Source organism: Leptospira ryugenii (genome assembly GCF_003114855.1).
GTDB classification, from domain to species: domain Bacteria; phylum Spirochaetota; class Leptospiria; order Leptospirales; family Leptospiraceae; genus Leptospira_A; species Leptospira_A ryugenii.
Genome location: NZ_BFBB01000004.1, coordinates 115,344 through 173,014, shown reverse-complemented (window position 1 = coordinate 173,014; position 57,671 = coordinate 115,344). Strand labels below are relative to the sequence as shown.

Below are 57,671 nucleotides of genomic sequence, written 5' to 3'. Positions count from 1 at the left end.
ATATAAAAAATTTACTATTACGATCGTGATAAATTAAATTTGAGATGGTTTTTGATTTACCATAAGTCCAGTAAAAATAATCTCCGACGTAAATCCCTTCGCCAAAGAAGATCTGATCTTGTGCAACGGCGTCTGTGAGGACTGTTTTCTCAAAAATTGAATTTGCCTGTTTATTAAACAATAGAGTAGGTGAGAGGATTTCCATCTGCCATAATACTAAGTCTTCGGGGTTTGAATACACTCCACTATTCCCTGGCAAAGGATCTCGTTTATCAACGAACGTTTTGTACATTTTGAGTGGTAAAAATATTTTTTCTTTTAAGTAGTCTGCATAAGATTTACCAGAAATTTTTTCTATTAAAAGGCTAAGGATATAATAGTCAATCCTTGTATATTTCCAATACTCACCAGGAACAAAAGAGGTAGGTATCTTTGCATCTTGTAACCTTTTTTGGATAGGGACTTTATTTTGGTTGGAGGGAGAATCAAAGTTAGGATCGATTTCTAGAAGTTTGGGGAGCCCACTGGTGTGTCTGAGAAGGTCTTCAATGCGAACTTTTGGATAGGGAAACCAAGGTAAAAAGGAGGAAACATAAGCCGATTCGCTGATACTTTTTTCTAAGAGCAATATCTTGATCGCATATGTTGTAAAAATTTTTGAACTTTCCCCTAGAGGGAAACTATGTTTGCGGTAGAGATGTTGGGGTTGGTCACCTCTTTTTTGGTAGATGGTTTCACGCATGAGGATTTCATTTTCATGTGCGATCAACACAACTCCTTGAAAATTTTCTTGTTTTAATTTTTTGGAAATTTTTGTTTTTACACCCTCAGACAGAGAGCCGATGGAATCCTCTCCGCATTGGTAACATAACAAAACAAGAAAAATAATCAGGAGCCGAGCTAACATCAAACAATACTACTTCATCTTTGGATGAGACTTGGGTGGTATCCCTCGGGTGCTTCATAGCCCAAAGCATCCAATACGGTTGCCGCGACATTTGCCAAACCCATATCTGTTTCTTGCGCTTTTAACTTTAGCTTTCCCTTGGGATCAAATGCGACAAACTGTACAGGATTTAAGGTATGGCTAGTTTTAGGGACAGGTTTACCATTTTCTGCATGTAGTGGCAGCCCCTTTTTGTCCAATTGGTACATTTCGTCCGCATTTCCATGGTCTGCGGTAATAAAAACCAATGTGTCTGTCTCTTTGCTAATTTTAAGCACTCGTTCTAAGCATTGGTCTAAATATTCTAATCCTTTAATCGTCGCATCTAGGTTTCCTGTATGCCCTACCATATCTCCGTTCGGATAATTGACTCTTAAAAATGGATATTTGTGTGATTGCATTGCCAAAACAAGTGTGTCTGTGATTTCTTTTGCTTTCATCTCGGGCTTTTGGTCAAACGGGATGATGTCTGATTTGATTTCTTCGTAGGTTTCTAAGCTTTGATCAAAATAACCAGATTTGTTTCCATTCCAAAAGAAAGTAACATGTCCGTATTTTTGTGTTTCGGAAAGTGCGTATTGTGGTATCTTTTCGTTTACAAGATACTCTCCCATTGTTCTGTCAATCTGCGGAGGAGAAACTAAATACTGTTTGGGGATAAATAAATCTCCATCATATTGCATCATCCCAGCAAATTCGATCTTAGGTAAGGGACCTCTGTTGAATGCTGAAAAGTCGGATTCGGAAAGAGCACGAGAGATTTCGATTGCTCGGTCCCCTCTAAAGTTATAAAATATGACAGAATCTCCATCTTGGATTTTTCCAACTGGTTGGTTTTTCTCATCAACGATCACAAAAGCTGGTAGGTACTGATCAATTGCCTTTGGATCTTCGGCATAAAAAGTTTCGATCGCTTCTTTTGCTGTACGGAATGTACGTCCCTCCCCTAATACATGAGTCTTCCAACCTCTTTCCACCATAGACCAATCTGCTTCATATCGATCCATGGTAATTTCCATCCTACCTCCACCTGAAGCAATTTGAATATCGATCCCAGACTTTTGCCAATCAACTATCAAACCTTCAAATGATTGTAGGTAACTAAGTGCAGATTTTTCCGGAACATCTCTCCCGTCTAAAAGGATATGGAGTCGGATTTTTTTTACACCTAGCTCAATTGACTTTTCAAGCATGGCCTGGAGATGGTCTATATGGCTATGCACATTGCCATCTGAAAACAGACCTAAATAGTGTAAGGTGGAGGAGTTTTTTTGCACATTGGAAATGATTCGATTCCATATCTCCCCCCGGAAAAGGGAGCCATCCGCGATAGAGGCAGAAACCAATTTGGCACCTTGGTCAAATATCCTACCAGATCCCAAAACATTGTGACCTACCTCTGAATTGCCCATATCCTCATCACTAGGCATGCCCACAGCAGTTCCGTGTGCCTTGAGTAAAACAGTTGGCTCTGTTTGCCATAATCCTTTCAAAGTTGGCATTTTAGCTGCTTCTACAGCATTTCCCTCTTTACTAGTTTTGGATGTGTATCCCACACCATCCAATACGATCAGCAAAACTTGTTTTGCGATAGGACCAAAGGGATTTTTTCGTAAGGTTAACATAGATTAGATTGCCTCGTCTATTCCATTCTCCCAAATTCTAAGGATTTTGCAACTGGAAGATATCCAAAGGGGTCAATTCTACAGAGATAGGTGAAGGGTTCAAGAGTAGATTTCCCTGGTTGGTATCGTATACATTCAGTCCGGGAAGAGTAAAATCAGTGAGTCCTACAATCAACTTTCCTTCGGCAGTCAAATGCATTCCACTCAAAGTAATGCCTCGATTGCCAGGGATGGTCAAAACTGTCCCCGTCCTTTCCCCCGTACTTGGCCGAAAGGATTGCACTGATTTGTTGAAGGCTGCATCCAATGTAATTGCATACCCCAAAGACTCATCTCGGATGACAAAATTGATGATATCGCCGCCAGCTACCCCTTCCGAAAATAAGATCTCATTTCGGAAACTCCTAGAAGGTAAGTGAAAGGCAAGAATCCCTCCATCATTTCTGGACAAAAAACCAACAAAGGCAACGCAAGAAAAGAGAAGGTGAGGCTCTCCAAAGAGAACTTTTTTGACAATGCGGCTAGATGGATTGCGGATGGGGAATTTGTATTCAGCAACAATACGGTCTAAATTCATATCGATTTCGACGAGAATGGAATCAGAATTAGGTGGGAAGTATCCCGAAACATCATTTCTATCCAAACGTTGTAAGCTGACAAACAAACTAGATCCTACATTGACTAATGAACCAATTTCTAAAAACCTGTCGGGAGTTCCAGAACTTGAGAATGTCTCTCTATATTTGGTTAAGGAAATTTCCGAGATTAATGTACCCGTCTGTGCATTGTAGATTGGTATCACATCAGAATTATATAATGCCACATATAACTTTTGGTTGTATAAAACCGCATCCTGTGGGTTTCTACCTTGTCCGACACTAAAATCTAATACTGTTAAGAAGTTCACTCTAGGGTCCAAAATTTGGATGCTGTCACGGTTCAAGCGATTGATAATGATCACCTTGTCTTCATAGAACCTTCCCACGGCATCAGAATGTATGGTAACAGAAGTTGGAGACACAGTTAAAGAGTTTGGGTCAAAGGTTTTAAACCTACCTCCGCTTCCAAGATCCGATGCAATTACCCCTACGGTAGTTGGAGCGCTGAATACAAGTAAGTATTGCAATAGATTTGGTTTTTGTATTTCCCATTGTGAACATTGTGTAACAATTAAACCAAAAAAGGTAAGGAATACGTAGTTTGCTATAGCTTTCAAAATCGATAACTCCCCGTGAAATAATATGACCTTCCTGGCAATGGATAACCGACCAAATCCTCTACTTTTTTGTCGGTGAGATTTCTGATTTCAAAGGTGAATAATAACTCTTTTCCTTGTTCGGTATCCTTAAACGGTATATAGGTAAAATAGAAATTATAGATTTGGCGCGCTGGTAAATAGCCAAAGTATTCATTAGTGCGGTCTCTGTAATTGGCACCAATGAATAAATACTCAAAGCCAGTATCAACTTTATCATTAAAATAGCCAATGAGTGCACTCACTTGGTTTTTGGGACGTAAAGGTAGATATTTCCCATTTAACAAAGTTGATTGTGAGAGATTGATTGCATTTTGGTATGTGTATTGAAAATTAAATTTAAGGCCTTTGTTCCATGTAATTTGGTTGGAAGTCTCAAATCCTTGAACACTCGCAGAATCGATGTTTTCTGGTCTAAGAGTAAATTGAGAGTTGGGAATAAATAATATCATATCATAAATCTTTTTCCGAAAGTGAGAAATCTCTGTGTCAACTTTCCATTGATTTGAGAGGAGAGACCTAAAAAAGAAACCTACATCGCTGTTCCTACTGATCTCAGGCCGTAAATTTGTATTTCCGACAATTGTTCCTCTTTCTCCGAATAATTCTATAAAACTGGGAATTCGATAATCTTTACTTGTATTTGCCATCAATCCAAATTCGCGATTATCTTCTTTCCATAGTATCCATTTTAAGCCAATGCTCGGGTTGGTAAAGTTTGTCCGTTTGAAAAACTGGTCAGTGAGCGGATCATTCAACTGGTTTCTAAGGCTTGCTGTATCACGACCAAATTGGTCCACATACCGATCAAACCGAACCTGCGGTACGAGAAATAATCTTTCTTTGAGCAAGCGAATTTCATCCTGGATATGAAATGTCTGAAAGTCTCTTCTGCGTTTTGGGTCTTTACTTTCAGTCTCATCATTATTTCTTTTTCTTTGACGATCGAAAAACTCCTGTTCTGCGTTCGCTGAAAATCTCAAGATTTGAGAGTATTTTGGTAAGTAAATAATAGGAGAAACTTGAAATCCATATTGTTTGATGTCAGTCAATGAGTTTGGCAAACCTGAGCTGAATTCACTGCGTGGATCAAACAGATGATCTCGTGATTGATTTAAATATAGTTTGGTCTCTAAACTAACATTCTCCCAGATAAATTCGGATGTCTTTGTCGCAAGCGCTGTGGAATTCTTTGTAAATTTTCTTTCTACACTTTCCGTTTGTCGGTTCCCTGGCCCAGGAAGTCCTTGGTTTCTGTAGATAAAGTCGTTTAGAAATTGTAGATTGGTTTTTCCTAATTGATAATTTATATTTCCTGTAAAACCTGCTTTTTCATATTGAGCATTTCTTCGTCGGTCTATGGTATCATCAAAGGTATTGAATAAAAGTGTGCCTTTGTTGTTTAGATAGGAAAAATTTTGGTCCGATTTTTCTCCTAGTGCATGGAAGAAATAAGAACCATTTTCAAAACGGTTTGAGTGTGAAATCGTTCCTTTGATCGAACGAAAACTACCTCCTTGTAAATTGATTCTCGTTTGCGGCTTTTTGGTCTCTGTTTGGGAAACTAAATTGATAGATCCACCAATGCTTGATCCAGAAAAACCAGCAGGGGTGCCTGATTTATAAATTTCAATTTTTTGCAGATTGTCAAAAGGCAAGTCGAATAAATTGATTTCGCCACCCTCTGATTGGTTCAGCGGAATACCATTCCAATAAACACGTGTTTGGTTTGGATTTGCACCTCGGATTGAAAGGGTTGAATAAGATCCTAGACCACCATATTGCCTGACCCGAAGTCCAGCTTCTCGTTCTAAAATATCGGGCAGTGAAAGGTATCGATTCTTTGCTGCATCTAAGAGAATTTCTTTTTGAACACCTGATGGGTTTTTTGCAAAATTAGGATTTTGTTTGATGGTGTTGGATTCACTCTTTACTTCTATGGTTTCTGTTTCCTTTGATTGTGCAAAGGCTACATGGAAGATTAAAAAAAATAGTATGCTAAATCGAATGGGGAGCATCGCCAGTTCCTAAATCCCAATAGGACCCCTTACTGACATTGATGTCTGTAAATTGGAAACTTCCTTAATCCTCGAAGGAAGTGACGCGGGGAAGATCTGGCTTACATCAATAGATGCTCACAGTTGCGGGTCAGCTCAGGAGTGCCACCTGATTCCTCCCTATAGGTATAAATTCAATCTTCTGGAGCAAGAATCATTGTCAATTGATTCGCCAAAAAAAATATTCTAACGCTGGATAGAAAAAATGCGGACGAAAAGGGACAGCCTAGGAAAGCTTTGTGGATATGAAGAATTACGATGTTTTCGGAGTTGGCAATGCTTTGGTGGATATCATTGCCTTGATTGATCAAAACTTTCTGGAAAAACAAAAGATCCAAAAAGGAATCATGACGCTTGTTGATGAAACCCAACAAGGATCTATCTTAGCTAGTTTATCGGATGTTAAAAAAGAATTACGCTCTGGTGGGAGTGCCGCAAACACAATGATTGCAATCGCCAACTCAGGCGGTACCTGTGCTTACACTGGTAAGGTGAGCCACGATGCCTATGGTGAATTTTATAAAAAGGATATGGAAGACGCAGGTGTACTATTCGAAACAAAACCAGATAGCTCTGGTCATACTGGCACTTGTGTAGTGCTGACAACCCCAGATGCGGAAAGAACCATGCTCACATCACTTGGAATTTCTACTTCTTTACAAGCATCTGATATCGATATAGCAGGTATTCAAAAAGCAAAGTTTGTATATGTGGAAGGTTACCTCTGGGAAGGACTTGGAACCAAACAAGCAAGTCGCCTTACAATGGAAGAAGCTAAAAAAAATGCAGTTAAAGTAGCATTTACCTATAGTGATCCTTTTTGTGTAAATCGAAGTCGTGAAGAGTTCATTCAACTAACAAAAGATTACGTTGATGTTGTGTTTTGCAATACGGAAGAAGGTTTGGCACTTAGCCAAAAATCCTCTCCTGAAGAGGCTATCAAATTTATAGGAGCACTATCAGATTTAGTTTTTATGACCGCTGGTAAAGAAGGAGCTTATGTTTGCGAAAAAGGCAAGGTCACCTTGGTTCCAGGATTTCCTGTAAAACCCATCGATACGACGGGAGCCGGAGATGCCTTCGCAGCTGGTGTGCTCTATGGTCTAACGCATGGCTATTCAAATCTTAAGTCCGCTCGTTGGGGAAATTACGTTGCCTCTCGTATTGTAACTGAAATTGGCCCAAGGCTTACGGTAAAACTGATGGGAAGGCAAGAAGAAATACTAAAAGACTTTAAGGACTAAGTTTCTTTTTGTTTGGTGTATTCGGTCCAAAGGATCTGGATCTTATCTAGGATTTCCAAAGGAGCGAACGGTTTTTCGATAAAGCCAATTGCTCCTTTGTTGAGATAGGTTTGGGTTTGTGACTTTAAGACTCGGGATGTTAAAAAAATGACGGGGATATCCTTTAAGATTTGGTTGTTCTTCAAATGGTCCATCACCTGCAAACCATCCATCCCTGGCATCAGCACATCCAATAAAATCAAATCAGGTTTTACCAGGTTTGTCTTTCGGATACCATCTTCTCCATTGCTTGCAAAATATATTTCTATATCAGATTGGAATTCAATGGCTACACGTAGGATTTCTAGAATGTCCTCTTCGTCATCAATGATCAAAATATCATGAAAAGGATACATTTTATTGGTTTCCTGAGATTTCCTGTCGATTGGTAACTCGAGGCAATTCTATAAAAAAACTGGTTCCAGATTCTGAGGATTCATAATAAATTTTACCTAACATCTGTTCAACGAACGCCTTTGTAATTGGCAATCCCAATCCTGATCCTCCGACCAATTTATCTTTGGGTGGTGGTCCTTGCACAAATCGATGGAATAGTCTTAAGCGGACATCAGGATCTATGCCAGGACCTTTGTCTGTTATTTTTAAAAATACATTACTTTCCACAAGTCCTAGCTCAACAGTAACATTCGAATGTTTTGGGGTGTATTTGACTGCGTTTGAGATAAGATTTGTGATACATTGGTGCAATCTGTCCTCATCGACAAATACTAAATAGTTGGGATCAGGATTAACAAAGTCTATTTCAACATGGAATTGTGCCGAAAAGGTTCTCATGGATTCAATTGCATGGCTGACAATATCTGCTAATTTATGTGTACGGTAGTCAAAATTTATATTTCCCGAATCCAAGGATTCTATATCCAAAAGATCGGTTACAAAACGTACCAATCGAAGTGTATTTTTTTTGCAAATGTTCAAGAGAGACTTTGCTTGGTTGTTCAATTCTCCGGCTACTCCGCCAACCAAGAGGTCGATTGCTCCTTTGATGGAAGTGAGTGGTGTCCTTAGCTCATGGCTAACAACTGAGATGAATTCATTTTTTAACTGTTCGGCTTTTTTGCGGATGGAAATGTCTCTTAAGATAGCGAGTGCCTCAAAAGGTCCACTCTTCGAGAGCCGTAGTTCGTAATGTTTTCTTCCATCGTAAGCATCCCGAAAGTATTCCAAAGTGACCAGTTCATTTTCATCAATCACTTGGTTGATCTTCTTTTTGATTCTCTCTAAATCTGAACTTGGGAACAATTCGCTCATGTCTAAAAATTCCCAATCCCCACTCTTCAGTTCCTCATCCCACTCGAGAACTTCAGGGTATTTTTTGTAGTCCAGAGCTTTGCCGGAGACATGGATACGGTACAAACTATCTGGTATGGCAGCAAGAATTGCGTTGTTTTTGCTTAAAATACTGTCATAGCCAATTTGAATTTTTTTATGAGAGGAAATTTCCCGAGAGAAGACAATTAAATAGTTTGAAAGTGGAATAAACATGACATCATACCATCTGCCATCTATATGTTGGGTTTGCTCTAGGTGGATGTTCTTTTTTTCGGCTCTTGCACGTAACATGGCTTTGCCGATTTCATTCTCACGTATTTCTGGAAAGAGTGTCCATACATCGAAATTTCTGAGTTCATCCTCTGTTTTTTTAATCGAGCTCTTTGCGATGTCGTTGATGAATAGATAGTGCCAGTTTTCATCTAGTACAAAGGCAGCTTCCCGCATCATTCCCGCCAAACGGTAGATGATATCTTCTTGAAAAATTGTCTCACGCTCAATGAGAACTTGCTTTGCTGCAAAATAGCTTTCTTCATCCTTGAAAAAAGGTTTAATTTTTTCTAAAATTTCGTACATACGTCCAATTAGAAGATAATACAGCAGGTTATGATACAAGTCAGCAATTTATCAAAATTTTATGGGGAAAAGAGGGCCATCTCAGGCCTCAATTTCAAACTGGAAAGAGGGGAGATTGTTGGCCTTCTGGGATTAAACGGAGCAGGCAAAACAACCACGATCCGAATCTTAACAGGCTATTTGATCCCGAGTGCAGGAGATGCCCTCATTGATGGCAGGTCAATCTTTGACTTCCCTCTGGAAGCCAAAGCAAAGATAGGTTATTTGCCAGAAACTCCTCCGTTGTATGAGGATCTCTCAGTCTATGATTACTTACTCTTTGTTGCCCGTCTGAAAAAAATTGCAAAAGACTCCTGGGAGACAGAGATCCAAAGAGTATTAGAAAAAACGAATATTCTTGAGATGAAAGAGAGACTGATTTCCTCTCTTTCCTTAGGATACAGAAAAAGAGTCGGCATTGCTCAGGCAATCCTAGGAAGCCCAGAGGTTGTCATCATGGATGAGCCGATTTCTGGTTTGGATCCTAAGCAAATCATAGAAATCAGAAATTTGATCCGAAGTTTGGCAGGCGAACATACTGTTCTGATTTCAAGTCATATTCTATCTGAAATCTATAAAACTTGTGACAAATTTATATTCCTACACAATGGATCACTCCGGCAAGAACTTAGTTTTTCAAAATTAGACGAAGAGATGAAGCGACTTGCGGGCTTAGAAATCGGTCTATTTGGAAGACCGAAAGAAGAATTGGAATCTTTTTTACGGTCAATCCTTGGCTCCGACAGTTCTTCGCTTTCATACCAAAGTGGTGGAAAAGAAGAACATCTATTTGTAGTGCAAACAAATGATCTAGTTTCGTTTAAAGAGAGATTATTTAAAAACGCTCTCGAACAAAGCATACAAATCGAATCCATTCGAAAGCAAGAAGTATCCTTGGAACAAATCTTTTTGGAGAAGATATGAACTTTCAAACCGCGATATGGATCTACAGAAAAGAAATGAAGTTATTCTTCCAAACCTATATGGGGCCTTTGGTTTTGGGAGGGACAGCATTTCTCAATGCGTTATTTATCATGATTTTAAATTTCAACGGTAGGACCAATTATGAAGAGGCAACCGTTGTCACTTTTGTCTCCTTTATGACAACTATTCTCATAGCGATGGTGATCCTTTCTATGGGTTCCATTGTGGAAGAAAAAAACAAAGGTACTTTGGAATTGCTCTATACCAGTCCTATTACAGATTTTGATATAGTCGTTGGTAAGTTTCTATTTGGAATGACCATTTGCCTGATCATTACTATCTTCATCAATGGCTTCTTCCCACTTGTACTCTACTCCTTTTGGCAAGCTCCTTTGTATCTTGTCATTTCGGGATCAGTAGGTGTTTTTTTGTTGGGTATCTTCACATTCAGTGTGGGCCTATTTGCCTCTAGTTTAGCCAAAAACCAAATGATTTCCCTCTTAATCGCTGTTATGGTGATACTCACTCTATGGGTGGTGGGTTATTTCTCTCATTTATTTCAGGCGACAACACGAAAGGTTTTGTTCCATCTTCATATCTTCTCCCATTACATAAGCTTTTCAAAAGGAGTGCTTCCCTTGACTAGTATAGTTTTTTTCTTAACAGGTACATTTCTGTTTCTATATCTTACGATTAAAGTTTTAGAATCAAGACGGTGGAGGGGATAGTTTATGTTCCAGTTAGAAAGAATCTTTCCATTCATCGGAGTTATCGCACTCTTTCAATTTTTTTTGTTCGATGGTATGATCGTAGAGCCGAGCAAAAGGCTTGTATGGTTGTCACTCGTACCCATCTTCATCCTAAGTGATGTTATCTACAGGGTCTTTGCAAAAGGGATACAAAAACAGGAAGTCAATCGGTACTTAGGGGCCTTGATAGGTGTATTGTCCTTTGCACTTTACGTTCTTAGGGATTGGATAGATATCCCGGTTGTTTCTGGGGTGAATCCAGAGGTTGGCTATCTATCTCGGCTACGTGAGATTTTGTTACTTCTTATCATTCTCTTCGCGTTTGCCTATTTGTTACAGGTCGTCCTTTTAGAAATTGGCAAATCTTCTTTGGAAGCGCAGACAAGTCTTTCCTTTTCCAAAAACACTTTGTTGCAAAATGCACTCTTGGGATTTTTGATCCTATTACCTATCCTTGTTGCCATCAACTACTTTGCAATTAAACGAAATTACAATTTTGATCTAAGCTCTAAAGGGAAATTTTCTCTTTCGCCTATTGCCCGAAACCTTTTGAAACAAATCAAAAAGGAAACAAACATCATCGCCTTTTATCCTAGGCCTTTGGAGGCGGATGGAGATTCAAATACATATGCTTTAACACGAGTTCGGACGGATGTTGAAATCTTCTTAGACCAGATCCGAGCTGAGAATCCTCTGGTTACAGTACAGTTCATCAATGCGTATGTAGAAACTGATCTAGCCAAAGACTATCCTTCCGCTGCCAATGGTACTATTTTAATCCGTAGCAAAAAAGAGCTTCTATCCGAGGCAAAGACACCATACGCGGAAGAAAAGATATCCATTAAAGAGCCAGGCGATTTGGTGGAAATGGAAAGAAAGATTATCTCTGCCTTATTTACTGTCACAACCGAACAAAAGAAAATTTACTTCACTGTGTCCAATGGGGAGCGTTTTGGACTAAGCTTTCGATCTGTTCCCAATGAACAGATCAATCGCTTTACAACCAATCTACGATTTCTAAATTTCAAAGTGGAGGAGTGGGGCTTTTCCCAAGGCTGGCCATCTCAGCTTCCATCCGATGCCGATATGGTTGCTATCATTGGACCCTCCATTCCGTTTTCGCCAGAAGCCAGAGAGGCAATCCAAAAGTATGTCTTAGAAAACAATGGTAAGCTATTCATCACCATAGATCCACGCGGAAAAGAATCCTTTGATTGGTTATTATCTATCTCTGGATTGAAGTTTTCTGAGACTCCATTGATTGAGCTGGTGGAAAAGCCTGGCGTCGTCGTGGCAAAGAGAATCCAGGATCATAACCTAACTCAATTTTTGTCCAATAAAGACCAAGGAGTTCTCTTCCCGTTCTCAGGTGCTTTCCAATCTGTTTCTGCAGGTAAGAATCCATTTCTCTTTAAGTCGGAAAACCTACTGGAGTCTGGTTTTGATGTCTTTGCTGATTCCAACCAAAACAAAAAGATGGATGGAGCAGAAAAGAAAGAGAATTTCATCTTTTCAACATTACTCACTCCTCTTTCTCTAACAGGTGATAAAAAAGGAAGGATAGTGATCCATTCAGGAACATCTTGGCTTACTGACCAATTCTATTTGTATACTTCGAATGCAGCTTTTTCTACATCACTTGTGACCGGACAATTTTTGGATGAGGCGATTACCGAGATCCCAGCCAAAAAGGATGAAGCTAGTGTCGTAAATCTTTCCGATAACCAAAAATTAGTTGTTTGGGCCTTGGGTGTATTTATCTATCCTGGACTAATTTTGTTGGTAGGCTCTTACTACGTTCTTTCCAAACGAAAGTCAAAAAGTTATGCTTAAGAATAAAAAAATCATTTATCTCTTAGTCAGTCTGCTTGTCTCCTTTTTTATATTTTTTGGGCTTGAGGAAAGACAAGAAAACCAAACAGAAGTTAGTTTCTGGAAAAAGGATTGGTCGACCATTCGTTTCCTTCCGCCAAAAGAGACTTGGTGCGGAAAAAATGAACCTACCTTGTTTCCCATGCCAATCCAAATGGAAAAGATTTCCCGCGGTTGGCGAGGCAATCCCTTGTTCAAACTCACCCAGCTAGATGGCAAAACTAAGGAACAAGTTTTCTATGAAGCCAATTATAATGTAAAAAATCTCTTCACTGATCTAAGTGTATTAAAAACAAAATCTGAGGAATTGACGGAAGGCATAGACTTACAAAAGTTATGCCTATCGGAGGATGCTCCCACTTTGCTTTTAAGTTTGGATTCAATACCTTTTGATCAGGAGATCAATGGTTCCTTTCTTCGTTTTGGAAATAAACTTGGTTCAGATGAAACGCGGATCTTAGCCTTAGCAGACAATCGGATAGTGAGTCCGTACCAATACCTAATCGATAAGTTTAAAGGTGAGAGCCACTCACTCAGAGAACGCCAATTCATCAATTACAACGGGGGTTTTATACAATATATCGAACTGAATGGAGAGGGACAGAGGATACGCATCGAAAATTCAGCAAAAAAGAATCAGTATGATACCTATGTAAATGAATGGAGCCGTCCCACAGACGAACGAATTGTACTATCCCCTTCTATAGGGAATGATTGGGAAACAAAGTTAAAATCACTTAGGGCTGATCTCTACCTAGATGAGCCTCAAGCACCTTCCTATGTCTCAGGCAAATCGTCAGCAAAAGAAAAAGCCATCTACACGATCGAAGTCGGACACTCGGAATCCTACCGTTGGAAATTGTATTTTTATGATACTGTGCAGACCGAACAGGGAATGTTTAGGCTTGCCCAAAGAGAGTTTTTGGGGCATTTTTTAGAAAACCATTCTTTGGTGAAAGAAGAGCAATTTTCTGCCTTTTTGAGAGCCGCAACGGAAGTGAAAAATGCTTCCCGCTTTGAACGTCCCAATCAGAAAATCCAATAAGGTGCAAAATTTAGATCTCAATCCTATCCGAAAGCAAGTCTTGAAGGATATATTTTTCTCTCCCAAATCGGCTTTCGATTTGTATTTCAATCAGTCTCTTCTTGGCCAAAGGGATTTATTTCTTTTGTATGTGGCACTTGCCGTTGTTGGTGCTCTAACCAAGTTCTTGGGCAATACACTCCAGATGATCGCTGGTATTGCCATTTCGGGAGATGAGGAAACTCCTTTTACACTTTGGCAAAGTGTACTGAGTGTATTTATCTTTTACTTTGTTCTGTTTTTTCTATTTAGGATCATTGATAGCTTTCGGATGTACCATGAGTTTCGTGACAAAACGGAAGATTGGGATGGACCTCCTCCCCATGTATTCCAAATTTCCTTTTTGCCAATGATGGCTTCATCGGTGTTCTGGATCCTTCCAAATCCTTTCCCACTCTTCTTTTTATCTGTGGGTTTTTTATACTCCCTACAATTGGCCTATCTGTATCTTTCCATTCAAAATTCTTGGACCTCAAAGGACTTTTTCTTTTTTCTGCTTAAGGCTATGCTCTTCTTTTTGTTCTTACTCAGCATACCCATGTTTCTTTATCATATCATACGGACGGTTTTAAATTGAAAATATTTTTGGTCGGTATAGGTGGGATTGCCATGGGCAATTTAGCTTATATGCTCAAACAATTAGGTCATGAAATTTCAGGTTCCGATCAAAATCTGTACCCTCCCATGTCGGATAAATTGGTAGAGTGGGGACTTTCTCCTAAGATAGGTTTTGCGAAAGAAAATGTGAAAGCTGCAGATTTAGTGATCATCGGCAATGCTATTTCTAGGGGCAATCCCGAAGTAGAGGAAGTTCTATCTTCTGGCAAAGAATACATGAGTATGGCACAAGCCATCGGGCATTTTTTCCTAAAAGGCAAAAAACCTATCGTCATTGCAGGTACTCACGGAAAGACTACGACTACATTTTTAGTGCACCACTTATTAACTCAAATTGGTTTGGATCCTGGACTTTTTGTCGGTGGCATCCGAGCGGATGGGCATGCTGGCTTTGCTTTGGGAAAAGGAGAATATTTTGTCTTAGAAGGTGATGAATACGATAGTGCCTTTTTCGATAAGAGTTCAAAGTTTCTTCACTATCGCCCCTTTTATCTCATTCTAAATGCATTGGACTTTGACCACGCAGATATTTTTGCGAATTTGGATGCGATCAAAGTAATGTTCAAACGACTTTTGAATTTAGTTCCTAACACAGGTAAGGTGTTTTCCTGGGGAGGTTCAAAAAATCTAAATGCGATTCTAGAAGAGTACAAACATGCTCCAGTCGATTTTTTTGAACTAAATCAAAAAAATTCTATTATTCGCTATGAGAAGGGCATAGTCAAGATACAAAACAAAGAACTACGGCCCAAACTCATAGGAGCTCATAACTTTCGAAATGCGGAAGCGGCATTGCGTCTTTGTCTAGAGATTGCACCTTCGCAAAAAGAAAAGTTGATCCAGGCATTTCTCAGTTTTCCGGGTGTGAAACGTAGACAAGAAATCCTCTTTCAAAACCAAAATAGTATACTTGTAGAGGACTTTGCTCACCATCCAGTTGCCATACAGGAAACAATCAAAGCCCACAAAGAAGCATATCCAAAAGCAAAAATCATTTCCCTATTTGAACCTAGAAGTGCAACCTCCCATAGAAATGTATTCCAAGATGATTTCTCAAAGTGTTTTAAAGGTTCAGATCTAGCCATGCTCACGGAAGTCTTTCAGGTTAATAAAGTACCAGCAAAACAAAGGTTAAACGTAAAAAAATTAGTGAAAGATATCGCTAAAAATACTAAAAAAGAGGCTGTGTATTGTAAGGATCCATCGGATCTAATTGACAAGCTGACTCAATTCCTCAAAAAATATGCTAAGGACCAAATAGTGGTTCTAGCAATGTCAAATGGTGCCTTTGGAGGCATTTATCCTAAGTTAAAGAAAATCGTAGAAGAAAGAGCAATTAATGAATCTTCAAAATGAAATTGAATCTATCATAAAAGAGGCTAAATCTTCGCTTAGCAGTTGCCAGGCGGAAGATCAGTTGGATGCAACAAAAAATCTTTTCATTGGTAAAAAGGGCAAACTCACCCAAGTGTTAAAAGGGATTGCTTCTTTAACTGTCGAAGAAAAGAAAACCATCGGAAAATTTGCTAACGAGGCTCAGGCTGAAATAGAATCTTTTTTGGAAGAACAGAGAACTCGCTTAAAAGAGTCCTACTACTCAGAATCCTTAAAATCTGAAGTTTTTGATGCTCTTCGTCCAATTGCATCATCTGAACGAGGCTCTCTACATCCCATCACACAAATTCAATATGAGATCGAGGATATTTTTACCTCGATGGGATTTTCTATAATGGATGGACCAGAGGTAGAGACCGACGAAAACAATTTTGCAGCCTTGAATTTTACCGATGATCATCCAGCTCGTGATATGCAGGATACTTTTTATACGGTGGATGGAAATTTACTTAGAACACATACATCTGCAATCCAAGTCCGTGCTCTTAAGAATTTGAAACCACCTTTTCGGATCATTGCCCCTGGGCGAGTATTTCGTTATGAGGAAGTAGATGCTTCCCATGAAAATACTTTTTATCAAGTAGAAGGAATGGTCGTTGGAGAAGGGATTTCGATCGCACATTTGATTTACACAATGGAAACTCTCCTCTCTCGTATCTTTCGCAAAACAGTGAAAACACGATTGAGACCTGGATACTTCCCTTTTGTCGAGCCAGGATTTGAACTAGATATCCAGTGTTTGGTCTGTGAAGGGAAAGGCTGTTCTGTCTGCAAACATTCTGGATGGCTAGAACTTCTTCCCTGTGGATTAGTTCATCCCAATGTTTTGTCAGCAGGTGGACATGATCCTAAACGATGGACAGGATTTGCCTTTGGTCTGGGATTAGACCGTCTGGTCATGATGCGCTACGGCATTCATGACATACGTTATTTCCAATCTGGGAATTTGCGATTCCTAAAACAGTTTTGAGGCACCTACAACAAAACAGCTTGCAAGAGACCATTTATCTTCTGCAATCTGACTTTGTTTTGTGATGCGGAGATACCCTCTTGGCTCAAGATCTCTTCTAAATTTTTATTGAAAAGATTTGTAATCACTAGAGTTCCCCTCTCTGTTTCAGAGGCGCAGAGTAGATAAGGAGTTTTTTTCTCACCGCCGGGGTTAAATTGCACCAAACTCAAAGAGATGATCTGGCAAACATCTCCTTCTTTTGCGTCCACTTCGTTCACTTGTAGCTGCCTAGCGATCTGAGGTTTTGCGATTGGATGTTCAGAATCTTCTGTAGAAAACAAAACCACAGAGTTGATACTATCAATGCCTCCATTTCCCCCCAGCAAACTTACTTTAGGTGGTGAGCTAAGTCTTTTCGGAATAGGGTCCACTGCTAAACCATACTGGCTAGCAATGTCTATCAATCCCGTCACTCCTGACAAAGACATAGCCGCTTGGTAATTGAGTATACCTCCGCCTAAATTGATCGGAATCTCTCGGTTGCCTGTAGAAATCATTCCCGACTTTAAGGATTTTACGGTATCGGAAACAGAAACACCAAAGTATTGGCTAGCTTGTGAAACTATCATTCCTGTAAAACAATCATAGATCCAAGCATAATCCACATCGGAACGTAACAATCCAGACAAAGCAAAACACTTCTCGGCCGCAATCCCTGCCGGACTCTGTAAGCCTTTCTTTTGGTAAAAATACTCAGCATGAACTGCATGGCTTGCTCCTCTAACATACACATGACTAGTGTCCTTTCGCAATATCCCTTTTTCTATCAGTTCGTTCTTTTTCTTTTCAGTCGTAAGGAGTGTTGCAAAAGCATGGTCAGTGACAATGGCAATCATGGGAGTAGAGTAGGGACCAGCTAAGGCTCTGTTTAGCTGTTTATCCGTGAGTTCTTTTTGAAATTGGAATGCCCGAGGATTGTCAATGGCATGGGACCGAAAGACTTTTGTAATTTCTTTTAGATCCTCTAGTGTCATTCCGTTCTCTTTCATTTGTCTTTCCGCTAACAAAGAATAGAGCCCTATCAGGGTAGCACCATAAGGAATTTCAAAATCCTTATGGCAGACAGTTTCTGTTAGGCGTTTTAAATCAGATATCTGGCGAAATACAGATTTTGGAATATCTGAACCACAAACAAGAACAAGAGCTTCGGGATTGGATTCTATCAGTGCGTACGCTTGGTGCAAAGATCCACCAACACTGGCACCTCCCAAATCTACGATATGACAGGAAATTCCAGAAAATCCCAGATCATTGGCATCTCGCACTGCGTGTCCATAGCCAGCCCTTGCGAGAGACAATGTATCGATGGAAACAAAGTCAGTTAGGTAAGGAGCAATGGACTTTCTATCTGTACCTAGGTGATGTAAAAGTTTATCAACAGAACGGGAGAGCAGAGCAAAGTACTTTTCATTGGGATCGGCTTGTTTATAAAAAGCCTCATCAAAATCAGATTCTATGGTTTCCGCAACTGCCAAAAGGATAGGTTTCATAAAACCTACAAAATAAAATCAGTCCATACCAAGCAATGAATTCATTCGAAAATCTTGTATGATCTGGCGGCATTGTTCAGTGACCATCTCCAATGCCCTTCCAAATCTTTTGTTGCCATACTTAGAAAAAGCCTTTGGGTAATCTCTGTCATTCACCTGCACCATGAGGTCAGGATTGATTCTATTTTTTGAGATTAGGTCCTGGACAGATTGAGTGATATTTTTTAAAGCCAAACAGCCATCTCGAAGTAAAGCTTGAGAAACCTTTTCAATGACGATGGGATTTCCATTTGCATCTAACAAACTTTTGGTGATCTCCTGGATTTTAAGAGAAGGCATGCCCCTTCTAGAGATACCTAATCTTTCGATCACTAGTACTGGATCTTGCAGATAAGAATACTCTGGAGTCCCCTTAAAAATATTTAAGATTACTGGAAGCTCTGTTTCGGCAAATTCTACGATGGCCCCATAAAAGTACCGAAGCTCTGCTTTTGCAAGAGGATGGAAATCGATCTTTGGATACTTGACCAGTTTTTCCATGGATTCGTCGACGAGACGATTGAGAGTGCTAGCCTTTGCTGCTTCTTTTTTGGCCACCAAATTGTTGAACTTGGCTTTTAGCTGGTCGAGAAAAGCGACTTCTTCTTGGAAAAATTTTGTTAAGTTACCTCGTAGCCTGAGAACTTGTAAATATCTTGTCTCAAAGGCAGCTTGGTCAAATGCCTTGGGATTGAGTTTGCCATGTTCTTGGTAATCGGCTCTGATCTTTTGTAAATAGGTTTTGATTTCGTATTCAGATAGCTCTTGGCTCATTTCGAATTTTTCCAATCTTCTATTTCAATTATCGTCTTATCCAAATCTTGAGTAAAGTAGAGGGAAGCGTTTTTTGCATCTACAAACATTAATTGATTTTGGTACTGCAGTTGTTTGACTTGAGAATCAGTTTTTAAGTTTAAAATATTCAATAACTGCAAGCTGAGAGACTTCATCGCTTTTACTATTGTATGAGAGTGCTTTTGCATTTCATAGAGATGCAATTTTTCTAACTTTTCTTTATCGGAGTCTATCGCCTTCATATCTTCACGCATATTGGTCGGAGCTTTTGAAATATAATAGGTGATTGGACGAGGATAAGAGGTCATTTCTTTATGGAGATCGATCATCTTATCAATCCCTTCAAAGATTTGGGATTCGAATTCTCTAGCTAAATTACCTACAATATTTTTATTTTCTGAGGGATCTCCCGTAAGTTCAAAGATCCGAGAGGATTGTATATTGCGAATGATGGCATTGGCTTTTTCTTTATAGGTAGATAGTACTTTGATCACATAGTCGATCATTTGGGCGGAGGTTCTACCATCTGATTTTTCAAAGGAGATGGCAGATGAGTTTGCTAGCTCTTCCGCCTTGCCTTGGTTGGAATGCCTAGATTCTTCGATTCCTACGATGTCCAAGTCGGTGTCCCCACCCAATAAGGCCTCATCACGTGGGCTCTGCCTACGTTCCACGATTGGAGGTTCCGAATCAAGAAGGATAGGTGGCTTTTCTATGATGGGGGCTGGCGCTTCCATGTTCGGAATCGGCTTGGATTGTGGGACTGGGTTTGGCGTAGACTGAACGACCTCTACACCTTGCGAGGTGGTGAGTTTGATGATTTCCAATCGCCTCGTGTCTTTATTGAACCTGAGCGCATAGCGGTTGTTATCTCGGTCAACATACCTCTGGTGTGCTTGTGAAATTGATAATTTGTTTGGATCAATTTCCGAAATGTCATCAACCTTGATGTAGCCTTGTTTTCCTTTTTCTGGGTTCACAATCTCAATAAGTCCAAAACCGTTTGAGTGAAAGCATAGGATAGCAGTCGGTTTGGGTCAACTTCGATCTCTTCGGCAATCTGGTATAATTGGAAAAAATCAGATTTTGTTAAGGAGAGCCTGAGAAACGAGGAATGGGGGTTCTGGGAGACAGCCTGGCATAGGTGCCTTTGGGAGAACAAATCCCGCAATGCAAACATCGTGACCATCCCTAGGTCGAGGTGTTTTTCTGAAAGAATCTGTGCCAATTCTTTGTCGATTTCCAATAGGATGTACCACATAGCTTTCCTCTAGGAAAAAGGTCATGGATTCTCAGAATGGAGCTTAGAAATTTACTCTTTCGCCTTGACCCCCTGAGGGGTACACAAAAAATAAGTAAAAATTCCGTTTAGGGGAAAGACCTTGGCTAATTTAAAGTCCTCAAAGAAAGACATTCGTCGTACTGAAAGACGAAAAGAGCGAAACGCGCAAGACAAAACTGAAATCAGAACCTACGCTCGTAATTTACTGAAAGCAATCAAATCAGGAAATAAAGAAGAGGCGCTTGGCTTCTTTGGAAAGTTATCTTCCCGCTTAGACAAAGCAGCAAAAAGCAAATTGATCCATAAGAAAAATGCGGATCGTAAAAAAGCACGTATGGCTGCAAGAATCAACAATATCGGAAAAGCTGCCGCCTAAACCTTGTTCTTCGCTAAGGAATCCCGAGGCCACTTTTTAGTGGCCTTTTTTATTTTCAGACATTAATCGATAGACAATCTGGGCCTTTCCGATGGACTGGTCATACGAACGGGCGATTAGCTCAGCTGGGAGAGCAGCTGCCTTACAAGCAGCGGGTCGGCAGTTCAATCCTGTCATCGCCCAATCCGTTTTCTCTTCTTTCCCTCTCCCGAGAAGAGCCACCTCCCGCATCACCCCTTGAAAAAGATAGACTTCCTTTTTACAATCAGCACTTTGGACTAGTATCTATGCAAATTGATCGTAAGTACGATTTATCCGCTTTAATGGTTTCCATTTCTGGAGTTCGGGGGCGAATCCGTGAAGGCTTTGGACTCGAAGAGGCTTTGCTCTTTGCGAACGCCTTCGCAACGATGATGGAAGGGCAAACGGTTGTGATAGGACGAGATTCGAGACCTAGCGGTCCTTATTTAGAACACCTTTTACTGGCTTCTTTGCTCTCTCGTGGAAGCAATATTTTACAACTTGGTTTAGTGCCCACTCCGACCACAAAGGCTGTCGTGCATTTAGCAAAAGCGCAAGGTGGGATCATGATTTCGGCATCCCATAACCCGATGGAATGGAACGCCTTCAAATTTATTTCAAAAAAAGGGTTTTTCTTTTCTGCGGAAGAAAACCAAACCTTACTCAAGATTTTACAATCAAATACCAACAGCCCTGCACAGATACATCCGAAAGCCTACGTAGAGAGTGGTGAGGACTATGTCGACTTGCATTTACAATCTGTAGTCCAACAAGTAAACCAAACAAAAATCAAAAAACAAAAATTCAAAGTATTCTTAGATGCAGTAGGAGGCGCGGGTTCAGAAGTGGTCCCGGCTTTACTCAAGAAGTTGGGCTGTCAGGTCGTACTGCACAATTGTAAGCCTGACGGCACCTTCCCTAGACCTCCTGAGCCAACTCCGACTGCCCTGGTCTCCTCAGAGAAAGCTTTCAAACAATCAAAGGCAGATATCGGTTTTGCTTTGGACCCAGATGCCGATAGATTGGTGTTGTTCACACCAAAACGTGGTGCTATCTCCGAAGAGTACACTTTACCTTTGGCCTTACAAAATGTACTTTCGTATGCCAAAAAAGGAAGTAATGTTGTCATCAATCTTTCAACTAGTTTCTTGAATGAAGAAGTGGCAAATCGATATAAGGCTTCTGTCATACGATCACAGGTAGGGGAAGCAAATGTTGTCAAAGAGATGTTGGCATCAAAAGCTGTGTTTGGCGGTGAGGGAAATGGTGGAGTGATCGATCCAAAAATTCCATCCTTTGGTAGAGACACTCTCTCGGGAATAGCTCATATTCTCAATTTAATGGCAGAAAGTAAACAACCAATCGATGCACTGGTTTCGGATCTACCGGAAATCCATATGCAAAAAACTTCATTTCCATTGGCGAAGGGATTCTCATTGGAAACTTTGTTTCAAAAATTTAGAGAGGGTTTCCCGAAAGCGGAGGTGGTGACAAAGGATGGCCTTTGGCTCTCAGAAGGCGACAGATGGATACATATTCGTCCATCTAACACCGAACCGATCTTTCGAGTAATCACTGAAGCTAGGTCAAAGATAGATCTAGAACAAACGTTAAAGAGGGTGCAAAAATGTGTGGAATCGTAGGTTATTTAGGAAGTCGGAAGGCACTACCAATCATCATCAAAGGATTAAAACGACTTGAATACCGAGGCTATGACAGCGCTGGTGTTGCCGTCTTAAACGGTTCCTTGGAAATCGTAAAGAAAAAAGGAAAAGTCAGTGACCTGGAGTCTGCTATTGGCGAGAAAAAATTGGATGCAAGTGTTGGCATAGGCCATACACGATGGGCAACTCACGGAGAGCCTAACGATAGAAATGCGCACCCACACTTGAGTTCCGATGGTAAACTTGCCATTATTCATAATGGTATCATCGAAAATTATAGTGCTATCAAAAAAGAGTTAGAGAAATCGGGGCATAGCTTCAAATCCGATACCGATACTGAGGTATTGATTCACCTCATCGAAGAAATTAAAATTCAAAACAAATGTAATATCGAAGAAGCTGTCCGCCTTGCACTCAATGAAGTCGTTGGAGCTTATGCTATTGTCGTTCTTTCGGAAGATGATGAAAGAACCTTGATTGCGGCAAGAAAAGGTTCACCACTGGTGATTGGCATTGGCAAAGATGAATACTTTGTAGCGTCCGATGCAACTCCTATCATTGAATATACGAGTGAAGTTACCTATTTAAATGATAGGGAAATGGCAATTATGAAAGATGGTTCTCTTACAGTAAAAAGTTTAGAGAACGTGATCAAAACTCCATTCATTCAAAAATTAGAATTGGATCTTGAAGACATAGAAAAGGGTGGTTACCCACATTTTATGTTAAAAGAGATTTTTGAACAACCGAAATCTGTCCGTGATGCCATGAGAGGTCGATTGGTCTCTGCAAGTCATTCATTGGTACTCAGTGGTATAGACCAATACCTGCATAGATTTACAAATGCGGAACGGATGCTTTTTATCGGATGTGGAACATCATGGCATGCCGGTCTCATCGGTGAATATCTGTTTGAGGATTTAGCTCGTATCCCAACAGAAGTGGAATATGCTTCTGAATTTCGTTACCGTAATCCAGTGATTCGTGATAAAGATATTGTCATCGCCATATCCCAGTCAGGTGAAACGGCTGATACTCTTGCGGCCATTGAATTGGCAAAATCAAAGGGTGCGATGATCTTTGGAGTTTGTAATGTGGTAGGATCGTCAATTGCAAGGACTGCAGATGCAGGTGCCTACTTACATGCAGGGCCAGAAATTGGGGTAGCCTCGACAAAGGCTTTCACCTCACAAGTGACTATACTTGCTATGATGGCTATCTACTTAGGATTGAAAAAAGGAACCATCTCAAAAAGCAAATACCAAGAGCTACTCTTTGGCTTGGATACCATTCCAGATAAAGTTGCCACCATTCTTGGCAAAGCAGAAGAAATTTTAGAGATTAGCAAACGATTCTACCAAGCCTCAAACTTTCTGTATTTAGGAAGAGGTTATAATTTTCCTGTAGCCTTGGAAGGTGCCTTGAAGCTGAAAGAAATTTCCTACATCCATGCGGAAGGATATCCTGCTGCTGAGATGAAACATGGTCCTATCGCATTGATAGATGAGGATATGCCCGTTGTCTTTATTGCCACCAAGGATAGTTCGTATGAAAAGATTATCTCGAATATCCAAGAAGTGAAAGCTAGAAAAGGAAAGGTCATCGCGATTGTCACAGAAGGCGATACTGAAATTAAAAAGATGGCTGATTTTACTTTTGAGATTCCATCCATTGCAGATCCTCTGGTCCCTCTTCTTGCCGTTATCCCATTGCAGCTTCTTTCCTATCACATTGCAATCCTACGTGGCTGTAACGTAGACCAGCCTAGGAATTTAGCGAAGTCAGTAACTGTAGAATAGACGATGGCAACTATCCAAAATATTCTGATCGATGAGACAAATCGCCCACCGATTCTTGAGCCTATTTCTAGGTTTCACTCCTTTTGCGAATGGAACCTCGCGGGAATGAATCTCTTAGAAAGGATAAAAGCTAAAAACCCCAAGGCAAATATTTACTACCGAAGTAAGGATACTACTTTTGATACCTTGTTGTTCCAAAGGTATGAATTTCTTTTGCCTTATGATGGAAGAGAAATCGAGGAAGTTCACACAGCAGATTCATTTTTTCCGTGGGATCTGCAACGAAGTGTGACAACCTTAATAGAAGACAATCTGAGCTCTAATAAGAATTGGAAAAAATATCGAGACAAATTCAAAACAAAATCTTCCGGTTTCCACGTAATTGGAAAAGAAAAACATCTCTACATTCATCCGAGTTCCTTTGTTTATCCTGGTGTTGTCATTGATACTTCGAATGGTCCGATTTTGATCGATGAAAATGTAAAGATTAGCCCTTTCAGTTTTTTGGAGGGACCATTGTATATCGGAAAGGAATCTCGAATAGACAATGCAAAAATTGGTGGTGGGACTCTCATAGGCCAAAATTGTCGAGTTGGAGGGGAGGTTGAAAATTCTATTATATTAGATTATTCTAATAAACACCACGAGGGATTTCTAGGCCATTCCTTTGTCTCATCTTGGGTGAATATAGGTGCTTTGGCAACTACATCGGATTTGAAAAACAATTACGGTATTGTGAAGCTACAATATGAAAATATAGAAGCAAACACTGGTACTATTAAATTTGGATCGATGATAGGCCCTTTTTCTAAAATTGCCATAGGCGTGATGATGAACACGGGATCTGTCATTGACATAGGCAGCAATCTACTCGACAATCGAGTAAGCTCCTACCAAAAACCGTTCACATGGATCTCTAAGGGAAAGACATATCGCTTAGAAGAGTTTATCCAAGATACAAAAAAGATCATGGCCAGACGAAGCATCAACCTCTCTGAAGCAGAGGAGATGTATTTGAGATCCTTATATGCTAGATTAATGGAAAAATCAAGTGAGTCCTAGTTTACAAAAGCATATCAACTCTGGGAAATTTGTAGAGGTGGAGGGCATCAAACTCTTCTATTCTGAAGTAGGCGAGGGCAGTGAAACCATCCTCCTTCTACATGGATTTTTTACGACCTCTTATCATTTTAGAAATGTTGCTGAACTTCTTTCCCATAAATATAAAGTGATCTCTTTGGATTGGGCGGGAGTAGGACTCAGTGAAAAGCCTAGTTCACCTCTATCCCACCGATTGCAGGCATTTTATTTACACCAGGTAGCTGAGTCTTTGGTCGGTGATAAAAAAATCCACATCGTCACTCACGATTACGCATTGCCTATTGTTGCTTTTTTTTCCAAAGAACATCCAGAAAGGATCAAATCACTAACGATCTTAAACGGTTTCTTAAATTTACCAAAATTTCGTTATTATTCCCCGATCAATATTCTAAAGATACCTCTGTTAGGTGATCTGCTATCTTATTGTTTTAGACCTCCCATATTGAAGATATTAGTGCACCTCTTTCTAACCAAAAAAGGCTACCGTGTTTCCGCAGAATGGGAAAAAGATACCTTTACCTTGTTATTTCATGGCAAAAATAGAAAGCAGACTTTGGAATTCATACGAAATGTTGACCGTTCCAGCCATACCCTCCGAGACGTAGAAGAGGGCTTGAAATCAATGGTTGGCTTACGGCAAGTAATTATTGGAGAAGAAGACTATCGGATTTCTCCCTACCAGACAGAATTCATTAAAGAAACTCTTCGCACAAGTGCACATGCTGTCGTTCCTTCTGGCCACCTATCCATGGAAGAATGCCCAGAACTCATTTCCCAAAAGATCGAATATTTAGTGGATACCTATGGTCGAAATAAAACCAAAACCTTTCAATTCAAACGAAAGGACAACCAAGAAGAAGAATGATCTATGGAAACATTAATCTCAAAAATCAACCGTGAGAGCGAAGAGTTTAAACAAAATCGTCTAACATTCCTAGAAGTTGCCGTTCCCATTCGAAATACGCTCGCCAAAATTAAGCTAGGTGGTGGAGAAAAAGCGAAAGAAAAACAAAAGGCTAGAGGAAAATTAACCGCTAGAGAACGTATCGCAAATCTCATTGATCCTGGCACTGAGTTTTTTGAGATTGCTCCCTTTGCAGCGGAAGGTGTATACGCAGATCCTGTGCCAGGTGCAGGCATAGTGACTGGTATCGGAAAGGTGCAGGGCATCGAGTGCATGATAGTTGCCAATGATGCGACCGTAAAAGGTGGAACTTACTATCCACTCACGGTAAAGAAACATTTAAGAGCCCAAGAGATTGCCCTTTCCAATGAACTGCCTTGTATATATCTTGTAGATTCTGGTGGCGCTTTTTTGCCAATGCAAGATGAGGTTTTTCCCGACAAGGAACACTTTGGACGCATATTCTTTAACCAAGCACAGATGAGTGCGAGAGGCATTAGCCAGATAGCTGTTGTTATGGGTTCATGTACGGCAGGTGGTGCGTACATTCCGGCTATGTCAGATGAGTCCATCATTGTAAAAGGAAACGGAACCATTTTTTTAGGTGGTCCTCCTCTCGTGAAAGCCGCAACAGGAGAGGTTGTAAGTCCAGAAGAGTTAGGTGGTGCCGATGTCCATTGTAGAATCTCTGGTGTAACAGATCACTATGCAGAAGATGACCTCCATGCATTAGAAATCACTCGCTCCATAGTACAAAATCTCAACCGAAAGCCTAAATCATTGCCCAAAGAAGTACGTCCTCCTTTGTATCCTGCGGACGAAATATACGGTATCATACAGAGAGACCCAAAAAAATCCTACGATGTTCGGGAGATCATTGCCCGTTTGGTGGATGCCTCTCTCTTCCATGAATTCAAAAAACTGTATGGAACAACTTTAGTCTGCGGTTTTGCTGAAATCTTTGGCTATCCTGTAGGGATCATCGCAAACAACGGAGTCTTATTCTCTGAGAGCGCCTTAAAAGCGGCCCACTTTATACAACTATGTGACCAAAGAAGAACGCCGTTACTTTTTCTGCAAAACATCACCGGCTTTATGGTAGGGAAAAAGTATGAAAATTCGGGCATCGCAAGAGATGGAGCCAAGATGGTGAACGCTGTTTCGACTGCCACAGTCCCAAAATTAACTCTCGTTACGGGGGGTTCCTACGGAGCGGGAAACTATGGAATGTGTGGACGAGCTTTTGCGCCTGAATTCTTATGGATGTGGCCACAAGCGAAAATATCAGTCATGGGCGGGGAACAGGCAGCCAATGTACTTTGGACCGTAAAGTCAGAGCCCTGGGAGAAAGAAGGTAGAGTCCCAACAAAGGAAGAAGAAAGTCAGTTCAAGGATCCTATCCTCTCGGACTACGAAAAAAAATCATCTTCCGTTTACAGTTCGGCACGTCTATGGGATGACGGAATCATAGATCCCTGTGACACTCGGACAGTTTTGGCAAGAGCCTTGTCGATCCTGAATGCGAAAGAAACATCCAGAAAACCTTTTGGTATTTTTAGGATGTAGAGATTCATTCGAGAAAGAGATAGATACAAAAGTATGTTAATTCACGAAAAGATTGTCGATACCATCCCTGTTGTCTCCATTGAAGGAGAAGTGGATCTCTACAATGCAAAAGAACTGAAAGATCTTTTAGACCAAAAGATAAAAGGCCAGCAGTATGAAATCGTCATCAATCTCGAAAAGGTTCCGTTTATGGATTCCTCTGGTATCGGAACACTCGTAACAGCTATGTATAAGCTAAAAAAATACCATGGTAACTTGAAGGTATGTAACGTACATGGAAGTGTTGCGAAAGTATTCAAACTTACCGGTATGGAAAGCCATCTCCAGGTTCTAGATAGCGAGCAAGATGCTATCAAAAGTTTGATCGCCGAACGCGGACAACACGGCAGTCCACCAAACACTTAGTCTATTTTGGCAAGAGCAGTCCGTTCTGGACCTGCGATTTGATTTCTTCCCCAACAAGTCTTTCCAATAAAAACAAAGCAAACTCAAAAGCGGAACCAGGCCCAACACTTGTATGGATGTGCCCAACAGAAACGATGCGATCTTCTAGGTAGGTGCCCCCTGAAGATAGGTTTTTGCTAGTGGGAAAACATGTGAAGGGCATCCCTTCGGCGATGATGTTCCATTCTCGGAGTACATTTGGGGCAGCACAGATGGCAGCAATCTCCTTCTTTTCTTTGTTTTGCACTAAAAGCATCTCTTTCAGCAGATCACTTTGCATTAAATTTTTGGTTCCCTCTAAACCACCTGGGAGGGCAATTAAATCGAAAGTTTCTCCTAAAAGTTCAGAGATTTTTTTGTCAGCAAGGTGAGTGGTTTTTCTTGAAGCAAGGATCGGCCCATCTACTGTGGAAGCAGTGGTCACTTTTAATCCTCCGCGCCGGAAGACATCGGTAAGGATCATTCCTTCCATTTCTTCGAAGCCAGGAGCCAAGGGGATCAATACAGATTTTGACATTTCGGTGACAGTGTCTTTGTCAGAACAGTCTGTTCAAGTCTATTTTGGATTTGATGTGGATCGAAGTTCTATTGAGACCAACCGAAGCGCGAGGAAGTCTAAATCCAGAGGAGAATCTAGTAATTAGAATTATGAACCAAGCAAAAACAAACCCATTAAAATACATTGCGATCGCATCTTCTTTTCTTTTGTTGGGTACATTCCTTTCTCCCATCCTAACTTGCGGAGATTCTCAATCCAACAATCCTTTGCAACTAAAGGCAGACTCTACAGATAAACTTTCCCCTGCACAACTGCAGGCTGTAACCTTAGAAGACGCCTTCCAAGAAGTGTTCGAGAAAGCTTCTCCAAGTGTTGTTTCCATCGCAACAGAAAGAAGAGTGAACCGTAGACAAGGCTTTCCAAGCACAGGAGATCCATTCTTTGACCACCTATTCGGAAGACAAGGATTAGGCGGTGGAAAGGTGATCCAAGAAATCCAAAATGGTCTCGGTTCAGGAATCATTCTGAATGATGAAGGATATATCCTTACCAACCACCATGTGATCGATGGAATGGACAAACTCACAGTCAAGTTGAGAAACAAAAACAAATACAATGCTAAATTGATCGGAACCGACGCAACAATTGACGTAGCCCTTTTAAAAATAGAAGCTCCTAAATCGGAGCTTGTTCCCATCAGAATCGGCAATTCGGATAAAGTAAAGGTTGGGAATTGGGCCATTGCGATTGGGGCTCCACTAGGTCTGGAATATTCCTTTACCGTTGGAGTTGTGTCAGCTGTACAAAGAGGTGGAATTGACGAGTCTGGCCTTGCCTATATACAGACCGACACAGCCATCAACCAAGGAAATAGTGGTGGGCCTTTATTGAATATCAAAGGCGAGGTCATAGGGATCAACCGAATGATCCTCTCCCAGTCTGGTGGATCAGAGGGCATTGGTTTAACCATTCCCATCAATGAAGCGAAAAGGGTGGCAGAACAATTAAAGACAGATGGCCGAGTTTCGCGTCCTTGGATCGGTGTTTCCTTATCGCCCATCAACAAAGAAATCGCAGACCAATTGGGACTCAGTTCAACAGAAGGTGCAGTCGTAGTTGAGCGCCTTGGAAATTCTCCGGCTGCCAAAGCGGGGCTTAGACCTTCTGATGTCATCATTGAAATTGATGGAAAACCAATCAAATCCCCGAGCGATGTCCAAGCAGTGATTGCATCCTCAAAAATTGGGAAGCGGATCGAGATAAAAATCATCCGAAATAAAAATGAAGTATTGACTACCATCACTCCAGAGCAGAAACCAAATTGAAGTGAGTTTTCGGGAAGAAATAGAATCGATTGGTGAGGACGAACCTAGCCTTCGTCCTACAAAATTGTCTGAATTCATTGGACAGAGAGAAGTTTTGTCCAACCTTTCCGTCTACATAGAGGCAGCTAAAAAACGACAAAGCCCTCTCGACCATGTATTGATTTCGGGGCCCCCAGGCCTCGGAAAGACTACACTGGCACAAATCATTGCCAACGAATTGTCGGTAGCCTTCACCCCAACATCAGCTCCTGCGATTTCAAAAGGTGCTGATTTGGTTCGGTTTCTCACCTTACTCAAAACAAACGAAGTTTTCTTTGTCGATGAAATCCACGGATTTGTGAAAAAACAGGAAGAACTTTTATACCCAGCTATGGAGAATTACTTTGTCGATTTGGTCGTGGGTGAGGGTATCACGGCAAACGCAGTCCAAATCCAATTGCAAGCGTTTACGCTAGTTGGAGCTACAACTCGTTCGGGTCTTGTTAGCGATCCTTTAAAGTCAAGATTTGGAATCCACCTTAAACTAGATTTTTATTCAGATGAAGAAATGGAAATCATCGTAGATCGATCTGCAAAGATCTTAAATGTTTCTTTGCAAGAAGGTGTTGCATTAGAAATCGGAAAGCGTAGTAGAAAGACTCCGCGTATTGCAAACCACCTCCTAAAGCGTGTTAGAGACTTTGGTGAAGTGAAAGGGGAGACTTCAATTACCAAAGAAACTTGTCTTTTTGCCTTCAGCAGAATGGGGGTAGATGAGAAAGGTTTAGATGCCATTGACCGCCAAATTTTAAAGATCATCATAGAGAGATACAATGGAGGACCAGTTGGCATTAAACCCATTGCCGTTGTATTAGGAGAAGAAGAACGAACCATCGAAGATACTTATGAACCATTTTTGGTTCGCATTGGTTTGATTGATCGGACTCCATCAGGTAGAGTCGCCACCAAAAAAGCATACCAACACCTAGGCTTGGCAGATTTGATGAAACCTGGAGAAGAGAATGCGCCAACTCTTTTTTGATTTTGAAATTCCTGAAAAGGAAGAAGGTGAAAATCGCCTTCTATACTCAGCTGCATTCGTTGTATTGATTGCTTCTTTAGTTTTGGGTCATCTCATCACTAGAAATATGTTATGGAAGATGTTCAGCGAAGAGTCGAGTGAGACTTTTTTAAGCGAACAAGAAAAAGAAAAAATTTATGAAGTTTTGGTAGAGCAACAATTTATTAACCCAGAAAAGAAAGATGAGTACAAAGCACTTTCTGATCGAGATTCTGCTGGGGGTGGGGGGCTCACCGAAAAACAAGGTTTTCATACTCTTAGTCCGTTCCGAGAATTCATCTATGGTAGTGCGAGTGCACAACCTTCCAAAGCGCAACCAAAGTCAGAACAAACTAAAGAAGATGATCTATTTGAAATTGGTATCTTTAAAGCAGATCCTGTCTCTAAACAAACCACGGAAGAGAGTACAAACCAAAATGCTTCCGCAGGACAAATGACCAAAATACCATTTAACTACCGTTTTCAGCAGGATTTTCTTTTCCGTTGGGATGGTGCCAAAGCTTTAACGATCCCCACCAAACAATATGCAGGTTATCATTACTTTAAAAATATGCTCCGGAGGATTGAAGAGTCTTTCGCACCTCCAGGCGGAGGGAATTACGCCTATCGGGATATGGCAGGGATTGTCGCAAGGGAAGGTATAAAGCCTGGCGTAGCAAAAGTGCAATTTTTATTAAGCGAGGGTGGGCAGGTCCTAGATGTAAAACTTGTTGGCTCGCAAGGCCAAACCGTTGTGGACCAGTCTTGTATGGATTCTATCCGAGGACAAAACTTTGGTCCTGTGCCAGAGGAAGTGAAAGCCAAAGGTTTGATCTTTGGCATTAACTTTATTTTTCCGGATATCTATCGTTAGGTCTTAGTCATTATCCAAAACGCAACCTAATCTTTCATTTTTGAAGATAGCTTTATTGGTTCTGCCAAGACCGCTCACCGATACTTCTTTTTTGTCCGTGTCATTCTTGAATTCACTGATAGGCACCCATTGCCTTGCAAAATCATGGCATTGTTGTTCGGAAAGTTGCATAACATAGAAACAAGAACAATATTCTTTAGAATAGAAACTTGAGATAATGGAAGGGAAGGCATCTATATGTTTCCAATTCCACTGGACCCAGATTAAAATGATAAATAATATACCGACTAGGACGCTTATAATTTTTTTCTTCATATTATCGAATCACCGCTTCTTTTATTAATTTCAAAAAATCATTCTTGATAAATTTCTTTTCTCGGTCATCGCCATAACGTACAACAACGATATCCAAACTCGGAATGACGATTAGCATTTGCCCCCAATGTCCAAAGGCTGCAAATGTATCTTTTGGTGCATCAGGCCATGGATCAGGTACACCCCTTTCCGGTACACCAGTGTTTGCATACCAATGAGAGGTGTAATTGTCTTTTGCTAAATCATCGGAATAGGGAGTTGTTTTATACCCAGGAGCAGGAGTCCGTGTAAATTGAACCCATCCTTCCGGAAGTATGCGATTGCCGTTCCATACACCATCATTCAAATACAAATACCCAATCTTTGCTAGATCTCTCGCATTCAGATAGAGGTAGGAAGAGCCAACAAAAGTTCCAGAAGCATCCTGTTCAAAGGTGGCATTTTTGATCCCAAGAGGTTCAAAAAGAGTCTTGTAAGGCAATTCATCATAAGCCTCTCGGCCATGGATTTTTTTTAGGATAGCGGACAATATGTTCGTATCACAGCTTGAATAGTAAACATTTGTGCCTGGTTCTGATCGCATTGGGAGATTGCTACAAAACTCTCCCATATCCTTTCTCCCTCGAGTATATAACATTGCAATCACACTTGATTTTAAGGGGCCACTTTCATAGCCTTCTTCCGCATCAAGACCTGAGGACATATTCAATAAATGTCGAATGCTTATTTTCTTGTGTGACTCATCTTTACTCAAAGGTTCGTAGTGATAATAGCCTGGATCATCCAATTTCAATAGTTCATTTTTTATACTGACTCCCACTAAAGCTTGTAATATACTCTTTGAAACCGACCAGGTTAGGTGAAGCTTATCTTTGTCAAAATTTCTTGCATATTTTTCAAAGATGATCTTTCCATTGCGGATGATCAGTAAAGCATCTGTCCTTCGACCTTTTCTATCGGTGTCATCACCTGTTCTCTCAAAGGCGTATTCATCAACTAACTTAAGTTTTTCTGAAGATACTCCGACTGTTTCGGGTTTTGTTTCTTTCCAGTCAGGATTTGGCCATTCGGATTTCAATCGCGGAGGGAGAGGTTTGACTTCTGGTGCCCCACCGTAAGGACTTAGGTCCTTACCACAAGACAAAAGGAAAATAGGGATCAGACAAAGTAAGAATTTGGTCATTTAGGTTACCTATGAGATCAAAGTGGCTCATAGAATAAGCCGTTTCCAAAAAAGGACAATTCAAAAATTAAACGTTTGGATTTTTTGCGTAATTTTTCAGCAGATTGACCATAGAGTTCAATCCATTCCTTCGCGAGATGGAAAGGAATTTTGATAAGCCAATTTCATCGATAAAGGAAAGAGAAGCCTCCGCAATTTCTTGCGGTTTGTGGTCAGAAAACACGCGAATGAGTATAGCGATTAAGCCTTTGGTCAATGCGGTGTCACTATCCGCTAAAAATTGTAAATTCCCAGAATCTTCTTTGGGATATAACCAAACACGAGATTGGCATCCAGGAACTAAGTACTCTTCGACCTTCTTGTCTTCTGGATAACTGGGCAATGCTTCTCCCAATTCAATTAGGTATTGAAACTTTTCTTCCCAGTCGGTAAGATCTGAGAACTCTTCCACAACTTCTTTTTGTATCTCTTCGATTGGCTTTGGCATCTCTATTCTTTGGACTTTGGGAACTGGCTAAACCTTTCTTTTTTTCGCATGTAAAACTTATCTGGGCCTTGCCCTGGAATTTTAATATCGACCCGATGCTCCGCTGTTACAAATAACTCTGCTTCCTGCCCTGACAGAGGAAAGGTAAATTCTAATCTGGTGCGTGGATTGAGAGGAAACCATTGGCCTTCCATTAAGAGTGTTTTCTCTTCAAAGTCTACGAAGATACATTCTGGTGGTTTGCTGAGTAAGTAGCAAAACTCGCCTTTCTTTGGAACACCTTTGTGGAAAAGACCGCAAGACAGACCAAAGGCGATGATTACGTAAATCAAAAATTTCACTGGATAGGACCTATCTCCAATTTGGTTTTGGCTCCTGGCTTTTCTTTGGCCATTTCTTTTACAATTTGAATGATTTCTTGGTTTTGGCTCCCCGTTGTTTGGTAGTAGACTTCCAATAAATCGATGCCTTTCTGGGTTAAGTTTTGTAGATGGAAAATCTTTGCTTCCGTGATGGTTGCAGTTTCAGTGATTTTATCTGGTTTGTCGGATTTAGCACTTCTTAGTAGAGATAAAGCAGAGACAAAATCTTTTTTATAGTATTTGCCCATACCTTTTAGGAAATTTTCCTCTCGTTGTGAAAATTTGATCTCTCCCTTATAGGTATTTTGTTTGGTGCTTTCTATCAATTTTTCCAAGCCATTGGCGTCACCCGCCTGCATCAAGTTATATGTAAGTAGCCATGTATACATGGACTGGAATTCGATAGAAAGTTTCTCTGGATCAATCTGTGAAAAATCTGCCGTTAGAGTGGATGGTTTTTTGACTCCTCGGTGGGTTTCACTTAATAACAGAAGGACTCGATTGTTTTCCCAATCAGGAAAAGGGCTTTGTGAAAATGCTTCAGCCTTTCTCACATTCCAAAAAATGGACTGAATGGTTTCTTCGGCTAATTGGGATTTTCCCAGGAAATCTGTAAAATCGGAACCCAAATTGAGAACTAGGCTAGAGGTATCGAATCGGATTCCCAGCCTGACTAAATTCCAGTATAGACTACGAGCGATTAGGTGGTAGCCTGTAGCTTCCGTAGGGTCCTTTTCCACAAGGAGTTGGGCTATGCTTTGGAAATCATTGATGTCCTGTTCTTTTAAGGCTTGGTTTTTCCAAAGTTCAATGGTTTTTTCTTTGGCTTTTTCAGCCCTTACACTCTGGTCACGAGCGAAGAGGAAGTAAATATCACGACGGTAATAATAAAGTAGTCCAAAAAGAGCCAGCGCAAGAATCAAAAAAACCCATCTCGATTTGGATTTTTTCTTTTTATGAGGCTCATAACGTGAATAGGTGACCATGGCTTTCTTTCCATTTTTTTTTTGCCTCCCCACTTGACACGGCTTTTTCTTTGTGATTTAGTGAGTTTGTATGGAAGATGATATTTTAGAAGATGATGAGTTCGATATGGATAGCCTCAATGAGGACGTGGTCACCTATGCATGCGAAGATTGTGACCATAGATGGGAGGCAGATTCCGAAGAAGAATACCTTGATTCTTGGGAGTTGATTTGCCCAATGTGTGGTTCATCCAACATCACTGAGCTTTGAATTCTAGGCATTTCATTCTTTTTTTTTGTCTACTATTCTGCTTGTGTGGAATTGTCTATGCCGAAGAACGAGATTTCAAATCAACTTGGGATGAATACAAAAAAGGAAATTACGACACTGTCCTACAAATCACAAACAAATGGATCAAGGAAGCAAATGCTGAGGTTGATCCCCGTATTTTTTATCTCTACATAGCTACCGAGAACGACTGGAAAAAGATGAGATCAGCAGTATCTCGATTCCAGAATTCTAAAATGAAATCATCTCCCATTTTTTGGAACGCAATCTACCTCTACTTAGAAAGAGCTCTCGTTCTTGGGGATTCCGAACAACTTGTCCAATATGGAAAACTATTTTTTTCTGAGGCGAGCTCTCATCCAAAAGCCACTGAAGCAATGTTTTTATATGCATATGGACTATCAGATTTAAGCAATCAAACAGAAGCGATTAAGATATTGGATGAGATTGAAAAACGAAATCCATCCAATCGTTTAGCAAACGCTATTTTGGAACTCCGAGAGGAGATCAAAGCCAAAAAATGAAGTCGCTTCGTGTTAGCCAAGGCATCTGGAAAGGCAAAGAAATCCCATGCCCTGAAGAAGTTTCTGGCCATTTAAATTTTACAAATAGTTTAGTCAAAAAATCTCTGTTTGATGTCATAGACTCAAGATTAGATTCTTGGGGAATTTCTAACCAAGAGAGTTTATTTTGTGATTTTTTTTCTGGGAGTGGGCAAATCTCCGCAGAAGCATACAGCCGAGGGTTTGGCAAAATCTTGGTATATGAGTTGGACCAAAAGAGATTTTCCGGCCTATTGCAATTGTTTAAAGGTATTAAAACGATTACTTTGTTTCGAAAGGATGCAACAAAACATGCAATAAAATGGGAATTGGGAGAGGAGAAAGCATATATCTTTTACTTGGATCCCCCCTATACTTACTGGTCTGTTACGCCAACGCGTATGAGTTCTATGTTACTCCAACTGGTTTCGCACTTAAATGATTTGAACAAACCGTATTTGATCCTTTCTCAGATTCCCGAACACCAGAAAGTGGAAGAAATTTGGTCCGGTTTAGAATATAAAGTTAGAGAATATGGCAGTCATTCCTTGGTTGAACTTTCATGCAAAGAATAGGTACAATTTGTACCATAATAATAGTTTTGTTTACCGCGACTTTTGCTCTAACAGCATCGCCAAGTTATGAAGAGGTAAAAAAAAACTATAGACCCTCAGATCTTATCTTTTTGGATAGAGAGGGCATTCCCATCCAATCCAAACGAATCCACTTTGAATATCGTGCAGAAGATTGGGTTGAATATGAAAACATCCCAACAAACCTCATTGAAATGGTCGTCTGGTCTGAAGACAAAAAATTTTTCGAACATTCTGGCGTAGATACACTTTCCTTTCTTTCTTCCCTATGGAATGCAGTCAAAGGAGAAAAAATTCGCGGTGCTTCCACCATTACTATGCAGTTGGTAGCCATTCTTAATCCTGAATTAGCTCCTAAACAATTTAAAAGAAATTTTGCACAAAAATTAAAACAAATCCAAGCCGCTACAGAACTGGAAAATCAATGGAACAAAGAACAAATCATTTCCGCGTATTTGAACCTAATTTACTTTAGAGGAGAATTAAAAGGGATCGGAGCTGCATCAAAAGGTTTGTTCAAAAAAAAAGTGGAAAACCTTTCAGATTTTGAAGTTGTACTTTTGGCTAGTTTGATTCGAGCACCGGAAGCAAATGTAGAAAGAGTTGCTGAGAGATCCTGTTTACTTGCAAAAGAGAAATTGAAAGAGGAGAGTTGTGAGCCAATCAAACAATTTGTAAAGGAGACACTTTTTGCAAACTTACAATACAAAAGTTCACCAAACCAGGCAAAGTTATTTATTGATCGAATGCTATCCCAGGGAGATATTTCCCGCCAAACAAGTCTCTCTCTTTCAATACAGAAACAGGTTTTGTCAATCTTAAAGTCTCATGTATTGGAATTGAAAGAACAAATGGTAAACGATGGCGCTGTTTTGGTTATGCACAACCAAACAAGTCAAATCGTCGTATATGTTGCAAACATCGGTGAAGTGAGCTCCGTTCCATTTGTAGATTTGATCCAAGCAAAGCGACAGGCTGGATCGACGTTGAAACCATTTGTTTATGCGCAAGGGTTCGAAGAAAAAAAAATACAGCCAGATACCATCCTACTTGACTCTCCTATTGATATCCCTGTCTTCCAAGGTACATACCGTCCATTGAATTATGACAAATCTTTCAAAGGGAAGGTCAGTGTTCGGCAAAGTCTCGCTTCCTCTCTCAATATCCCTGCCGTAAGGGTTTTGTCCTACCTTGATATGGGGAGGTTTATCGAAACACTATCTAATGTAGGTTTTAGAAATCTCGCCTATCCTGAGTATTATGGGCCTTCCCTTGCTCTTGGATCAGCGGATATTTCCTTATGGGAGCTAACAAACGCTTACCGAGTATTTGCAAACAAAGGAATGTTTTCAAACCCCATATACAATGCTGTTGAAAATCAGACAGAATACAAACGCGTCTTCAGTAAGGAAACTAGCGGACAAATCACTGATATTTTATCGGACCGAGAGGCGAGGTCTACCAGCTTCGGATTGGAAAACTTTTTATCCACTCGCTATCCCAGTGCAGTCAAAACGGGAACGAGCCAAGATATGAGAGACAATTGGTGTGTGGGCTATACTTCTGAATATACGGTAGGTGTCTGGGTTGGCAATACCGAAGGAAAGCCTATGCGCAATGTAACAGGGATTTCAGGTGCAGGTCCCGTTTGGAGAGAGGTCATGGATATTCTCCATGCAAACATAAGTCCAAACGAATGGAAGAGGGAAGTAGACAATGCACCTAAAGAAGATCCTCCGCCCAAGCTCGCAGCACCTTCTTTGGTTTTGGTTCCAAAGATAGAGTCACCGACGAGAGGTGCGATCTATGCTTTTGACCCAGACATTCCCAAGTCACAGCAAAGGATTTTATTTCGCATGAATCGGTATTCTAGTGATTGGTTTTGGGTCTTAAATGGAAAGAAACTTGAGGTGGCAAAGGATTCGTTTCTTTGGGCAGTCGAAAGAGGAGATTTTATACTAGAAGTTTTAGACCAAAATGGGAGAATCATCGATAAGGTAACTTTTGAAGTTCGTTAGATTGTATGGTGAAACTCTTTTCCACAACGAAACCCTTCCAAGATAGTTTACAAATCGAAGAGGAAGTATTAACTATTTCTCGCATTTGTTTATCTGTATTTGTGGCTTTCATTGGATTTGGAATTTTTGCCCCCGTAAAGGAGCTGGGTCTTTACGATCCTATCTGGCTGAGAGTTTTGCATACAGGCATTACATTTTGTTTCATACTATTAACCTATTTCTCTGAGTACGTGAGAAAGAGAATCCAGCCAATAATGTTAGTTTTCTTTTACACTATGAGCAGTCACTCTCTCATCCTCTTGTATTGGAACTCATTGTATATAGGTTATCTCGTCGGTATGATATTGGTCATTACCTGTATTGGTGTCAGCTTTGTAGAAAGGCGTTGGTTAGTTCATTATCTGACATTCGTAGTCAGCGCAGGGGTATTAGTCGGAATTTACACTGAAAAACCACAAGTCGAGTTGTCACTCTATCTCTCTTCCATCATTACACCAGCTTTAGTATCATATTTAACACTCAATACTAGGCTCAGCGCCGTTGAAAAATTGAGGATATCTCAGATCCAATTAAAAAAGTTTCATGATCGTATTTCTAATGATTTGGAGATGGCATCTGAAACTCAAAACCACTTAGTGACAAAGGTTTGGCCAAATAGCAAAGGTATACATTGCAGTAGCTTTTTTAAATCCTACGAAAAAATAGGAGGAGATGCGATCAGCTTTGTGATCCGAGATGATGAGGAAATTGCGATCTTCTTCGCAGATGTAGCTGGGCATGGTATTGCCTCCGCCATGGTCTCTGCCATGGCAGTCTTGTCGTTCAAAATGAATGCAAGTTTGGAGGCTACCCCGGCAGCTTGTTTAAATGCCATGCACCAAGAATTGCAAGCCATTGTGAAAACGAACCATATCAGCGCTTGTGTCTTCTTTTATTCGATAGCTGAAAAAAAACTTTCTTATTCTTATGCGGGCCATCCACCGATTCTACTCATTTCTCAATCAAATAATTGCCAAATCTTAGAAGGCAATGGCACCGTCATCGTATCCCCACTTGAACCAAAATTGAAAAATTATACAAAACACTTACAATCAGGCGATCGAATTTTATTATACTCTGATGGGATTACTGATGTTTACAATTCATCTGAACAGGAATTTGGCATAGAAGGGCTCATATCCTCAATCCAAAAAAATTCCAACAAAAAAGGTGAAGAACTATTGCATTCGATTTACCATTTGGCTAAAGAGTATTCTAACCAAGTATCCATTGATGATATGAGTATGTTTTTATTGGAGATTGAGTGAATTCCATAATTTTAAAACCAATCCTTTGGATCAAAAGAGAATTTATCCCTTTTCGAATCTTAGATCGATATCTATTTTTCGACTTTTTGAAAAATTTCCTAGGAACATTGATCTTACTAACATCTATGATAGTGATCTATGAGTTTACAAATAACATGAAATATTTGGTATCCTCAAAAGTTGACCAAACTCATGTTTATCTGTATATTCTCTTTTCAGTACCTGGCATGATCGTACAGGTTGTTTCCCCTGCTTTGATGTTTTCAGTGTGTTTTGTTGTAGGACAGTATAGCGTAAACAAAGAACTCGTTGCTATCATGGTTGCTGGGGTATCCTTTCTTCGCATCATCACACCTATATTATTTTTTGGATTTTGTGCTTGGATCTTTATGTCCTTCTTTACTCAGTTTGTTGTGATCCCAGCGAATAAAAAAGCGCAGATCGAATACAGCTACATGATCAAAGGTGCCAATAAACTTGTGGATTTTGTTTACCAACTACACATCAAAGGCAAAAAAGGATTTTATTATGTGTATTGGATAGATGAAAAAGAAAGTATGATTAAAGGTGGTTTCAATTATATTGAAATCAACGCGGATGGCTTGCCCAATTTTGTCGTCTCTTCCCAAAAAGCGAAGTTTACACCTGAGCCACATAACTGGACTCTATATGATGTAGAAGAAATCAAATTTAATGATAAGATCGAGGTTATTTCTCGAAAAAAAATAGAATCAAAAGACTATCCTTTCCCCGAAGACATTCAATACTTTTCCAAACCTACGCGAAATCCAGAACAAATGAATTTTTTCGAATTGGCCGAAGAGATTGAATCACGAATCATTAAAGGTATCCCCTATCGAGATGTGATTGTCCAAAGACATGCAACATTTGCAATGCCGCTCATGTCTTTCGTGGTCGTTGCTTTGGGGGCATTGGCTGGCGCCATAACCAAACGATCCGCAGGAGTTGCTTCATTGGGTATTACCATTGCAGTTGTTTTGTTATACTATATCCTCTATTCGACTATGAAAACCTTGGCAGAAAATGGCGGACTGCCCATTTGGTTTGGGATTTGGTTCACACCCGTACTTTTCATCACTGCCGCCTATTTTTTCTATAAGCGGATGAATATTTAATTGGTTTCGTTTAGAAAGACTCTTCTATATAGATCTGTGCTCAGGATATTGTTTGGGTCATATTTTTTCTTGAGTAGTTTGAATTTTTTTAAATTCTCTTTCGGAAAGTAAGATTCCATGATTTGCTTTCTGAGAGTGGAGTCTTTTGCAAAGTAAAATTTGCCTTTGTTCTTTAAGACAATCTCATCCATTTCGTAACATAGTTTCCAAAGGTTTTCCTTGTTTCGCTTGGTTACGGGAAAGTCCATAGCAAGCGAAAATCCATCCACAGAATGTGTCAGTAGAAATGGATCCGGTTTGTGCTTTTTGAAGACCGACAAATAATTTACTATGCCTCTTGATTGGCAAAGTTGAAAAATCTCTTTCATAGCGTCTAAGGCATTTTCTTTTGGAATGAACACTTGGTACTGGATCATCGCCCCAGGCTTGTAGATGAATTTCCAATTTGGTACATAATCCAAAAGGAATGCATATTCCGCATGTCCTTGGAAATACTCCTTTCCATTCACTAAAATACTTGCTATGTATTTTGCAAAGTTAATCAATCTCATTCCGAGATTGAAGCTAAAAGGCCTCATCAATATCCACATCCACTTTTTTGGGATCAAATAAAAGAGCCTGGAAGGCAAATGCTGTTTTTCTAGTGCACAATTTGCTGGAAAATCTGGATCTTCACCAGACTCTAAATTGACTGCTTTATGAATTTGGCCTCTGCCGAGGGATTTTCCTGAAGCAAAAGCATCTATCCATCCTACCAAATAATCGGACGATTTGTACTCTCTTTCAAAATAATCAAACATTTCTTCGAAATTTTTTGTTACTACAGGAGTGATTTTCATCTTCCCTGAATATATCTTTTTCATCTGTATTTTGACAGTAAGAAAGACTCCCAACATACCGAAGCCTGAAATCGCTGAATAAAAGAGCTCAGAATTTTTTTTGGGAGAGCATACTAGCACCTCTCCTTTTGCTGTCACAAAAGTAAATTCTAAGACGTGTTCGCCGATAGTCCCCACTTTAAAATTATTTTTGCCATGTATATTCATGGAAAGTGCTCCACCAATTGTGGGCATCATTGTGCCTGAAACCACTGGAGGCCAAAACCCATTCACGATGCCATTTTCCCATAAATCTTTAATACGAGCACCAGATTCAACTTCTATGATTCCTTTTTTAGAATCGAAATGAATTATTCGGTTAAAGTTTGTTAGGTCTAAGACTATACCTTGGGAGTTGATCGAGGCATCCCCATAACTACAGCCACCACCTCTGAGTGCGATGGACTTTTTGTTTACGTTAGCCCATTGGATGATGTTGATGATTTCTTCTTGGGTTTTGGGTCGGAACACAGGGCTAATTGAAGATGAATTCATTCCCCAGGCTTCGACAGATTCACTCTTTGGTATGCTTATTTCTTGTATCTTTGATTTTGTTGCCATTTTAAATGTTTAACTTCTTAAAAATAAAACTTGGGATGTTACGGATGATAAAGGCAACTAGAGACCATATCCCCGGGACATAGAATACCTCTTTGTTTTTATCTGTCTTTTCGATAATGGTGGCTGCGGCTTCTTCGGCCGAAATCGCTCTGAGGAGTCCCTTTGTTGGAAGAGTAAGTCCTTTTACCATTTCTGTATTTACATAGCCAGGTTTTACTGTGATTACAGTTACATTTTTCACTGCCAATCGATTTCTCAAGGATTCTAAGTATGTGTTTAATCCTGCCTTAGATACAAAATATCCTGGGTTTCCTTTGCGTCCTCTTTCACCTGCAATCGAAGAGATGCCAACGATCGTTCCCTTACCCTGCTTTGCAAAGTATTCCGCTGCTTGGTTAAGATACGCCATCGCACCCAAAAGATTCACCTGGATCATACTTTCATCTTTTTCTGTATTGTATTCTTCTGGTCCTACGTCCGGCATCGTTCCCGAAGCATAAAAGATTTCATCCAATCCACCTAATTGTTTGAGTGCATCTTGGAAGACTCGTTTTGCCAGTTGCAGATTTGAAACATCAGCTTTGAGAAAAAGGGCTCGTTTTTCTTTTTGAGAATTCCAAGGGGCAGTGATCTTTTTTAATTCATTCTCTCTGCGCGCTAAGAGTAACACCAAATGGCCCGCCTTTAATTCTGCCTCAGCAATGGCTCTGCCGATACCGCTGGATGCACCAACTACAATTATTTTTTTCATTTGGATTCCTTTTTTTTGGTTTTAGGGAATCTGGCAAGTTCATTCAATAGGGGAAGTGTCCTATTCTACCCGAATCTTGATTGATGGGATGAATTTAATGTACAAATTCCCCGATTTGGCCTTCCTTTTGGTGGAATATAAAATCCATGAAGCACGCTTAGGACTCTTACAATACCTATGGCAATACTTCCAAGAACAGAAAGCTGTAGAGGTGCTAATTTTTTTTGATGGTAGGAAGTCGCCCTGGGAGGATTGTTATTCGGAGAAGTATGCAGAAATGTCTGTCCACTATAGCCAAGAAAAAAAGGCAGATGAACTGATCATGGCTTGTTTGACACAAAGTCCCATTCCATCACAATGCCTCGTCATAACTTCCGATAAAGAAATCATTAATTTTGCTAGGCGCATCCGTGCAAAAAGAAAAACCTCAGAGGAGTTTTACAAGGAGTGGACCTCTCACTGGGACCTTCAAATGGAATCAGAAGTTGACCAAATCAAAGAAGGTGTGAAAGAACAAACCGAAACAGAGTTTTGGATGAAACAGTTTTTACGGTAAACTATGCTATTTAACTCCATACCATTTTTTATATTTTTCACGATTGTGTATCTTCTCTACTGGAGTATACCAAAGTCTCAGAGAAAATCCTTCCTACTTTTGATGGGCATTGCGTTTTATTATATTTTCTCTCCCATCCTCACCTTACACTTTTTAGCTGTAATCATTGTTAACTATGGATTGTATCTCAATATCAAGAACAATCCTTCTCGAAAAAATGTAACGATAGCTGTAGTGTTAAATTTGATCAATTTGGGAGTTTTTAAATATTTTTATTTCTTCAATCGTGTTTTAGCTGACTTGACTGGTTATCCATTCTTTCAGAAAGTACCTGACTTAATCCATATTGGACTTCCTCTCGCTGTTAGTTTTTATAGTTTCCAAGTGATTGCCTTTGCTGTTGATACATATCGCAATCCTAACCAGGCAAAGGTGCCTATTCTTGACTATTGCCTTTTTATAGCATTTTTTCCAGTTCTCATCGCGGGGCCTATCATGAGGTTCAGTGATTTTTCGCCAAACTTGGAAAAGTTGAGTCCTGATCGTGACAAATTGTACAGAGCATCTTATCTCTTAATGTTGGGATTGATCAAAAAAGTTCTCGTTGCTGATCCCATGTCAACGACCATCAGTCCTATTTTTTTGAATCCGGCAACTTACGATAGTTTTTCGCTATTTATGGCAGGTATCTGCTACTCAATCCAGGTATATTGTGATTTTTCAGGACTCACTGATATGGCACGTTCCCTTGCGCTTTTTTTAGGATTTGAGATCCCAGAAAATTTTACCGGCCCTTTTTTCTCAACATCAGGAAGAGAATTGTGGAGAAGGTGGCATATCACCCTTTCATTTTGGTTGAGAGATTACATATATTTTCCATTAGGTGGCTCAAGGTTAGGAGAGATTCGCACCTATTTTAACTTAATTGTCATCATGACCCTAGGTGGTTTTTGGCATGGGGCTGATTATACCTTTATTTGTTGGGGGTTTTATTGGGGTGTGATTCTAGCGACCGAAAGATTTTTGGAGGACTCCATGGGTTGGAAATTAACACCGACCAAAAACTTCGGACTGATTGTTCTCAAAGCTCTATTTGTTTTTGTCTTATTCTCAATTAGCGGATTGATGTTTCGTTCGAACAATGCATCCTCAATGGTTGATTTATTTGTTGGTTTGTTTTTAAACTTTCAGAGTTTTTTCTCAGAAACATTGCTTTCATCGCATAATTCTTGGCTATATGGTGCTTCGCAAATTCTCAGTTCAGAACCAATCTTTCGTTTTTCACACATCGAAAATTTAGAGCGTGTTACTTATATGGGATTTGCCTTAGTAGTGTTTCATTTATTTCAATACTTTCCGGGTTATTGGACCCGCTTTCGCAAATATGATGCTATACTTGTTCCGATCCTTGGAGTGATCACGATTTTTATGTTAGCTACTCTTTCCCAAGATGGAGGAGATTTTATCTATTATAAATTTTAGATAATAAAACTATGGATCTACTCAAAAATAAGTTCTTACTTACCCCTGTCATAGTCATCGCTCTTGCGTTTTGTTTGGACAAACTCCTTCTGTTTGAAAACGTGCATACTTACTTTTCGAAATCACTTTCTGATATCAATTACATCCAAAAAAATCAATTATATGGAAACTTAAAGGAGTATTTACAGAGACCTGATCGAAAGAAAGTACTTGTTTACTTTGGAAATTCAAGGGCGCTTCTTTTTGATACAGAATACATCGAAGCTCAATATCCTGGTTGGACTTTGTTTAATTTTTCAGTGCCAGGTGGAAAATCAGATTATACGCTCCAATGGATGGAAAAGTTTAAAAAAGACAAAGTTAAGCCCGATTTCATTTTATTTGACCATTCCGTTGAATTGTACAATTCATCTGCAACTCTCAGTGTAGATGAAACTTTAACCAATGGCCTTGATGTATTCTTTGTCCTCAGGCATTTTAAGCTCTTTCGTTCAGATGAAATCTCGACATTGATTGCGAAGCGAATGTTTCGAAGTTATCAATTTCGTCCCAAGTTAGAAGTGATACTCAAACGGGCGATGAACAAAGAAAAATATGTTTATACCTATCGGGATTTGCGCAATAATCTATTTGATCGCTTAACAAAAAACCAAGGTTCCGCAATGACACCGGGAACTCACCAAGCTGTGTTGCCTGAGGAACTTTTAAAAAAGTCAGCTAGAGGTGATTTTCATTCCTATCTCGTTCCTTTTCGTTTTTCAAACAGTACCTTAGAGTTTTTGGACCAGTCCATTCAGATCACCAAAGAAATGTCTATTCCTTGTGCCACCATTTGGGTGAGATTGTCCTTACCTTATATGGATCATATTCGCAATGAATTAGTGAGCGTAGAAGACAATCAAAACATGTCTATCTATGATTATTGGCTACCTAGAATCTTGGCTTACCAAAACAAAATAAATGTTCCCTTTTGGAATATGAATGATGACAAAACCTACAAATGCAATGAGTTTAGCGATGCAGGGCACATGTCTCCATCATGTTATAAGGATTATACCAACTTTATTTTCCAGAGAGTTGTGAGTAGCCCAGTAAGGCAAAAATAATAATCTTTAATCTCTTGTAATCGGAGCTTTGATAAATTCGACCCGATTCTGCGTATCGATGGGAGATAGTTTATCCGAATCGATCGGGTTCTGTTTTTGGGCTGGATTGTTTTGGTTGGTTTTTAGTGGTTCTTTGTCTATGCTATATCCATAGTAAAATCCAAATACTACTTCAACTACCGCTATGGTATTCGCTGAATCTAAATTTTTAATCTCTACGATTACATCCTCAGGTGGGGCTAATATCTCGAACACCCATTGGTTCTCACCTACCACTTTTTCTTTGCGGAGGATTTGAGGACTTTCCTCTTCGCCAGATCCATTTATCACTGTTAGTTGCCATTCTTTAAGACTACCATCGGTCGCAATTCCAATCCCGAGTGATTGAGGATCTGACTCGGTCGCTCTCAAATCAAAACGAATCGCACCGCCTTTATTGATCGCACCATAAAGTCTTTTTTTAGAAAGATTGGGATAGAGGGCCAAATCCTGCAAACGAAGGACGACTTCTTTTACATTGGCGCTCAGTTGGGACTGTGTTTGTTCTGACCACAAATGGACAGAAATTAAAAAACAAAGTAAAAGACCAATAGAAAGAGTACGATTCATACAGATAACCAACCCCCACTATTGGAACACATTGGGAAAAAAGATCAAATTATTCCTGACAAGAATTGATTTTTTTTGTCGAGAGTGAAAGCACTGCAATCTCTTCAGGGTCTAGGACTCCGCTCTTTTGGTTCAACCATTCATTCATTCTTTCTTTTGCCGCACGAAATACTGGCTTACATTTTGAATCAAAGTAGCGATATGCGTTGATTCGGTCCTGGCTATTATCACTCACCAATTTGTAAAATGCGAAGATATCTTTTGCATCTTTATTTTTTGAATTTAGAGTAACATAGGTATTGTAACATTCTGAAATTGCGGGTGCAGGGACACTCGTATTCGGGCAGTTCTTTGCTTCGTTTGCTTTGAGATAAGCAACGAGCTCAGAAAAAGAGTAGGTATGCAAAGGTTTGCCGGTTGGTACTTCTACAGTTTGTTCGTCTTTTTTTTCAATTTTTAGGAATTTGGAAACAACTTGAGGTTTTTGGAAAGGATTGATAATAGTAAGGTCGTATTCTCCCGATGGTGCATTGGTGGTGTCTACCTTTACATCAATCCTTTTATCGCTGACATATTTCTTTTGGAGAACAGGTAAACGTTTATCTTTTTGGGAAATTTCAACTTCAGTTACATCTAAAAAGTTTTGGCCATCTATTTCGACATCAGAGACTTTTTTGCCAGTTACTGGATCAGGTTCTCGTTCTGTGAGCTTAACTGTTGGTTTGTCTTTATAATAGTCAACACGAGGGATTTCTGATATCAAAACCTCCATCTCCTTCCATGGAGACCACACAACAGGTTTTTTAAAGATGTTTAAGGGTGCAGTTCGTACGGTATAGTCTCCAACAATCAAATCTTGGACTGAAAAGTAATTTCGATCGATTTTTTTATCGATAACGATCTTACCTGATTTATCTTTGATTTGGATTTGGTATCCAGAAGCATCATCAATCGGTTTCCACGCAACGAATTTGTAGAGTTCCGAGGCAAACACACTCCCAATAGCTAGTAAGCTTAAACTCATAATACAGAAAAATAAACGAAATGCTCTCATTAGTGTTTCCCTTCTTTATATAGACGTTTTGGAGAGATGAACTCAATATCTGCCGGTTTGAGTGTTTTGAGCTGATCCAAAGAAATGATAAAGTTTCCTTTTTTACTTTGGCGAGCATCACCTTCGGCATATTCTGTCAATTCCCAAGAAAAGGTGCCTTCATCTAAAATCGAAAGATCTTTCAATGAGGCACTATTCCCTTTCACAGAATTTCGATAGATAGCAGATCGTTTTGCGCCTGCTACCTGGAACAATACAAGATCATATCGATCAGCATCCGGGGAACCTTTCCAAGAGAAGTCCAATGATTTTTTATTTTTCATCTCCACGACCGTATTCAAGGGAGAGATGAGTTCCAATGGCACTGACTTGGTTTTTTCTTCTTTTTTGGTTTCTTCTTTCTTCGGTTCTTCCTCAGTTTTTTTCTCTACGATACTGAAACGAACAGGACTGGATATTTCACTTTCCTTTCCATCGCTAGAGTAACCTCGTACTCTTACAAAGAAGGTTCCCTGTCCAAAATCCTTCCAATTCGGAGTGATAAAATTTGATGCTGATTCCTTATTGAAGACATTGCTTGCAAACTTGGTATCTTTGGATATCTCCAAGCGATATTTGCTCAATTCAGTATTTCCTTCCCAAATCACAATGGCTTGGCCTTTGTTGATTTCTTCGCTTGTGACTTCGGAACCATTGGCGGGCCGGATGATGTGAGGTGAAGGATAGGCATCTTGTTTTTTTATCGTAAATTTATTGGGCCCGGCACTTTTATCTGGTGTGCCTGGGAATGCGGAATGCGCGATCACCTTCCAATAATAAGTGCCTTCCTTTAAGTCATCAAATGAAACTGAGTTGGATTCTGTTTCGACAGATTTTAATTTGCTAGAAAAGTTTGACTGGTTGGAAAGCTCAAAGTGATAACCTCTTGCTGTGCTGATCTTTGGCCAGATAAAAGCAATCATCGGTTGTTCTGCAACAAATGCAAATTCAGCATTGTTTGCAGGGCTATCCAATCGTAATGGTTCGTCAGCTGTGACAAAAAATTTCCCAGTATCACTAATTTCCCATTTGTTTGTTTTTGGATCTTTTGCTTGTACTCTCCAATAATAAGTTCCTTCCCGTAGCCGAGTATTAAATCGGTTTCCACTTACAGATTGTTTTACAAGCTGGAGTTTGAATTGAGGAGATCTAGAAATCTCAATTTGAGATTCATAGAAACCTGGATCCATTTCCCAATCGAAAGGAATATTTGTATCTTGTCCTTCCATTAAGAATAACTTTTGGGAGCTAGGATTTTTTAGCCTAACAGGGATTCGTTTGACAGCAACTTCTGCTCCTTCCTGAAGGGATGCCTTTTTCCCACCTTCCACATCAACTTCTTTACCGTTGTGTTTGATTTTTGATGTTCCGTTTTCAACAAAAAGGTTTAGATCTTTTTTGGCTTCTTTTTCAAGTTTGAGTGCACCTGTTCCTACATCAATTTCACTTCCTTGGGATTTGATCACAAGGCTTGATGCTTGGGAATTGTTTGTGTTTTTCACTTGCATGGACCCCTGGGAAAATTCTAAACTAGGCTTTTCTCCCGAAAGATCTAAGTTAAACATTGAGTTCTCATCGATGTTGATCTCTGTACCATCTTTCAATCGTATGATGGCATCAGAGAATGCTTCTGAACGAATTGTATCTTTATTTGTAAGGGGACTATTGTTTTCCAAGGTTTCCCAAACAACCTGGTCTTCAAGTTTTCTCTGGACAATGTTGTTTTTAAAATGAATTGTCCCGACTATTTCTCTATCTCCAATATCTATTTTCTTGTTTAGATCTCTGTAAAAAAGCACTGTGAATGTGATCACAACAAGTAAAAGAAAAAGAATAACGCGAAAATCACTTTTTTCAAATTTCATCTCTGGGGATTCCTATTTCTTCTTCTCTGGCGTTGGAATGCCAACTAATTTGCGTAAATCTGCCAAAGTCTTAGGGCATTTTGGATCATTCTTTCTTCCTAAAACCGCATAGATTTTCTGAGCTTTTACCTTACCTTTTACCTTTATCTCTCCCATACTTACAACATTGAACAAATGTTTAACTTCTTCGTAGGTATTTTCAGAGATTAGAATGTCGGAGCCTGCTTCCTTGTTAAGAGATTCAACTCTCGATGCTAGGTTAACGGTATCTCCAATAACTGTGTATTCCATTTTATCAGATGATCCGATTTGGCCAGCAATCACATAACCGGTATTAATTCCGCATCCAATTCGGATAATGGGTTTTTTGACCGATCCTCTACCTTTATTAAAAACAAGAAGTCTTTCCCGCATCCGCACGGAGGCTTCCACCGCATCCACGGAATCTTGGCCAGAAGAGCGAATCGCACCCCAAGTTGCCATGATAGCATCTCCTATGAACTTATCTATGATACCACCTGTTTCCTTCACGCAGGTAACCATTTCACTCATGTACTGATTCAAAAATTCAACCACATCTTCTGGTTCAAGTTTTTCAGAGATTGAGGTAAAACTTCTAATATCAGAGAAGAAAACGGCAACATGTTTTCTTTCACCACCAATCGCGAGTTGGCCTTTCGCTGCGAGTTCCGCAATGTCAGTGTTTACAAACTTTCCAAATGAATCTTTTAATTTTTCTCTTTCTTCTAGGCCTCGACCCATGGAGACGAAGGCATTGGTCAGAACTCCCAACTCATCTCGTGTTGTTGCTTTAAGATTCAATCTGAATTGACCATTTTGTATCCTCTTCGCTGAATCTACAAGGGAAAGGATAGGTGTGGAGAGTGATTTTGCAAAGATATAGACGATGATGAAAGCTAAAGCCAAGAATATGATCAAAAGATACATATTTCTTTTTTGGATGTTGTTTACTTCTGCAAAGATCCTCTCTTCTTCAACTTGTGAAATAACGCCAACGCCACCTAAACCTAGTTTTTTGAAAGAGCCAAGATAATAGACACCTTCTTTATTCTCATAACGAATTTGCCCATTGTCCACTGGTGCTTTATTCATTCTTTCGACGATTGGTAGATCATTGAGTTTGGAGCCTGAAAGTACGATTTTGGCATCTGGGTGCGCTAAGACACTACCGTCATCACCCACAAGAAATGTTTCCACAGTGCCTGAAGTTTGGAATGCATTTAAGAGGCGATCTAATTTAACCAAAGTTATGAGAATAGTCCCCGTATCCTTTGACTCAGAAAGGGGAAAGGCCAAACATAGCATGGGATGGCGAAAGTAAGGACTGGCATTCCAAATAACAGTTGTACCACTGTATGCCTTTTTGACTTTGCCTTTGATAGTACCCATCAAATTTTGGATTTCAGATTTTTGGTAATCAAAATTTTGAAGAAACTCCTCGTTTAAGACTTCAAATTTTGTATTGCCACCCGATCCATAGGCTCCAATGAGAATAAAGCTTTGGTCAACAGCAAACAACTCTTTTGCGATGGCAGTTGCTTGTCCTGGATTTCTAATGATTCCAGCAGCACTGATGTGTACGTCCTGTCGAATGGACTGTAGATCCGATTTAACTTTTAAAGCTAAGATCTCATTGATTTTGATGTTGTTTTCCTTCACGCGAACCTCACTATCTTTTCGGAAAAAATAGGAAGCAAGGAAGATCACTCCAGAGACAGAGAGCAGCAAGACAACGGAGATGATAAGAAGTAGTTTGTATCGGATGGGGAATCTTGCATCGAGAGATTTACCGTCATCAGCCTGGAAGAGTTGGGATAGGAATGGGATCTTTGCTTTCATAAAATGTCTACTTTTATCATTTTCGAGTACGGCGAACTGACAAAAAAGATAAAAAAAAGCGAATTATAAAATTATTATCTTTTGAGAGAAATATGTCACTCTAATTGGGGCAGGGAAGTTCCACAGTGTAGGTGGCTCGGAAAGGTTGCTCTGGAATGGAAAACGTTGTTTGGCTGACGACGGTTTCTGGGAAGCCATCTTGTTTGGTGGTGTCCCCTAAACAGACCAATTTGTACTCTCCTGCATTCAGATACCTAATTTTTGTGCTGCTTCTAGCGGGAGTGGCCGCAAGAGGGAGTGTAGTTGTTAGCTCGGTTTCGTCCGAACGAAAAACAGCATAATGGTGGAGACGGCTGTTCTTACCACCAGTGATCACAAGGCTTGAGGCGGTTTCTGGGTAAATGACTCTTGACCTAGCAATCAAATTTCCTCCCGCATCTCCTTCTCCTTTATGGTCAAAGAAAATATCACTGATCCCTACATAGGTGATGACTTGGTTTCTTGCCGATAGATAGGAGTGGGCCATTAGGTTTTCTTTGAAATTGATTCGGACTTCTAAGATGTAGGGATCAAAGCCTTCTCTGATTTCCATATCTCTCTGAGTTGCCTTTTGGGAGTAAAGAACAGGGAACATCTTTGGTACGATTGTACTCTTTGCCGCATTGGAAGTGCCAGGAGTATAATTATTTCTAGGAACTATATTGAGGCCTGAGCCGGGGATGACGCGGTTGTCAAACCGAGTGGTTGTAATCGGGACTCCGGCATCGGTCGCATAACCGGTCACAATGGATCGAAAGTAAATGCCAGTATAGTAATACTGCCTACCAAATACTCCCAGGCCATTCACTTCTGTTTTTGCGGACGGGTCATTGGATGGGTATTGTGCACCTGTTCCATTTAAGAAGTCCTGCATTTTCAAGAGTCCACCTTCGGATTGGCAGGTATCATTGTCGATGGAGTATGGATTTGTGCAATATACTTGACGGTTGGGTGCAATGAAATCCCAAAACTTTGTCGAGTCTAAAGAGTCTCTAATTTGCGTTAGATCATTGAAGCCTTTTGAGAATTTACTCGAAATTCGAATCTCACCAATATCAATATAGATGGGAAGATTGGCGGCTAAAGGAAGGCCTGATAGTGTCATCGTTGGGTCATTGCCAGTTTCTTGCGAATCGATATAAAGTGCTCCCGTGCCGTTGTTGTAATCGGACCATTCTATAGGGCTATCAGAAGAATAGGTACCTTTTAAGAGTAGTAGCATGCGGTTGTTGAACAAAGTTGATAGTACTGGGGCAGTGGTTTCATTTCCTAAATCCACTCTTGTCCGACAGCTAACCAATATGAGTAGAACGATAGAGAAGGATAGAAGCCTTTCTGTGATACGAATTTGTTTCATATCAAAACTCCTACGGTTAAGCCAAAGTAGAAGAAACTCGCATTTTCCAAACGATAATTGCTCGGATTTAGCAACCTGGGGTCGTCGTAAGGGCTGGAGAGTGGGAGTCGGTAGGTATCGGGAATGTCTAAAGAAGTCTCCCTGATTTGGTTATAATCCAAACGCACTCCAATGCGAATTCGTTTGCCCGCTATAAAACTAGCCTCTAGACCACCATAAAGCATTGGATTCCAGCGGGCAGTGTCGGAAGGTCTAGCTACAACATACGCCTGTCCACCGCCCCCTTTGACGAAAAATTGAATGGGTAGCTCGACTGGGATTCGGTAGGCGAGAGCTGCATAGACAGGGATGGAAGTCAAACCCCGTTCCGATTTGGAAAGGAATACAGCATAAGAACTACCAATTTCAGTGTAAAAGATGTAAGGGAAAGGAAGACGAGCATAAATCCCTCCACCAAGGGTTGTATCCAATAGCTCCACGGTCTTTGTGCCAGGGAATGGATTTGCAGCACCAACCCAACCACCTAACTCATATCTACGTTTGTTGTAATCTTCCAAAGTCTCTCCAAACAAAACCACTGGGAAGAGAGTAAAAAGGCAAAGTAGAGTGATCTTAAGGAAAATGTGCTTGGTAAAGTTCATTGATCTGAGGGTAGTCTTGGTATGTGGCACGTATAAAGTATAAACCATGGGGAGGAAGGGTGATCCCTGCTTGCGAACGGTCAGCTTCCGAAATTATGGATTCTATGGATCTAGATTCCCAACGTCCCTTTCCTATGTCTAGTAAAGTTCCAATTATGATGCGAACCATATTGTGCATAAATCCGTCTGCTTTGATCCAAATTTGATAAATTTCGGGAACCTCAAAATGTTGGCTGAGACGCACAGATAGGATTTCTCTTATGGCTCTTTTTCCCTCCATAGAACTTTTTTTGGTAAAGGAGCGGAAGTCTTTCTCACCTACCAAAGCTGGTAGTTCCCTTTGGATCCTATCCCAATCCACCTTTGTTTTGATCCAAAGCGCTTTCTCGCGGTAGTGGACACTTTCATATTTTGAATAGAAAATCTGGTAACAATACTCTCTTGCCGTGCAGGAAAAACGGGAGTGGAATTCATCTGGCACTTCCATCATCCCCTTTACCGATAGACCTCGGGAACTGAGGGCATTGAGAGAAACAATGAATTGGTGGGGATTTTGTATTGGAATCTCAGATTTAAAATTACAAATCATTCCTTTGGCATGCACTCCTGTATCGGTGCGTCCCGCCACAGAAAGATGTGTGTGTGGATTTTTGTTTAAGAGGATAGAAAGGGCTTGTTCTAAACTTGCCTGAACGCTTGGAAGTTGAGATTGGCGCTGCCAACCATGAAATGCTGCACCATCGTATTCAACGCAAAGTGCATAATTTGGCAAAGTTTATTTCTCTCCGCCTAATTCCTCGATGATGGCATTGTATTCATCGTAAAGTTCTCTACACATTTCAATGATAGGACCAGGTTTCCCTTTTGAAGATTTTCCTGAACCGTATAACCGAGCTAAGGTTCTTTTGGCACGAGATAACAAAAGAACTTGGTCTTCTGGTTTTGGTGCCAATTGGTCTTTGAATTTTTTTGTGAGGAATGCATTTAAGTAGATCACTCCATCGAATCCCCAGTTGTTGTCTGTATCGGGACCCAGCATCCCTGCGGCCGTATCCACAGGCTCTTGGCCATTTTGCATCAACTCTAAAGTGGTTCCGTAAATGACTGCAGCTTTTTGGTAGAGTAGGTCTCGGATCTTGTCATAACCTAATTGGGGAAACTCTTCCTGCAAATCGGAGAAATACCAAGCGCCTCGGATCGCACAGACAGCTTTTTTAGGAGTAGGTGCAATGCTTGCGCCACGCAATTGGTAGCAATCATAGGCTAACAGATACGAGGCGGCACCGGTAGCTATATTTCGATCTTCATGAAAATCGAGAGGACCTAGGATTTTTTCGACATAGGACTTTCGTATGTCCGTTTGTTTGCGAATGGCTTCGTTTTCTTGTGGATTTAATGTGGACCAGTCTTTTGGAAAAGCAGAATAATAGCATCGGGGGCAGACAGTCATCACATAGTCAAGTGGGCTCACCCTGCCAAATTTTTTGTTTTTTTCGTAATTTCGGCGTAGGTCCTGGGCTAATTTGCCAGCAATGAGCCTACCACCACCTTGGAACATCTGCTCTTTTTGGTGGTTTTCATCGCAAATCGGACAGACCGTTGCTTCTTTAGCGCGAAAAGAGACTTTTTTTGACTGTGCGGCTGCCTGGGACATGTTAAAAAACTAAGAAAAGGCTGAAATTTAAAGACAATCTGTCAATCCAATATCGGAAATCTCCGATAATCCTCACAAGGGCAACCTGAAATTACTTGTAAGTTTCCCAATTTGGGGAGAATTTACGGAGAAAAGGTACGAGCGGCAGAACCATGAAACATTCGATTTTGATAATACTACTGACTTTTGCTACGAATGGCTTTTTGTCAGCAGAATCAGTCTCTAGCAAAGCATACAAGAAGCGTATCGAATTACTCACTTACTTACGTGAGTTAGAACCTATGATTAAGAACTTTCGTGGTGAAGATGCAGAAGGTAAACCAACTGCTCTAAATGCCCCTGAAGGCAAAGAAGGCTTTCGGCTTAAAAAATACAATGAATTGAGGCGAATTTACCAAGAAGGATTGCAATACTATTTCGAAGGTAATTTCAATTCCGCATACCAAAGATTTTTAGAATGCCAAGTTGGTGTTGAAAAAGTAACAGAAGAACTGTCTCAGCTTTATGTTTTACGCGCAGAGGAGATGATGAAGGTAGCGATGGAAAAGAAAAATCCTGCCAACCCACTCGATAAAGCTCTGTTAGATGTGTCTATTGAGTATGGAAAAGGATCTTATTTTCGCCATGATGTGTTAGACCAAGCTCGGGAGGCACCATTCTCTCGAAGAATGTATGATCCAAAGGAAGTACATTATGTTTATAACAAGTACGATATCGAAAAGAATATGGAACTTGGTTATAAACATCTAGGACTTGCCAAAGAAGCTAGGATCACTGCTCTTAAGGTAGAAAAAAACCTTGAGAAACACCAAAAACTCCAGCCTAGCCACAGAAAGTACCGTATTGAAAACTATTTTGCTGCAATCAATCTATGTAGAGATTCAAAAGCAAATGCGATCAATATTTATAAATTAAAATATCCTTATGATAACTACTATCTGAATAACTCTCAAGGCAAATCAGAGGCAAGAATTGATGAGACTGGAAAACCAGTGGAAGGTGAGCCAGTAAAGGTAGATGGTGTAACGTATGATTTCTCCAAAAACCCTTACATCAAATTTGACAATCGTTTACAAGCTATGTTTGATGTTCGTGTCCCTGAAGAATACCGCGTTGACCATGCTGATTTGCGAGGAAGAGTATACGACATCGACTCTGAGAATATGGTATTTTTCAAATATGACCAAGAAAGAAAGAAGCAATTGAATGTTCCGAACAAACCTGCCACCGGTTCAACTGCTACTCCTTAATTAACAGTGTTTTCTCGATAGATAGAAGCCCGACATGTCGGGCTTTTTTTATTTTCAAAGAGAGCAATAGATAGAGAAATTGTCCTCGTGGCAAAGATTCCGTTTTTAGATGACTATTTAGTTCGCGCCTTACAAGGACAGAGTGCCTCTTACGGTCATTTTGTCATGAAGATCTATTTCCGTGTCATTCCCCTTATTTTTGGGAAGGCAAATCCATTTCTTATGAAAGGATTGATCAAGGCTGCAAAGGGTGAAAAGGAAGAAAGAATAGAATCCTTTTTAGAAGGTTCACGTGTATGGGCACAAGATGTGATCAAAGTGACCAATACAAAACTTTTTCTAATGAATGAGATCAACCCTCCCAAAAAGAATCATATGATTTTTTTGAATCATGTGAATGAGATAGACTTTCCGTTCGACTGTTATGTGATCGGAAAACCATATTTAGCAAACCAAGTCATTAAAAAAACAGTATTTGCCTATTGGTGGATGTTAGCGATGGGTTCGCAGGTATTCGATAACTCAAGAGCCATGTCCATTGTAGTATCGGTTAAAAATCTCTTGGAAGGATTAAAGACAACATCGTATATAGTCTACCCGGAAGGGAGAAATACTTACACAGAAGAGATTCAACCTCTTAAGAAAGGGATGATTAAAATCGCTTTCGACCAAAAGATTCCCATTTATTTGGCATTGAAGTCAGGTATCACAACCTACCAGCAATACCAAAAAAACAATGTCATCGGTTATATGGAAGTCGGTCATATCGATCCAAAAGAATTCTCAACATATGAGGCCTTACAAAGCCACCTCTTTGATCTGATGT

Annotated in this window: 55 protein-coding genes and 1 tRNA gene (2 of these 56 cut by a window edge); 30 read left to right on the top strand and 26 right to left on the bottom strand. The window is 40.1% G+C overall.

Annotated features, from left to right (window positions below):
* The 4 genes in view from DI060_RS09185 to DI060_RS09170 are tightly spaced (at most 37 nt apart) and all read right to left on the bottom strand, a layout consistent with a single transcriptional unit that may run on beyond the window.
* Positions 1 to 907, bottom strand: the start of a protein-coding gene (locus DI060_RS09185) for a serine hydrolase domain-containing protein (RefSeq protein ID WP_108976062.1). The gene continues 1,163 nt to the left of window position 1, outside the view; 907 of the gene's 2,070 nt are visible here — the first part of the coding sequence; the start codon lies at positions 905 to 907; its stop codon lies off the left edge, out of view.
* Between the two features lie 14 nt (positions 908 to 921).
* Positions 922 to 2,571 (bottom strand): 2,3-bisphosphoglycerate-independent phosphoglycerate mutase, encoded by a 1,650-nt coding sequence (gene gpmI / locus DI060_RS09180; protein ID WP_108976060.1) that lies wholly within the window; start codon positions 2,569 to 2,571, stop codon positions 922 to 924.
* A gap of 37 nt (positions 2,572 to 2,608) precedes the next feature.
* The gene (locus DI060_RS09175) at positions 2,609 to 3,787 is read right to left on the bottom strand and encodes a YncE family protein (protein WP_209452014.1); all 1,179 of its coding nucleotides are present in this window, start codon (positions 3,785 to 3,787) and stop codon (positions 2,609 to 2,611) included.
* On the bottom strand, positions 3,784 to 5,844 hold the full coding sequence (locus DI060_RS09170; protein WP_108976058.1) for a TonB-dependent receptor: 2,061 nt from the start codon (positions 5,842 to 5,844) through the stop codon (positions 3,784 to 3,786). The genes DI060_RS09175 and DI060_RS09170 overlap by 4 nt, the downstream gene beginning before the upstream one ends.
* A 284-nt stretch (positions 5,845 to 6,128) precedes the next feature.
* Between DI060_RS09170 and DI060_RS09165 the strand changes: the two genes are divergently transcribed.
* Positions 6,129 to 7,127 (top strand): adenosine kinase, encoded by a 999-nt coding sequence (locus DI060_RS09165; protein WP_167836954.1) that lies wholly within the window; start codon positions 6,129 to 6,131, stop codon positions 7,125 to 7,127.
* Here the strand turns inward: DI060_RS09165 and DI060_RS09160 are convergent.
* Positions 7,124 to 7,522: a response regulator gene (locus DI060_RS09160; protein WP_108976056.1), complete on the bottom strand. Its 399-nt coding sequence runs from the start codon at positions 7,520 to 7,522 to the stop codon at positions 7,124 to 7,126. The genes DI060_RS09165 and DI060_RS09160 overlap by 4 nt on opposite strands.
* Before the next feature lies 1 nt (position 7,523).
* The gene (locus DI060_RS09155) at positions 7,524 to 9,035 is read right to left on the bottom strand and encodes a PAS domain-containing sensor histidine kinase (protein ID WP_108976054.1); all 1,512 of its coding nucleotides are present in this window, start codon (positions 9,033 to 9,035) and stop codon (positions 7,524 to 7,526) included.
* A gap of 30 nt (positions 9,036 to 9,065) precedes the next feature.
* On the opposite strand from DI060_RS09155, the gene DI060_RS09150 reads away from it, so the two are divergent.
* From DI060_RS09150 to pheS, 7 genes are read left to right on the top strand one after another with little or no spacing between them, the layout of a single operon-like run.
* Positions 9,066 to 9,998, top strand: a complete 933-nt coding sequence (locus DI060_RS09150; RefSeq protein ID WP_108976052.1) for an ABC transporter ATP-binding protein — start codon at positions 9,066 to 9,068, stop codon at positions 9,996 to 9,998.
* Positions 9,995 to 10,726 (top strand): ABC transporter permease, encoded by a 732-nt coding sequence (locus tag DI060_RS09145; protein WP_108976050.1) that lies wholly within the window; start codon positions 9,995 to 9,997, stop codon positions 10,724 to 10,726. Before DI060_RS09150 ends, DI060_RS09145 begins: the two co-directional genes overlap by 4 nt.
* Before the next feature lie 3 nt (positions 10,727 to 10,729).
* Positions 10,730 to 12,580, top strand: coding sequence for a motility-associated ABC transporter substrate-binding family protein (locus DI060_RS09140; RefSeq protein WP_108976047.1), 1,851 nt, complete (start codon positions 10,730 to 10,732; stop codon positions 12,578 to 12,580).
* Entirely contained in the window at positions 12,573 to 13,664 is a 1,092-nt protein-coding gene (locus tag DI060_RS09135) for a hypothetical protein (protein ID WP_108976045.1), read from the top strand. Before DI060_RS09140 ends, DI060_RS09135 begins: the two co-directional genes overlap by 8 nt.
* 1 nt (position 13,665) lies before the next feature.
* Entirely contained in the window at positions 13,666 to 14,280 is a 615-nt protein-coding gene (locus tag DI060_RS09130) for a hypothetical protein (RefSeq protein ID WP_108976337.1), read from the top strand.
* Positions 14,277 to 15,677 (top strand): UDP-N-acetylmuramate--L-alanine ligase, encoded by a 1,401-nt coding sequence (locus DI060_RS09125; RefSeq protein ID WP_108976043.1) that lies wholly within the window; start codon positions 14,277 to 14,279, stop codon positions 15,675 to 15,677. Before DI060_RS09130 ends, DI060_RS09125 begins: the two co-directional genes overlap by 4 nt.
* Positions 15,661 to 16,686 (top strand): phenylalanine--tRNA ligase subunit alpha, encoded by a 1,026-nt coding sequence (gene pheS / locus DI060_RS09120; protein ID WP_108976041.1) that lies wholly within the window; start codon positions 15,661 to 15,663, stop codon positions 16,684 to 16,686. The genes DI060_RS09125 and pheS overlap by 17 nt, the downstream gene beginning before the upstream one ends.
* A gap of 5 nt (positions 16,687 to 16,691) precedes the next feature.
* On the opposite strand, the gene DI060_RS09115 is transcribed toward pheS, so the two are convergent.
* From DI060_RS09115 to DI060_RS09100, 4 genes are read right to left on the bottom strand one after another with little or no spacing between them, the layout of a single operon-like run.
* Complete coding sequence (locus DI060_RS09115; protein WP_108976039.1) at positions 16,692 to 18,218, bottom strand: thiolase family protein; 1,527 nt, start codon at positions 18,216 to 18,218, stop codon at positions 16,692 to 16,694.
* Between the two features lie 18 nt (positions 18,219 to 18,236).
* Positions 18,237 to 19,031: a hypothetical protein gene (locus DI060_RS09110; protein WP_108976037.1), complete on the bottom strand. Its 795-nt coding sequence runs from the start codon at positions 19,029 to 19,031 to the stop codon at positions 18,237 to 18,239.
* Positions 19,028 to 20,032, bottom strand: a complete 1,005-nt coding sequence (locus tag DI060_RS09105; RefSeq protein ID WP_108976035.1) for an LIC_10450 family protein — start codon at positions 20,030 to 20,032, stop codon at positions 19,028 to 19,030. The genes DI060_RS09110 and DI060_RS09105 overlap by 4 nt, the downstream gene beginning before the upstream one ends.
* Positions 20,029 to 20,313 (bottom strand): hypothetical protein, encoded by a 285-nt coding sequence (locus DI060_RS09100; RefSeq protein WP_108976033.1) that lies wholly within the window; start codon positions 20,311 to 20,313, stop codon positions 20,029 to 20,031. Before DI060_RS09100 ends, DI060_RS09105 begins: the two co-directional genes overlap by 4 nt.
* Positions 20,314 to 20,434: 121 nt before the next feature.
* Here DI060_RS09100 and rpsT point away from each other — a divergent pair, with 121 nt between their 5' ends.
* The 8 genes from rpsT (at position 20,435) to DI060_RS09060 (ending at position 28,170) form a co-directional block, all read left to right on the top strand.
* Positions 20,435 to 20,710: a 30S ribosomal protein S20 gene (gene rpsT / locus DI060_RS09095; protein WP_108976031.1), complete on the top strand. Its 276-nt coding sequence runs from the start codon at positions 20,435 to 20,437 to the stop codon at positions 20,708 to 20,710.
* A gap of 110 nt (positions 20,711 to 20,820) precedes the next feature.
* Positions 20,821 to 20,893, top strand: a tRNA-Val gene (locus tag DI060_RS09090).
* Between the two features lie 104 nt (positions 20,894 to 20,997).
* Complete coding sequence (gene glmM / locus DI060_RS09085; protein WP_108976029.1) at positions 20,998 to 22,374, top strand: phosphoglucosamine mutase; 1,377 nt, start codon at positions 20,998 to 21,000, stop codon at positions 22,372 to 22,374.
* Complete coding sequence (glmS, locus tag DI060_RS09080; RefSeq protein WP_108976027.1) at positions 22,359 to 24,194, top strand: glutamine--fructose-6-phosphate transaminase (isomerizing); 1,836 nt, start codon at positions 22,359 to 22,361, stop codon at positions 24,192 to 24,194. The genes glmM and glmS overlap by 16 nt, the downstream gene beginning before the upstream one ends.
* 3 nt (positions 24,195 to 24,197) lie before the next feature.
* Complete coding sequence (locus DI060_RS09075; RefSeq protein WP_108976025.1) at positions 24,198 to 25,256, top strand: glucose-1-phosphate thymidylyltransferase; 1,059 nt, start codon at positions 24,198 to 24,200, stop codon at positions 25,254 to 25,256.
* A complete protein-coding gene (locus DI060_RS09070; RefSeq protein ID WP_108976023.1) occupies positions 25,246 to 26,160 on the top strand; it encodes an alpha/beta fold hydrolase in 915 nt (304 codons plus the stop codon). Before DI060_RS09075 ends, DI060_RS09070 begins: the two co-directional genes overlap by 11 nt.
* A 3-nt stretch (positions 26,161 to 26,163) precedes the next feature.
* Entirely contained in the window at positions 26,164 to 27,765 is a 1,602-nt protein-coding gene (locus tag DI060_RS09065; protein ID WP_108976021.1) for a carboxyl transferase domain-containing protein, read from the top strand.
* Between the two features lie 33 nt (positions 27,766 to 27,798).
* Entirely contained in the window at positions 27,799 to 28,170 is a 372-nt protein-coding gene (locus tag DI060_RS09060; protein WP_108976019.1) for an STAS domain-containing protein, read from the top strand.
* 1 nt (position 28,171) lies between these two features.
* Here DI060_RS09060 and DI060_RS09055 read toward each other — a convergent pair whose 3' ends face one another.
* A complete protein-coding gene (locus DI060_RS09055; RefSeq protein WP_108976017.1) occupies positions 28,172 to 28,726 on the bottom strand; it encodes a DJ-1 family glyoxalase III in 555 nt (184 codons plus the stop codon).
* A 131-nt stretch (positions 28,727 to 28,857) separates the two neighbouring features.
* Between DI060_RS09055 and DI060_RS09050 the strand changes: the two genes are divergently transcribed.
* Genes DI060_RS09050 through DI060_RS09040 form a run of 3 tightly spaced genes read left to right on the top strand, consistent with a single transcriptional unit; the run spans position 28,858 to position 31,946 of the window.
* Positions 28,858 to 30,033 carry a trypsin-like peptidase domain-containing protein gene (locus tag DI060_RS09050; protein ID WP_108976015.1) on the top strand — a complete coding sequence of 392 codons (1,176 nt, stop codon included), beginning with the start codon at positions 28,858 to 28,860 and terminating at the stop codon, positions 30,031 to 30,033.
* Between the two features lies 1 nt (position 30,034).
* Positions 30,035 to 31,054, top strand: coding sequence for a Holliday junction branch migration DNA helicase RuvB (ruvB, locus tag DI060_RS09045; RefSeq protein WP_108976013.1), 1,020 nt, complete (start codon positions 30,035 to 30,037; stop codon positions 31,052 to 31,054).
* On the top strand, positions 31,035 to 31,946 hold the full coding sequence (locus DI060_RS09040; RefSeq protein ID WP_108976012.1) for an energy transducer TonB: 912 nt from the start codon (positions 31,035 to 31,037) through the stop codon (positions 31,944 to 31,946). Before ruvB ends, DI060_RS09040 begins: the two co-directional genes overlap by 20 nt.
* A gap of 3 nt (positions 31,947 to 31,949) precedes the next feature.
* Here DI060_RS09040 and DI060_RS09035 read toward each other — a convergent pair whose 3' ends face one another.
* From DI060_RS09035 to DI060_RS09015, 5 genes are all read right to left on the bottom strand, one after another.
* Positions 31,950 to 32,261 (bottom strand): hypothetical protein, encoded by a 312-nt coding sequence (locus tag DI060_RS09035; RefSeq protein WP_108976010.1) that lies wholly within the window; start codon positions 32,259 to 32,261, stop codon positions 31,950 to 31,952.
* A gap of 1 nt (position 32,262) precedes the next feature.
* Positions 32,263 to 33,444 carry a serine hydrolase domain-containing protein gene (locus tag DI060_RS09030; protein ID WP_108976008.1) on the bottom strand — a complete coding sequence of 394 codons (1,182 nt, stop codon included), beginning with the start codon at positions 33,442 to 33,444 and terminating at the stop codon, positions 32,263 to 32,265.
* 67 nt (positions 33,445 to 33,511) lie between these two features.
* Positions 33,512 to 33,931 carry a SufE family protein gene (locus tag DI060_RS09025; protein WP_108976006.1) on the bottom strand — a complete coding sequence of 140 codons (420 nt, stop codon included), beginning with the start codon at positions 33,929 to 33,931 and terminating at the stop codon, positions 33,512 to 33,514.
* Between the two features lie 2 nt (positions 33,932 to 33,933).
* Positions 33,934 to 34,272 (bottom strand): LIC12806 family lipoprotein, encoded by a 339-nt coding sequence (locus tag DI060_RS09020; RefSeq protein WP_108976003.1) that lies wholly within the window; start codon positions 34,270 to 34,272, stop codon positions 33,934 to 33,936.
* Positions 34,269 to 35,279, bottom strand: coding sequence for a hypothetical protein (locus DI060_RS09015; protein WP_244594336.1), 1,011 nt, complete (start codon positions 35,277 to 35,279; stop codon positions 34,269 to 34,271). The genes DI060_RS09020 and DI060_RS09015 overlap by 4 nt, the downstream gene beginning before the upstream one ends.
* Positions 35,280 to 35,349: 70 nt before the next feature.
* On the opposite strand from DI060_RS09015, the gene DI060_RS09010 reads away from it, so the two are divergent.
* From DI060_RS09010 to DI060_RS08985, 6 genes are read left to right on the top strand one after another with little or no spacing between them, the layout of a single operon-like run.
* On the top strand, positions 35,350 to 35,529 hold the full coding sequence (locus tag DI060_RS09010; RefSeq protein WP_108976001.1) for a hypothetical protein: 180 nt from the start codon (positions 35,350 to 35,352) through the stop codon (positions 35,527 to 35,529).
* Positions 35,530 to 35,570: 41 nt separating this feature from the next.
* On the top strand, positions 35,571 to 36,071 hold the full coding sequence (locus DI060_RS09005; RefSeq protein ID WP_135355026.1) for a tetratricopeptide repeat protein: 501 nt from the start codon (positions 35,571 to 35,573) through the stop codon (positions 36,069 to 36,071).
* Positions 36,068 to 36,664, top strand: coding sequence for an RsmD family RNA methyltransferase (locus DI060_RS09000; protein WP_108975997.1), 597 nt, complete (start codon positions 36,068 to 36,070; stop codon positions 36,662 to 36,664). The genes DI060_RS09005 and DI060_RS09000 overlap by 4 nt, the downstream gene beginning before the upstream one ends.
* Positions 36,665 to 36,690: 26 nt before the next feature.
* Positions 36,691 to 38,700, top strand: coding sequence for a penicillin-binding protein 1C (gene pbpC / locus DI060_RS08995; protein WP_244594335.1), 2,010 nt, complete (start codon positions 36,691 to 36,693; stop codon positions 38,698 to 38,700).
* 5 nt (positions 38,701 to 38,705) lie between these two features.
* Entirely contained in the window at positions 38,706 to 40,007 is a 1,302-nt protein-coding gene (locus DI060_RS08990; RefSeq protein WP_108975993.1) for a PP2C family protein-serine/threonine phosphatase, read from the top strand.
* Positions 40,004 to 41,143, top strand: a complete 1,140-nt coding sequence (locus DI060_RS08985) for an LptF/LptG family permease (protein ID WP_108975991.1) — start codon at positions 40,004 to 40,006, stop codon at positions 41,141 to 41,143. The genes DI060_RS08990 and DI060_RS08985 overlap by 4 nt, the downstream gene beginning before the upstream one ends.
* Here the strand turns inward: DI060_RS08985 and DI060_RS08980 are convergent.
* A complete protein-coding gene (locus DI060_RS08980) occupies positions 41,140 to 42,582 on the bottom strand; it encodes an FAD-binding oxidoreductase (RefSeq protein ID WP_108975989.1) in 1,443 nt (480 codons plus the stop codon). The genes DI060_RS08985 and DI060_RS08980 overlap by 4 nt on opposite strands.
* A gap of 1 nt (position 42,583) precedes the next feature.
* Positions 42,584 to 43,333: an SDR family NAD(P)-dependent oxidoreductase gene (locus DI060_RS08975; protein WP_108975987.1), complete on the bottom strand. Its 750-nt coding sequence runs from the start codon at positions 43,331 to 43,333 to the stop codon at positions 42,584 to 42,586.
* A gap of 55 nt (positions 43,334 to 43,388) precedes the next feature.
* Here DI060_RS08975 and DI060_RS08970 point away from each other — a divergent pair, with 55 nt between their 5' ends.
* From DI060_RS08970 to DI060_RS08960, 3 genes are read left to right on the top strand one after another with little or no spacing between them, the layout of a single operon-like run.
* Positions 43,389 to 43,889, top strand: coding sequence for an NYN domain-containing protein (locus tag DI060_RS08970; RefSeq protein WP_282097142.1), 501 nt, complete (start codon positions 43,389 to 43,391; stop codon positions 43,887 to 43,889).
* Positions 43,890 to 43,892: 3 nt separating this feature from the next.
* Positions 43,893 to 45,371, top strand: coding sequence for an MBOAT family O-acyltransferase (locus tag DI060_RS08965; protein WP_108975985.1), 1,479 nt, complete (start codon positions 43,893 to 43,895; stop codon positions 45,369 to 45,371).
* Positions 45,372 to 45,382: 11 nt separating this feature from the next.
* Positions 45,383 to 46,477 (top strand): DUF1574 domain-containing protein, encoded by a 1,095-nt coding sequence (locus tag DI060_RS08960; RefSeq protein WP_108975983.1) that lies wholly within the window; start codon positions 45,383 to 45,385, stop codon positions 46,475 to 46,477.
* A gap of 6 nt (positions 46,478 to 46,483) precedes the next feature.
* Here DI060_RS08960 and DI060_RS08955 read toward each other — a convergent pair whose 3' ends face one another.
* The 8 genes from DI060_RS08955 to DI060_RS08920 all read right to left on the bottom strand — a co-directional run bounded on the left by DI060_RS08955 (position 46,484) and on the right by DI060_RS08920 (position 55,595).
* On the bottom strand, positions 46,484 to 47,086 hold the full coding sequence (locus DI060_RS08955; RefSeq protein ID WP_244594333.1) for a hypothetical protein: 603 nt from the start codon (positions 47,084 to 47,086) through the stop codon (positions 46,484 to 46,486).
* A 49-nt stretch (positions 47,087 to 47,135) separates the two neighbouring features.
* Complete coding sequence (locus tag DI060_RS08950; protein ID WP_108975981.1) at positions 47,136 to 48,140, bottom strand: hypothetical protein; 1,005 nt, start codon at positions 48,138 to 48,140, stop codon at positions 47,136 to 47,138.
* Positions 48,140 to 50,044 carry a FecR domain-containing protein gene (locus DI060_RS08945; RefSeq protein ID WP_108975979.1) on the bottom strand — a complete coding sequence of 635 codons (1,905 nt, stop codon included), beginning with the start codon at positions 50,042 to 50,044 and terminating at the stop codon, positions 48,140 to 48,142. The genes DI060_RS08950 and DI060_RS08945 overlap by 1 nt, the downstream gene beginning before the upstream one ends.
* 12 nt (positions 50,045 to 50,056) lie before the next feature.
* Positions 50,057 to 51,904 carry an adenylate/guanylate cyclase domain-containing protein gene (locus DI060_RS08940; protein ID WP_108975977.1) on the bottom strand — a complete coding sequence of 616 codons (1,848 nt, stop codon included), beginning with the start codon at positions 51,902 to 51,904 and terminating at the stop codon, positions 50,057 to 50,059.
* A 100-nt stretch (positions 51,905 to 52,004) separates the two neighbouring features.
* Complete coding sequence (locus DI060_RS08935; protein WP_108975975.1) at positions 52,005 to 53,300, bottom strand: LIC11270 family surface protein; 1,296 nt, start codon at positions 53,298 to 53,300, stop codon at positions 52,005 to 52,007.
* On the bottom strand, positions 53,297 to 53,941 hold the full coding sequence (locus DI060_RS08930) for a hypothetical protein (RefSeq protein WP_167836953.1): 645 nt from the start codon (positions 53,939 to 53,941) through the stop codon (positions 53,297 to 53,299). The genes DI060_RS08935 and DI060_RS08930 overlap by 4 nt, the downstream gene beginning before the upstream one ends.
* Positions 53,913 to 54,713 (bottom strand): tRNA pseudouridine(38-40) synthase TruA, encoded by an 801-nt coding sequence (gene truA / locus DI060_RS08925; protein WP_108975973.1) that lies wholly within the window; start codon positions 54,711 to 54,713, stop codon positions 53,913 to 53,915. The genes DI060_RS08930 and truA overlap by 29 nt, the downstream gene beginning before the upstream one ends.
* A gap of 3 nt (positions 54,714 to 54,716) precedes the next feature.
* Positions 54,717 to 55,595: a DUF2225 domain-containing protein gene (locus tag DI060_RS08920; RefSeq protein WP_108975971.1), complete on the bottom strand. Its 879-nt coding sequence runs from the start codon at positions 55,593 to 55,595 to the stop codon at positions 54,717 to 54,719.
* Positions 55,596 to 55,747: 152 nt separating this feature from the next.
* Between DI060_RS08920 and DI060_RS08915 the strand changes: the two genes are divergently transcribed.
* A complete protein-coding gene (locus DI060_RS08915; RefSeq protein ID WP_108975969.1) occupies positions 55,748 to 56,845 on the top strand; it encodes an LIC11274 family protein in 1,098 nt (365 codons plus the stop codon).
* A gap of 165 nt (positions 56,846 to 57,010) precedes the next feature.
* Positions 57,011 to 57,671 carry the 5' portion of a lysophospholipid acyltransferase family protein gene (locus DI060_RS08910; protein ID WP_209452023.1) on the top strand. Its footprint extends 62 nt past the window's final position, so only the first 661 of its 723 coding nucleotides appear in the window; the start codon lies at positions 57,011 to 57,013; its stop codon lies beyond the right edge, outside the window.

Excerpts from the sequence above, each read along its gene's own strand:
- gpmI (WP_108976060.1), bottom strand. The coding sequence starts at position 2,571 with ATGTTAACCTTACGAAAAAATCCCTTTGGTCCTATCGCAAAACAAGTT.
- DI060_RS09170 (WP_108976058.1), bottom strand. The coding sequence starts at position 5,844 with ATGCTCCCCATTCGATTTAGCATACTATTTTTTTTAATCTTCCATGTA.
- DI060_RS09165 (WP_167836954.1), top strand. The coding sequence starts at position 6,129 with ATGAAGAATTACGATGTTTTCGGAGTTGGCAATGCTTTGGTGGATATC.
- DI060_RS09160 (WP_108976056.1), bottom strand. The coding sequence starts at position 7,522 with ATGTATCCTTTTCATGATATTTTGATCATTGATGACGAAGAGGACATT.
- DI060_RS09155 (WP_108976054.1), bottom strand. The coding sequence starts at position 9,035 with ATGTACGAAATTTTAGAAAAAATTAAACCTTTTTTCAAGGATGAAGAA.
- DI060_RS09150 (WP_108976052.1), top strand. The coding sequence starts at position 9,066 with ATGATACAAGTCAGCAATTTATCAAAATTTTATGGGGAAAAGAGGGCC.
- DI060_RS09145 (WP_108976050.1), top strand. The coding sequence starts at position 9,995 with ATGAACTTTCAAACCGCGATATGGATCTACAGAAAAGAAATGAAGTTA.
- DI060_RS09140 (WP_108976047.1), top strand. The coding sequence starts at position 10,730 with ATGTTCCAGTTAGAAAGAATCTTTCCATTCATCGGAGTTATCGCACTC.
- DI060_RS09135 (WP_108976045.1), top strand. The coding sequence starts at position 12,573 with ATGCTTAAGAATAAAAAAATCATTTATCTCTTAGTCAGTCTGCTTGTC.
- pheS (WP_108976041.1), top strand. The coding sequence starts at position 15,661 with ATGAATCTTCAAAATGAAATTGAATCTATCATAAAAGAGGCTAAATCT.
- DI060_RS09115 (WP_108976039.1), bottom strand. The coding sequence starts at position 18,218 with ATGAAACCTATCCTTTTGGCAGTTGCGGAAACCATAGAATCTGATTTT.
- DI060_RS09110 (WP_108976037.1), bottom strand. The coding sequence starts at position 19,031 with ATGAGCCAAGAGCTATCTGAATACGAAATCAAAACCTATTTACAAAAG.
- DI060_RS09100 (WP_108976033.1), bottom strand. The coding sequence starts at position 20,313 with ATGTGGTACATCCTATTGGAAATCGACAAAGAATTGGCACAGATTCTT.
- glmM (WP_108976029.1), top strand. The coding sequence starts at position 20,998 with ATGCAAATTGATCGTAAGTACGATTTATCCGCTTTAATGGTTTCCATT.
- glmS (WP_108976027.1), top strand. The coding sequence starts at position 22,359 with ATGTGTGGAATCGTAGGTTATTTAGGAAGTCGGAAGGCACTACCAATC.
- DI060_RS09075 (WP_108976025.1), top strand. The coding sequence starts at position 24,198 with ATGGCAACTATCCAAAATATTCTGATCGATGAGACAAATCGCCCACCG.
- DI060_RS09065 (WP_108976021.1), top strand. The coding sequence starts at position 26,164 with ATGGAAACATTAATCTCAAAAATCAACCGTGAGAGCGAAGAGTTTAAA.
- DI060_RS09060 (WP_108976019.1), top strand. The coding sequence starts at position 27,799 with ATGTTAATTCACGAAAAGATTGTCGATACCATCCCTGTTGTCTCCATT.
- DI060_RS09055 (WP_108976017.1), bottom strand. The coding sequence starts at position 28,726 with ATGTCAAAATCTGTATTGATCCCCTTGGCTCCTGGCTTCGAAGAAATG.
- DI060_RS09050 (WP_108976015.1), top strand. The coding sequence starts at position 28,858 with ATGAACCAAGCAAAAACAAACCCATTAAAATACATTGCGATCGCATCT.
- DI060_RS09040 (WP_108976012.1), top strand. The coding sequence starts at position 31,035 with ATGCGCCAACTCTTTTTTGATTTTGAAATTCCTGAAAAGGAAGAAGGT.
- DI060_RS09035 (WP_108976010.1), bottom strand. The coding sequence starts at position 32,261 with ATGAAGAAAAAAATTATAAGCGTCCTAGTCGGTATATTATTTATCATT.
- DI060_RS09030 (WP_108976008.1), bottom strand. The coding sequence starts at position 33,444 with ATGACCAAATTCTTACTTTGTCTGATCCCTATTTTCCTTTTGTCTTGT.
- DI060_RS09025 (WP_108976006.1), bottom strand. The coding sequence starts at position 33,931 with ATGCCAAAGCCAATCGAAGAGATACAAAAAGAAGTTGTGGAAGAGTTC.
- DI060_RS09015 (WP_244594336.1), bottom strand. The coding sequence starts at position 35,279 with ATGGTCACCTATTCACGTTATGAGCCTCATAAAAAGAAAAAATCCAAA.
- DI060_RS09010 (WP_108976001.1), top strand. The coding sequence starts at position 35,350 with ATGGAAGATGATATTTTAGAAGATGATGAGTTCGATATGGATAGCCTC.
- DI060_RS09000 (WP_108975997.1), top strand. The coding sequence starts at position 36,068 with ATGAAGTCGCTTCGTGTTAGCCAAGGCATCTGGAAAGGCAAAGAAATC.
- DI060_RS08990 (WP_108975993.1), top strand. The coding sequence starts at position 38,706 with ATGGTGAAACTCTTTTCCACAACGAAACCCTTCCAAGATAGTTTACAA.
- DI060_RS08980 (WP_108975989.1), bottom strand. The coding sequence starts at position 42,582 with ATGGCAACAAAATCAAAGATACAAGAAATAAGCATACCAAAGAGTGAA.
- DI060_RS08975 (WP_108975987.1), bottom strand. The coding sequence starts at position 43,333 with ATGAAAAAAATAATTGTAGTTGGTGCATCCAGCGGTATCGGCAGAGCC.
- DI060_RS08965 (WP_108975985.1), top strand. The coding sequence starts at position 43,893 with ATGCTATTTAACTCCATACCATTTTTTATATTTTTCACGATTGTGTAT.
- DI060_RS08960 (WP_108975983.1), top strand. The coding sequence starts at position 45,383 with ATGGATCTACTCAAAAATAAGTTCTTACTTACCCCTGTCATAGTCATC.
- DI060_RS08955 (WP_244594333.1), bottom strand. The coding sequence starts at position 47,086 with ATGAATCGTACTCTTTCTATTGGTCTTTTACTTTGTTTTTTAATTTCT.
- DI060_RS08950 (WP_108975981.1), bottom strand. The coding sequence starts at position 48,140 with ATGAGAGCATTTCGTTTATTTTTCTGTATTATGAGTTTAAGCTTACTA.
- DI060_RS08945 (WP_108975979.1), bottom strand. The coding sequence starts at position 50,044 with ATGAAATTTGAAAAAAGTGATTTTCGCGTTATTCTTTTTCTTTTACTT.
- DI060_RS08940 (WP_108975977.1), bottom strand. The coding sequence starts at position 51,904 with ATGAAAGCAAAGATCCCATTCCTATCCCAACTCTTCCAGGCTGATGAC.
- DI060_RS08935 (WP_108975975.1), bottom strand. The coding sequence starts at position 53,300 with ATGAAACAAATTCGTATCACAGAAAGGCTTCTATCCTTCTCTATCGTT.
- DI060_RS08930 (WP_167836953.1), bottom strand. The coding sequence starts at position 53,941 with ATGAACTTTACCAAGCACATTTTCCTTAAGATCACTCTACTTTGCCTT.
- DI060_RS08920 (WP_108975971.1), bottom strand. The coding sequence starts at position 55,595 with ATGTCCCAGGCAGCCGCACAGTCAAAAAAAGTCTCTTTTCGCGCTAAA.
- DI060_RS08915 (WP_108975969.1), top strand. The coding sequence starts at position 55,748 with ATGAAACATTCGATTTTGATAATACTACTGACTTTTGCTACGAATGGC.